Genomic DNA, 42,477 nt, shown 5'->3' on the forward strand with positions numbered 1-42,477 from the left:
GGCGAAGGCCGAAGCGGTCGCGGCCCTGCGCGCCGAGGGGCACGCGCTCGGGCACCTGCTCGCATGCGCCGAGCTCAAGCGGTCGACCTACTACTACGCCCTCGCGCACCCGCCGAGGCCCACGCGCCCCGAGCTCCGGGAGGCGGCCGCCGAGATCTTCTCGCGCACCGCCAACGGCTGCGGGCACCGGCAGATAGCGATGTGCCTCAGGGCGGAAGAGGGGGCCGTGATAGCCAACAAGACCGTGCTCAAGATGATGCGCGAGATGGGGATTCGCTGCGGGATCAGACGCGAGACGGCCTACCACAGGTACAACTCGTACAAGGGCGTCGTCGGCAGAACGTTCGAGAACGTGATCGCGAGGGATTTCGACGCCGGGGCCCCGTGGCAGAAGCTGGGGACGGACGTCACCGAGTTCAAGGTGGCCGGCGGCAAGGCCTACTGGGCCCCGACGCTGGACTTCTGCACCAAGGAGATCGTGGCGAGCGACATATCGACCACGCCCGACATGGCCCAGCAGGCGAGGATGCTCGACGAGCTGCTGTCCAAGATCCCCGAGGGCGCCGCCCCGACCATGCACTCGGACCGGGGCTGGCAGTACCAGCACGCCTCATACACATCCAGGCTCGAGGCCGCCGGCATCGTCCAGAGCATGTCCAGGAAGGCGAACTGCATCGACAATGCCGCCACCGAGCAGCTCTTCGGCCACGTCAAGGACGAGTTCTACAGGGGCCGCGAGTGGAAGACGTTCGAGGATTTCAAACGCGACCTGGAGGAATACATAGTCCACTGGAACACGAGCCGGAGGCAGGTAAGATTGAAGGGCCTGACCCCGGAGGAGTTCCGGAATCAGGCCCTCGCGGCCTAGTCGCTATTTAGGGCGTCCAAGATTTGGGGCGCAGTTCAGGAGGTCGGGCTTTTTGCAAACGCCGACGTATTGACGAATTTGGAACTGCTGGAAATACGAAACTATGCCGGTTTACTACGATGAAATGAGAAATTCCAACCACGCCGGCTTTTCGCAAAAAGTGCAAGGCATCTACCTGCGGTTTTAGTTCAACAAGTTTCGGAGTGGTCGCGGTTGAGCGATTCATCGTAGTAAACCGCCATAGTTTTGGCGGAGGCAGTCAGATTTGTGGGTGTTAAACCAAAAAGTGCCCCTTTTGACTAGTCGTTTAAGAGCGTTCCCAATGACTAAGTTGCAGGTGGCGACGGTTGTGTTACACTAACGCTGCGTATATGGCGCAATCATCTCGATACAGATCAATGATGTCCGTCGTTTTGAACGGAACTAGACTGTTTAGCCGCCCTGAAGGTTTATGCAGGGAGCATGTGATCACAGGGCTTGAAAAGAAAGTTGAGCAAACACTGTGTCTGATCAACAGCAAGAAAACGAAATAACGACGACGCAAGCCGCTCCCGCTGCACCGGTTGCGTCGGACCAAGTCGCGGCGCCCGCGCAAACCTCGGCTCCTGAGACGCCTAAGGCTGCAACGGCTGAGAAGGCCGTGCCTGCAACTGGTGAGGAGGCTGCTCCGGCAAAGCCCAAGCGTACGCGCCGCACGGCCAAGCCTGCCACTGACGGCGAGGAGGTCACCAAGCCCAAGCGCCGTACCACGCGCACGACGCGCGCCAAGCGCACCGTTGCTGCTGACTCCTCGGCGCCGATTTCCGATGAGGTCGCGCAGGCACGTGCGTTGGCGCAGATTAGCGAGGCTCAGGTGGTGCGCGCCCGCCGTCGTGCTGCCGAGCGCGAGGCCGCGGCTCTGACCGAGCTTGCAGCTCCGTCTGTGCCCGAGACGCCTGCCGCCACCGAGACCCCTGTCGCCGACCAGCCGACCGAGAAGCCGGTACCGCGCACACGCCGTCGCACGGCTGCTAAGGCCGAGCAGGTTGCCGATCAGGTAACCCCCGAGCTCACTGAGGCTTCGGTCCGTTCCGCGGCAGGGGAGGGCACATCGCCTGTTGAGCTCGCTGCGCCTGTCGAGGCCAGCGAAGTTCCCGTTGTCGATCCGGCTTTGCGCCCGCACCGTCGCGGTCGCAAGCCCAAGGCCTTCGTCGAGGCAGAGAAGGCCGCAGCCGCAGCTGCAGCCGCTCGGGATGCTGCGGCGACCGCCGAGTCTGCAACCGCTGCCGATGCACCCGTCCAGGATGCTACGACTTCCGAGGCCGCTCCCGCCGATGTCGAGCCCGCCGACGTCCGTCCTGGTCGCAGCCATCGTACTGCTGCTAAGCGCACGTCCAAGGCCAAGACTGCCAAGAAGGGTGCGTCCGAGGATTCCGCCGAGACGACCGCCGATGCATCGACTGATGCCGCCGAGCCCCAAGACGTCGAACAGTCTGCGTCCGAGAAGCCCAAGCGCGGTCGTAAGAAGTCCGCTAAGGCCAAGGCGTCCGAGCAGCAGGCCGAGGCCGAGCTGCAGGGCGATTCCAAGGCCGAGGCCAGCGATGATACTGCGGCTAACGCCGATGCCGCCGCAACCGATGGCGCCGCGCCCGCCGAGGCCGAAGACGGCGCTCGCCCCAACCGTCGCCAGCACAAGCGCAACGACGAGCGCAACGAGCGCAAGGACGAGCGCAACAACGACCGCCGCAACCGCCAGCGCGATCGCAAGCAGCGCAACAAGGAGCGTAATGCCGCTCCCACCGAGCCCACGCTTTCGCGCGAGGAGCTCGCGGCCATGAAGGTCGCCGAGCTGCGCGAGAAGGCCAAGGAGTTCGAGATTGAGACGACCGGCAAGAAGAAAGCCGAGCTCGTCGAGGAGATCTACGTCACCGCCGCGAAGGCCGAGGGCTTCCGCGACATCAAGGGCATCCTGCAGATTCGTCCGGACAGCTCCGGTATCATCCATGCCCATGGCTACATGAAGTCCAACGACGACGCCTTCGTGCCCGCCTACCTCATCCGCTCCGCGCGTCTGCGCACGGGCGACGTCATCGAGGGCTCGCTTCGTCCTTCGCGCGGCGGCGACAAGCGCGCCGGCCTCGCCAAAATCACGACCGTCAACGGTCTAGACCCCGAGCAGATTCGCAACCGCCCCAAGTTCGGTGACCTCACCCCGGTCTATCCCAACGAGCCGCTGCGCATGGAGCATGGCAAGGACTCCATTACCGGTCGCGCCATCGACATCGTGTCGCCGATCGGCAAGGGTCAGCGTGGCTTGATCGTGTCCCCGCCCAAGGCCGGCAAGACCACAATCCTCAAGAAGATCTGCCAGTCTATCTCGATTAACAACCCCGAGGTGCACCTCATCTGCCTGCTCGTCGACGAGCGCCCCGAAGAGGTTACCGATATGCAGCGTTCCATCAAGGGCGAGGTTGTGGCGTCGACCTTCGATATGCCCGCCGACAACCACACTCGTGTGGCAGAGCTCGTCATCGAGCGCGCCAAGCGCATCGTGGAGCTGGGCGGCGATGTCGTGGTGGTGCTCGACTCCATCACGCGTCTTGCCCGCGCCTACAACTTGGCGGCGCCCGCCTCAGGCCGCATCCTTTCGGGCGGCGTCGATTCGGCGGCACTGTATCCGCCCAAGCGCTTCCTGGGCGCAGCCCGCAATATCGAGAACGGTGGCTCGCTCACCATCCTGGCCTCTGCCCTCATCGACACCGGCTCCAAGATGGACGAGGTCATCTTTGAGGAGTTCAAGGGCACCGGCAACATGGAGCTCAAGCTCGACCGCGACCTGGCCGACCGCCGCATCTTCCCGGCTATCGACCCCGTTGCCTCCGGTACGCGTAACGAGGACCTGTTGGTTGACGAGCAGATGCGTCCGTTTGTCTTTGGCCTGCGTCGCATTCTTGCCGGCATGAACAACACCGAGCGCGCAGCTGCGTCGTTTATCAAGGGTCTTAAGGGCACCAACACCAACCAGGAGTTCCTGGTGCGTTCGGCCAAAAAGCACAGCGACTACGAGCAGACGTTCTAGGTTGTCATCCACACGCAGCGATAGTCATCAATGCAATAAAGGGTCGGGGCTTTGAGCCTCGGCCCTTTTCTATATCGCCGCTCCGCGCTTATTTTTGACCATAAGACTGGCAAGCAGCAGGTTTCCCGTTTCAATCCGACATCGTCGCTTGCAATCGACAGGGCGGTTTCGCATAATAGCTTTTAAGCTTCGCGACGGATAACGCAGATGAAACGAACCATATACCGTTGCTTTGGGGCATAGCCCCGCTTCATCTTCTCTCGCGCAGCCAACTGAATGATGCGATTTGGGTGCTGGAAGATGGGGAGAGCTCATGGCTTCTTCTGATGCAACACAACGAGCAGTCCTTGCCGGACTTTCGTGCGGGATCGGCCTTGCCGCTCCCGTGGTTATGTATGCCGCGACGCTGCCGTTTTCGTCTGTGAACGAGACGGTCGTGGCGGGTGCGGTTCCCTTCGCCGTGGGCGCGGTGGCGGGCGTGGGCATCTATGCCGCCTCGCTGGGTATCTCCGAGTATCGTGCGCAGCGTGAAGAGCGTCTGTTCCAGCCCGATGCCATGGGCGGTGCCGCCAATCTCAATCAGCATCAAAGCGAGTTCAAGACCGCCTCGATTTCAGCTCAGCAGCAGGATGCGACTCCTTACGCTGCGGCTTCTGATTCTCAGGCTCAGGCGGAGCAGTCTACCTCGGCATTCCTTTCCGGCCTGACTGGTGCGTTCCAGCGCCGTCATGCCGATGATGGTGTCCCTACCATCGCTCGAGCCGCAGATGCTATGGACGAGGACGAGGCTTGGTCCATGATCGACAGTATGCTTGACGACGATTCGCCGGTGAGCTGCGACCCTGCACACTCGCGCGACGTCTATCAAGTCGCCATCGACGAGCTCACCAACGGCGGGCAGACCGGCTCCTTCAATCGCGACGACATCGCCGCCGCGGCACGCGCCGTGTCTGGCTCCCAGGCCGCCCCTGCGGGCAGCACGGCGGCTTTCGTGGCACTCGTCGCCAACGCGGCAGCCAATAACGCCTACAGCGCTACCTCGGCGGACGCGAACGCTTCTGCCGACAATTCGTACGTTGATGAAGCCATGGCCGCGGACGAGGAGGCCGTTGCCGCCCGCCGTGCCGCCGAAAGCTCGCTGTGGGGCGCTCCTGCCCAGCAGCAGGCGGCTGAGGCTGCGCCGTACAATGTAAACCTCGCCAGCATGCCTATCATCTCCGGTGCCGCGGATATCGATTTCGATGACCTCGATGAGCCTGCAGCCATCACCGCATCGATTGATGCCCAAGATCGCATCGACACCGGCGACCTTCCGGATGCCTCACTCGAGGTTGATGTCCCTATGGCCGATTACTCGGGCCACGAGGACATGTGGGCCGCCGCCACCGCGATTCTGGATGAGATTGACGAGCCCGCTCCTGTTGCAGCCCCCGCTCCCGTCGCTGCCTCTCAGCCTGCTGCCCCCGCCTATGTCGGCCGTCACAGCGCTGCGTTCCCCGAGGATACTGCCCGTATCTCGCGCGAGAGCATCGAGCGGGCCGAGGCTATTGCCGCCGGCATTATGGAAAACCGTCGTCACGAGCGCGTCAATCAGATCCTCGAGGAAGAGATCGAGCGCCTGCAGTCCTCTACCGCCAAGCGTACGGGCCGTGCCTACCTGAGCGTCATCGAGGGCGGTACCGCCAGCTTCGCGCCGCTCCGCGCGGAGGCATAACTTCTGCATGGTTAAGATCAATCGAAAATGGGCGGTTGTAACCTGCCTGATGGTGCTCTTGATCTGGGGCAATTCGCTGGTTCCCGGCTCGGGGTCGGGCTCGCTGAGCCTAACGGTCATGGAAGCTATCCGCGGTTTCCTGCACAGCGTGGGACTTCCATATGAATGGGTGACCAACTTTGTTGTTCGCAAGTGCGCGCATTTTACCGAGTATATGGTGCTCGGCATCTTGGCAACGCACGCCTTTGATTTTGAGGGCCGGCGCACCTTTGACGTGCTGCTGCCCACGGCGGTGTTCCTGCTGCTGATTCCCTCGATCGACGAGACGATTCAGCTCTTTGTGCCGGGACGCGCCGGCATGATCACCGATGTGATGATCGACTGCTGTGGAGCGGCAACGGGCGTTGTGCTCCGATATCTCTTACGGTCGCTGATGTGCGCCAAAAAAGCCGCCTAGGACGTATTGTTTGGTCCTAGGCGGCCTTTTTTATTTGAGGGGTTATATGAGGCGTGGTGGCGTCGTTCCGTAGGTTGGATTTGCCGAGCGCGCCACGCCCTGTGGGTGCGTCTGCTACTGAAGCGCCTGTGCGCCCAGGGCCAGGCAGCCCATGATGCCCTGCTTGCCCTCGAGGCTGTTGTTGACAATATAGGAATCGATGTCGTTGACCTCGGGCGTGACGATATAGCCGTTGAGCATCTCGGCGCACTTTTTGCGTGCGAGCGGCACGATGGGGGTGTGGTCGGCCACGCCGCCGCCGATGATGATCTTTTGCGGTGCGTAGCACAGCGTGTAGGTCATGAGCGCCTGTGCCAGATAGCCTGCGAGCAGGTCCATGGCCTCCGGGTCATCGGCCATGTCTCCGGCGCTCTTGCCATCCCAGCGCTTTTTAACGCCAGGGCCGGCGATGAGGCCCTCGAGGCAGTTGTCATGGAAGGGGCAGGCGCTATGCTCGCCGATGGTGTCGCGCGGGTCGCGCGTGACCAGGATGTGGCCGGCTTCGGGATGCATCATGCCGTGCACGAGCTTACCGCCCGAGAGCACGCCGGCGCCCACGCCGGTGCCGATGGTCAGGTAGACCACGTCGGTGAGGCCCTGGGCGCAACCAAAGGTGACCTCGCCCAAGCAGGCAACGTTGACGTCGGTGTCGTAGCCACAGGGAATATTGAGCTCGTTTTGGATGGTGCCCAGCAGATCAAAGTAGCGCCATGCCGTTTTGGGCGTCTCCAGGATCTTGCCGTATTGGGGCGACGCGGGGTTGACTGCGGTGGGGCCAAAGGCGCCGATGCCCAGCGCGGCGATGCCCTTGTCGGCAAACCATGCATTGACGGCCTCAACGGTCTCCTGCGGGGTCGTGGTCGCGATCTGCTCACGCTCCAGGACCGTACCGTCTGCATAGCCCGTGGCGCAGACCATCTTGGTGCCGCCGGCCTCGAGCGCTCCGATAAGCTGCTGTTCTGCCATAGTATTCCTCTCTCTGGGACGAGTTGCTCCGTGACTAAAGTATAGGGCTCTAAACTATTTAAGAAAGCGTTATAAAAAGAAGCCTCGCAACGCGGCGGGCGGTGCGAGGCTTCTTTGGTTGCTTTAGTTGCTGGGCCGTCCTTACCCGCGCGGTTTGATTTTATCACGCAGGGACTTGAGGTTCTCCAGCGCCGCGTTGAGCGTCTCGTCACGCTTGGCAAAGTGGAAACGAATCAGATGGTTGACGGGCTCGCGGAAGAAGCTCGAGCCGGGCACTGCGCCCACGCCCACCTTAGACGCGAGGTCCTCGCAGAACTCGAGGTCGCTGTCGTAGCCAAACTCAGAGATATCCATCATCACGTAGTAGGCGCCCTGCGGCACGTTATGCTCAAGACCGATGCTGTCGAGTCCCTGGCAGAACAGGTCGCGTTTGGCGGTGTAGAGGTCGAGGACCTCATCGTAATAGCTGTCGTCGAAGTTGAGGGCAGTGACAACGGCTTCCTGCAGGGGAGCGGCGGCACCCACGGTGAGGAAGTCGTGGACCTTCTTGATGCGCTCGGTGATCTGGGCCGGGGCAATGGTGTAGCCAAGACGCCAGCCGGTGATGGAGTACGTCTTAGACAGCGAACTGCAGCTGATGGTTCGCTCGAACATGCCGGGCAGCGTGGCCATATAGACGTGCTCGTGGGGCGCGTAGACGATGTGCTCGTATACCTCGTCGGTAATGCAGTAGGCGTCGTACTTTTTGCAGAGGTCGGCGATAAAGGTGAGCTCCTCGCGCGTAAAGACCTTGCCGCAGGGGTTGGAAGGGTTGCACAGGACGATGGCCTTGGGGTCGTTGTCGCGGAAGGCCGCCTCGAGTGTCTCGCGGTCAAAGTCGAATGTGGGCGGGTTGAGCGGCACGTAGATGGGCTCGGCACCCGAAAGGATCGTGTCGGCGCCGTAGTTCTCGTAGAACGGCGAGAAGATGACGACCTTATCGCCGGGGTTCGTGACCGTCATCATGGCGGCCATCATGGCCTCGGTGGAGCCGCAGGTGACTACGATATTCTCGTTGGGGTTCACCGGCATGCCCATAAAGTGCTCCTGTTTGGCGGCGAGCGCCTCGCGCATGGCCTGGGAGCCCCAGGTGATGGAGTACTGGTGATAGAGCGGCTTGGGGTCGCTGGCTATGGTGCTGAGGCTATCGAGCAGCTGCGCCGGGGGATCGAAGTCAGGGAAGCCCTGCGAGAGATTGACAGCGCCGTACTTATTGGAGATGCGTGTCATGCGGCGGATGACCGAATCGGTAAATCTTGCCGTGCGGTTGGAGAGTTCTTTCATGACGGTCCTTTCGAGGATTTGCAGTGGGGCAAGTTTACTCCTGTGAAACCGGTGGGATTTGCTCGAAATGGTCTCGAAAAACTCTTTTCAAAATTCTTGAAAATTGGGGCTTGCATCGCGTGGCGTTCCTTGCAATAATAGTCGAGCGCGAAGCGCACAGGACACGGTGGGTGTAGCTCAGTTGGCTAGAGCGACGGGTTGTGGTCCCGTAGGTCGAGGGTTCGAGTCCCTTTACCCACCCCAGTTCTTGCTTCGTGTTGATATCGGGTCGTTAGCTCAGTTGGTAGAGCAGGGGACTCTTAATCCCAAGGTCCAGGGTTCGACCCCCTGACGGCCCACCACACGATATCTCCTCTAAAGTCCGCCACAACGGACTTTAGCTTTGGGTCGTTAGCTCAGTTGGTAGAGCAGGGGACTCTTAATCCCAAGGTCCAGGGTTCGACCCCCTGACGGCCCACCAAAGCATTGTAAAGCGGCTGGCTTCGGCTGGTCGCTTTTTTTGTTGACCTTTCATGGGGTCGAACCCGTCGGGACGCGAAGTTGGGGAAACTGCACCGTGATTCCCTTAGGGAAACACGGCTAAAGCCCCATAAACGTGCTCTCCTTATGAGAATTATGCTCACGGGGCTCGATGCATGTTGAGAAGTTGTGATCAAACTCAAAGTGAGAATCGATTTAGTCTGCTCGATAGTGCGATCCGAGACTTTCGGTTCGCTTGCGCATGGCTTTGACCATTTCCTGTGCCAGCTGAATCTGCGATTGCAGGCGGGCGAGGGCTGCGACTTCGCTGTCCTGGGCTTTCTGTGTGCTCAAGGTCGTTGCCTCCGTCTTCAAGCCCTCAAGCTCGTGTAGTGCCTCGGATAGGCCTGTTTCGGTCCTGTTGATCATGCAAAAGGTGCTCATCGTGTGCCTAAGGCTGTGTGTCAGGCGTTCGGCATCTGTTGTGGCAATGCCGTACTGGGGGAGGGTGATATCCGCCTTCAGGGCCGCCTCAGGCTCTTTCTGCGCTGTGAGGGCTGCCGATGCGCCCGCGATACGTCCGAATACGATGCCGTTGGCGCTTGATAAGCCACCAATGCGGTCGGCGCCGTGCATGCCGCCTGTCGCCTCGCCGCAAGCGTAGAGGCCCTCAACGCCCGTGTGCGCGGTCTTATCGATCTTGATGCCGCCGTTAGCGGCGTGGGCATACATCGCAACGCGCATCTCGTCAGTCGGGGCGATGCCGTGCTCGTCTTGCAGCCAGGTGGCAAAGGTCTGCACAAACTCTGGGACATCCTCGCGGGGGAAGTCGTAGTGGAGTGCCAGGCCTTCGACACCTGCCTGATCGATGACGAGATCGATAGCGCGGGAGGCCAAGCGTGACGTGAAGGGACCATATCCAGAGCGCTGCTCGAGCAGGTCGTTCAGCTTGTCGTCGGCAATATCTACCGGCTGGTCTACATGCACGTAGCGCCAGGTTTTCTCGTTGAAGACCAAGTTACGCCTGGGCTCGATGAAGCCGGGCATCATCTGCATGAACTCTATATTAGTAAGTGTTGCGCCGTGCGCCAGTGCGATGGCCTGCGAGGAGCTGAGCACATCAGCCGACGTAAGGCTGCGCTCGAACAGGCCGCCTGTGCCACCGGCTGCGATGATCGTGGCCTTGGCAGCAAAGGGCACGATTCGATTTTCGGTAAGGTCGTAGAGTACGGTTCCGGTTATTCTGCCGTTCGTGTCCTCAACAAGGTCGATAAGCTCATGGCGGGGGAGTAGGCGAATGCCGAGCGACTCGATCCAGGTCGTCAGAGCGTCCTCAAGGGGCTTGCGGGTGAGGCCGCGCCACATGCGCGTCTTGCGGTCAAAGCAGGGGATAAATTGCTTTTGTTGAGCACTCTTGGCGCTTTGCGGACGCTGGAGCTCAACGCCCAGGTCTTGCTCGAGCCAGTCAATCGCTTGGGGAATGCCGTGGACGAACGTTTGGACGAGTTCGGGGTCGGCGACACCGCCGCCGACGGTCTGGATGGTGTCGATGAGGTCCTGCTCGTCGTCTTCGTCGACGGGACCGATGAGGCCGAGGCCCCAGGTACCCGGGAAGAAGCTCGATCCACTCATGGTCTTGCCGGCGCTTGCCACAGTGACGGTTGCACCCGTGCGTGCCGCTTCGATGGCGGCACAAAGGCCCGCAATGCCAGATCCAATTACCAGTACATCAGTCGATTCCATCGGATTCCTTTCTCGTCCGGCGCATTGTCGCACGGGTGATCGGCAATGGGGCCGCAAAGACCCGTCAAATCGGTAAAGGGCAAATATGGCAGGTGGGCGTCATGGACGCTCTGACGCTCCATCTCTTCACATCTTGTATTTCGCCCCAGCTGATATATCGGCATTAGATACCCTGCGCCAGCGCAAACAAAAAGAGCCGCTACCTCGAAAGGTAGCGGCTCCAAAGCTCAACTATCTGAGCATCGCGCGGGCGCGATTAGGCCTTGAGGGCCTCTTCGACGGCGACAGCGCAGGCGACGGTGGCACCGACCATGGGGTTGTTGCCCATGCCGATGAGACCCATCATGTCGACGTGCGCAGGCACGGAGGAAGAACCGGCGAACTGGGCGTCGGAGTGCATGCGGCCCATGGTGTCGGTCATGCCGTAAGAGGCAGGGCCGGCGCCCATGTTGTCCGGGTGCAGGGTACGGCCAGTGCCGCCACCAGAAGCGACGGAGAAGTACTTCTTGCCAGCCTCGAGGCGCTCCTTCTTGTAGGTGCCAGCGACGGGGTGCTGGAAGCGCGTGGGGTTGGTGGAGTTACCGGTGATCGAGATGTCGACGTTCTCGTGCCACATGATGGCAACGCCCTCGCGGACGTCGTCGGAGCCGTAGCAGTTAACGGCAGCGCGGGGACCATCGGAGTAGGGGATGGTCTCGACGACCTTGAGCTCGCCCGTGTAGTAGTCGAACTGGGTCTTCACGTAGGTGAAGCCGTTGATGCGGGCGATGATCTGAGCGGCGTCCTTGCCCAGACCGTTGAGGATAACGCGCAGCGGCTTCTTGCGAGCCTTGTTGGCGTTCAGAGCCAGGCCGATAGCGCCCTCAGCGGCAGCGAAGGACTCGTGGCCGGCCAGGAAGGCGAAGCACTCGGTGTCGTCGGAGAGCAGCATAGCGCCCAGGTTGCCGTGGCCCAGACCGACCTTGCGGTCCTCGGCGACGGAGCCGGGAACGGTGAAGGCCTGGATGCCCTCGCCGATGATGGCGGCAGCCTCAGAAGCGGACTTGGCGTCACGCTTGACAGCGAGAGCGCAGCCGAGGGTGTAGGCCCACTCGGCGTTCTGGAAGGCGATGGACTGGGTGTTGTTGACGATCTCACGCGGGTTGAAGCCCTTGTCGGTGCAGATCTGCAGAGCTTCCTCGAGGGAGGCGATGCCGTTGTCGGCGAGGCACTTGTTGATCTTGTCAGCGCGGCGCTCGTAACCTTCGAACGTAACAGTCATAGTTATTTCCCTCCCTTTCTACTCGTGAACCGGGAACACGCTGGCGACGGAGTGAGTCTCCTCGTCGGTGCGCGGGTCGATGTACTTGGCAGCGTTCTCCCACTGACCATAGTGGCCCATAGCGCCAGCGATGGCCTCCTCGGGGGTCTTGCCGGCCTTGACGGCGTCGGTGAACTTGCCGAGGTTCAGGAACTCGAATGCGATGATCTCGTTCTTGTCGTTGAGAGCCATGCGGGTGACGTAGCCCTGAGCGAGCTCGAGGTAACGAGCGCCCTTGGTCTTGGTGCCGAACATGGTGCCGACCTGAGAGCGAAGGCCCTTGCCGAGGTCGTCGAGGGAGGCGCCCACGGGCAGGCCGCCCTCGGAGAACGCGGTCTGGCTGCGGCCGTAAACGATCTGCAGGAAGATCTCGCGCATAGCAACGTTGATGGCGTCGCAGACGAGGTCGGTGTTGAGGGCCTCGAGGATGGTCTTACCGGGAAGGATCTCGGAAGCCATGGCGGCAGAGTGGGTCATGCCCGAGCAGCCGATGGTCTCAACGAGGGCCTCCTCGATGATGCCGTCCTTGACGTTCAGCGTGAGCTTGCAGGCGCCCTGCTGAGGTGCGCACCAACCCACACCGTGCGTAAGACCGGAGATGTCGGAAATCTCCTTAGCCTGGACCCACTTGCCCTCCTCGGGGATGGGTGCGGGGCCGTGGTATGCACCCTTGGCAACGGGGCACATGTTCTCCACTTCCTGTGAGTACTGCATGCCTCTCCTCTCTATCGTGTTGGCGTCCCGTCTGGGGGTCGTGGCTGGCGATTGCCGGGCGACCCTTCGAAAGGGACATGACATGCAGCCCCTATAATACCGCGAAATGCACGGAATATTCGGCGAACGGCTCAGTTTTCGTAGCGAGAAGTCCGGAAGTTTTAATTGAAACGGTTTAACTCTATGTTCTGTGGTCGCGAACTTCCGTAGAGGGGGTCCGTCTTGGGCAAGCTTTTGGTCAGCTCTTGTAAGCGTTGCGGGGGTTGACCTGTTGTAACGGTGCCGTTCGCCGCCTGTTTACTGCCTTTTGCCGCGCGAGTGTATTGTTTTGCGTGAATGTTTTGATGGCACGCTTCAATCGTGCTGTATTGGATGGCAAGCAGATCCCGGCGAAGGGAGCGCCATGCAGCGCGTTTGGAGAACGGTTACCGGCTTTTACCATGTCTGTGCCCGCGGTATGGGCAAGCAGCTCATCTTTGAGGGCGATGAAGACCGGTGGGAGTTTTTGGAGCTGATGCGCGAGTGTTGCCGCGAGGAGGGTGTGACGGTTATCGCTTGGTGCCTTATGGGCAATCACGTGCATTTGGTGCTTGCAGATTACGAGGACAGGATGAGTGCGGCGATGCATCGGCTGCTTTTGACGTACGCGCGGCGGTTCAATAAACGCACGGGGCGCACAGGCCATCTGTTCCAGAACCGTTTTGACCGGCGCTCGCTCGATACCGACTGGCAGGTGATGGAGGCTATTCGCTCTGTACACGCCGATCCGCAGGATGCGGGCGTTAGCCTAATCGAGCGTTATCCCTGGAGCAGCTTCGCGGAGCATTTGTGCGCTTACGACGGTGACGCGGCTGATGTCGCGAGGGGATTTTCTGATCCTTCTTGCGTGCTTGAGCTCTTTGGTTCTGCCGAGGACTTTATTGCCTATTCGCTTTCGACGCCCGACGGCGGCGAGCCAGCGCTGCGCGATATGAAAGAGACAGAGTGGGAACGCCACGCCTTTGCCGATAAGTTGGCGAAGAGCCTCGGGGCTCCGCTCCATGGGGTTAAAGACGCACCGCCTGCGCAGCGTGATACCGTTATTGTTGGATTGCACGATGCCGGTTTCACGGTGCGCCAGATTGAGCGCTATACCGGGATTGGCAAAAGTAGCGTCTCTCGTATTGTGCGTGCTTATGCGCAGATGGACGCGCAGGCCGAGGGCTCGAGATAAAGGCAGAAAAGAAAATGGCCGAATCGCGAAAGTTAAGCGATTCGGCCAACAGAATTCTTCAGAGTTGAGACAAATATTACTGATTATTTTTGCCCCTCGAGCATGCCGTCGAGGGTGCGCCAGGCGAGCTCGGCGCACTTGACGCGGGCGGGCATGTGCGAGATGTCCTGGAGCTGGGCGGCCTCGTCCAGGTCTTCCAGGTCCTCCTCGGAGAGCCGCTCGCCGCGGATCATAGCGAGGAAGAGCTCTGCCAAGCGGTGAGCTTCCTCGACGGTCTCGCCGGTGATGAGGTCGGCCATGATGTCGGCACTGGCCTGACTGATGGCGCAGCCGTGGCCGGTAAAGGAGGCCTCCTCGATCACGCCGTTCTCGACTCGTAGCTGCAAGGTGAGCTCGTCGCCGCAGCTGGGGTTGATGCCGTCGTGCTCGTGCGTGGGGGCATCCATCTCGTACTTGTAGTCGGGGTGCGAGTTGTGCTCCATAAACGTGGTGGAGGTGTACAGATTACCCATTGAACGTGCTCCAAACGTGATGCAGGCCGGCGATGAACTTATCGATGTCGGCCTTGTCGTTGTAGAAGGCCACGCTGGCGCGGCAGCAGGCGAGGTTCTCGACGCCCAGCCAGGTAAGCAGCGGCTGCGCGCAGTGGTGACCGGCGCGGATGCACACGCCGTCCATGTCCATGATGCTCGCGACGTCGTGCGGGTGGATACCCTTGACGTTAAAGCTCACGACGCCGTGATGGTTGTCCCAGTAGATGGAGCCGATGATCTGGACAAAGTCGAGCTGCATGAGCTCGCCCATCAGGTAGTGGACGAGTGCCTGCTCGCGTGCCTGGATGTTTTCGTAGCCAACCGTGTTGACGAGGTAGTCGAGTGCCGCACCCGTGGCGAAGATGCCGGCGGCGTCCTGCGTGCCGGCCTCGAACTTCTCAGGGACGGGCGCCCAGACGGCGTCCTGCTCGGTGACGGAATCGATCATCTCGCCGCCGGTGAGCATGGGCGGCATGGCGTTGAGCAGGTCCATCTTGCCCCACAGCACGCCGATGCCCATGGGGCCCATGGCCTTGTGCGCGCTAAAGGCAAAGAAGTCGGCGCCCAGGTCGGCCACGTTGACCGGCATGTGCGGCAGCGACTGCGCACCGTCGACGACCAGGTAGCCGCCGTACTCGTGCACGAGTTTGCCGAGGTTCTTGACCGGGTTCTCGACGCCCAGCACGTTGGAGACCTGGCCCACGGCCAGGATCTTGGTCTTGGGACCAACCTTGGTAAGAACTTCCTCGGTGGTGAGCTGGCCGGTCTTGGTGGGGTAGAGGTAGACGAGCTTGGCGCCGGTCTCGCGGCAGACCTGCTGCCACGGAATCAGGTTGGAGTGGTGCTCCATGATGGTAATGACGACCTCGTCACCGGGCTCGAGCACCGTGGGCGCAAAGCTCTTGGCGACCAGGTTGAGCGACTCGCTCGTGTTGCGGGTGAAGACGACCTCGTTGGCCTGTGAGGCGCCGATGAGGTCGGCGATCTGCTGGCGGACCTTCGCGATGGCCTCGGTGGCCTCGACGGACAGCGAGTACAGGCCGCGCAGGGGGTTGGCGTTCATACGCTGGTAGAAGTCGCGCTCGGCGTCGAGCACGCAGGCAGGGCGCTGCGCGGTGGCGGCACTATCGAGGAAGGCGATCTCGGGGTGCTGCTGAAACAGCGGGAACTGCGCCTTGTAGGGGTTGGTCTCGATGTCCACAGTGGGCCAGCCGCGCGAAGCCTCGTCGCTGGCGTCGAGCTCCATGGGCTCGGGGGCAGTACAGGTGTCGCATTTAACGTGCTCGGTGTCGATCATGCGAGCTCCTCTTCAAAGTTGTCGATCAGGTTGTTGCCAAGGCGGACGACGGCTGCGCGGGTGCGCTCGTCGGTGGCGGAAAGCGCGGCGTCCTCCAGCTTGGCGCGGATGAACAGGTCCTCGGCGGCGTTTTGGTCAAGGCCGCGACAGGCGAGGTAGAACAGCTGCTCGTCGCGGACGTGACCGATGGTGGCGCCGTGGTTGCCGGCGACGTCGTCCTCGTCGCAGAGAATGACGGGAACGGTCTTGTTGTCGACGCCCTTGTTGGCCAAAAGCACCGTCTCGCGCTCGGTGCCGGTTGCACCCTTGCAGCCGTGCACGAGGTCGATGGTGCCGCGGTAGACCTTCTTGGACGTGCCGGTCAGCACGCCGTTGGCGTCGATCTCGCACTCGGTCTTGCGACCGCGGTGGCGCAGCTCGTAGTTAAAGTCGCGCACCTGCTCTCGGGCGCCCAGGTAGTCAGTATCGATGGTGACCTTGGCGGTATCGCCTAGCAGGTCGCCGGCAAGGCCGGTGGCGCTGGCGCCAGCACCCAGGACGGTGTGCTGCACGTTGACGCGCGCGCCCTCGTCCAGGAACAGGCCGGTGTCGTCGAGCGCGATCCAGCTATCGTCGAGCGTCTGCGTGCAGGTCACGTTGACGGTGGCGTACTCGTGGGCGCACACGCGTAGCACGGAGCCCACGACACCCTCGCCGGTAACGGGGGAGTCCAGGGCAATAAGCAGATCGAGCGTTGACTGAGGACGGGCGACGACGTCGATGGCGGCGATGGCCGCGGCTGCATCGACACCGCTCACGCGCACGGTAACCGTGGCGTGCTTGTATGCGGGTGCATCGATGACGATGCGCTTGGTAGCGTGCTCGGCCAAGTAGGCGTAGGCAGCCTCACCCATGCCGGTTTCGAAGGCCTCAGCAGGGGAGAGCTCTTCCTCGAGCTTAATGGCGCCGGCCTGGTAGACGGAGGTTGCGGGCACGTCGAGCTCGGTCTCGGGCGTGATGCGGGCGCGGTCGGCGGCATCGCCGGGCGCGGAGGCGCGGCGCTCGGGGAAGCGCTCGGCGATGGCTTCCATGGCGGCATCGAAGGCGTCGTCCGAGCCGGCAAACTGCTCGTCCAGGCCCTCGACCTCAACGGTCTCGGTGGGAGCGGCGGCAAGCTCGTCAGAGAGCTCGAGCTTGGTCTGGTTCATCTTGAGCCAACCCCAAGTGGCGGCCGGCATCGCGTTGACCTGCTCGAGCGTGGTGGCAGCGGTGTTGGTTTCCTGTTTCATTATCCGATCGCTCCTTCCATCTCGAGCTTGATCAGGTTGTTCATCTCGACGGCGTACTCCAGCGGCAGCTCCTTGGAGACCGGGTTGGCAAAGCCGTTGACGATCATGGTGCGGGCCTCTTCCTCCGAGATGCCGCGGCTCATCAGGTAGAACACCTTATCGTCGCCGATACGTCCGATGGTGGCCTCGTGGCCGATGTCGACGTTCTTGGCGCGGATGTCCATGGCCGGGATGGTGTCGGAGCGGCTCTGGTCGTCGAGCATCAGTGACTGGCAGCTCACGGTTGCCTTGGAGCCCTCGGCCTTGGGTGTGGCAACGATAGAGCTGCGAAACGTCTGGATGCCGCCGCTCTTGGAGATGCCCTTGGTCTCGACGGTTGCCGAGGTCTCGGGCGCGTTGAGCACGACCTTGCAGCCGGTGTCGAGGTTCTGCCCGGCGCCGGCAAAGGTGATGCCGGTAAAGCTCGAGCGGGCGCGACGACCGTTGAGCACGCTCATGGGGTAGAGGTAGCCCACGTGGCTACCGAAGGAGCCACTGATCCACTCGATGTCGCCGTCCTCGTCCACGCGCGCACGCTTGGTGTTGAGGTTGTACATGTTCTTGGACCAGTTCTCGATGGTCGAGTAGCGCAGGTGCGCACGCTTGCCCACAAAGAGCTCGACGGCGCCGGCGTGGAGGTTGGCTACGTTGTACTTGGGCGCGGAGCAACCCTCGATAAAGTGCAGGTCGGCGTCGTCCTCGACGATGATGAGCGTGTGCTCAAACTGGCCGGCGCCCTTGGCGTTAAGACGGAAGTAGCTCTGCAGCGGGAAGTCGAGCTTGGTGCCCTTGGGCACGTAGACAAACGAGCCGCCCGACCATACGGCGCCGTGCAGGGCCGCAAACTTGTGGTCGGTGGGCGGGATGAGCGTCATAAACTTCTCGTGGATGAGCGGTTCCCACTGCGGGTCGTGCAGGGCCTCCTCGATGCCGGAGTAGACGATGCCCATCTTAGACGCTGTGTCCTGCATGTTGTGGTAGACGAGCTCGGAGTCGTACTGCGCGCCGACGCCTGCCAGATAGCTGCGCTCGGCCTCGGGGATGCCCAGGCGCTCAAAGGTGCTCTTGATGTCGTCGGGCACCGACTCCCAGTCGTGCTTTTGGTCGGTGTTGGGCTTGACATAGGTGACGATGTTATCCATGTCCAGGCCCTCGATGGAGGGGCCCCACGTCGGGTCGGGAAAACGATTAAAAATCTCGAGGGACTTTAAGCGCAGGTCGAGCATCCACTGCGGCTCGTCCTTCTTGGCGCTGATCTCGCGCACGATGTCGGGCGTGATGCCGGCGTCGAGGCGCTCAAATCCCTCCTCGCCATAGGTGAAGTCGTAGAGGCTGCGGTCGATGTCCGCGACCTCGGTGCGGTTCTTGGTCATTGCGTCGCCCCTTTACGCCTGCTGCTCGGCAGCGGCGGCCTCGGCCTGGGCGCGCTGCTCGGCGGCCTCGCGCTCGAAGGTCTCAAAGCCGTTCTTGTCGATCCAGGGGATCAGCGAGGCGTCGTCCTCGCGCACGATGTGACCCTTGACCATAACGTGGACGCGGTCGACATCCAGGTGCTCCAGGATGCGCGTGTTGTGCGTGATGATGAGCATGGAGCCGTCGCAGCTCTTGCGGTAGGCGTCCATGCCATGACTGACGGTGGAAAGGGCGTCGACGTCCAGGCCGGAGTCAGTCTCGTCCAGGATGGCCAGCTTGGGCTGCAGCAGCAGAAGCTGGAGCATCTCGACCTTCTTTTTCTCGCCGCCCGAGAAACCCACGCCCAGCTCGCGGTTGAGGTAGGCGGTATCCATGTTGAGCTCGGCCGCGAGCTCCTTCACGCGGCGGCGGAACTCCTTGCCCTTCATCTCCAGGCCGGGGCGGCCGGCGATGCTGGCGCGCAAAAAGCTCGACAGTGGCACGCCCGGAATCTCGACCGGGGCCTGGAAGCTCAGGAACAGGCCGGCGCGCGAACGCTTGTCGGTGGTGAGCTCGGTGATGTCCTGGCCGTCAAAGACGATGCGGCCGTCGTTGACCGTGTAGACGGGGTCGCCCATGACCAGGTGGCCGAGGGTGGACTTGCCGGCGCCGTTGGGTCCCATCAGCACGTGGGTCTCGCCGGCGGCGACGTTGAGGTTGACGTTGTGGAGGATGGTCTTCTCGTCCACGGAGGCGGTCAGACCTTCGATGGAAAGCAGCGGATTTGCGCTCATGCTGTCCCTCTCTGTATATGGTGTACTCATAGGTGTACTAAACCCTAGGAATCTTCTCGGAATAAAGTTACTATGGGTTCGGCGTTAGTCAAGGGAAAACCCGACTAATCCACTCGACTTTTTAGATGTGGGACATAATAATCAGGTTTGTTTGCCCCGCGTGCATAAGATTTGGGACAAACACTCCTGGTATTTTGTCCCAGCAACGATGGGAGGGTAGGTATGCTCATTTCTTCCAAGGGCCGCTATGCCCTCCGGCTGATGATCTATATCGCGGCGCTCGGTGACGCCGAGGGCAAGATTGCCCTGCGCGAGGTTGCCGACCGCGAGCATATCTCGCAAAAGTATTTGGAGCAGCTGGTTCGTCCGCTTATGAAGGCGGGCCTGCTTAAGAGCGTGCGCGGCAAGGGCGGCGGCTACATGATGGCCAAGGATCCCTCCGAGGTACGTGCGGGTGACATCCTGCGCGCCGTCGAGGGCAGCACGGCTCCAGTGGCGTGCGATGGCATCGACAACAGCTGCACTCGCAGCGATCTTTGCTCGACCGTCAAGTTCTGGCGCGGCCTGGACGACGTGATCGAAAAGTACGTCGACGGCGTGACGTTGGCCGACCTGGCCGCCGTTCCCGAGATCAACTTTGACATTAAGCTGTAGGTTGAGCGCAATTCCTTAAGATTTCGCGGAGGGTTGTTGCCGTTTACCGAGGGGTTGTTGTGCAACAACGGGCGAGCTGCAATACTTACTCTTATCTTTGCAAACTGCACTTTAACTATACCAATGCAGGGAGGATCTTATGCAGCCCAAGCATTCTGCTATTGTCGCGGGCCTGACGCTGGCGCTTTCGTTTGGCGCCATTTCCGCGCCGGCACCCGCCGCTGCCGAGGAGCCCACGCCGGGCGTTGCCTCGGATGCCACCGATATCGATAAGGGTCTCTACACCCAGCAGTCCTTCTCGGGCGTGCTGAGGTCGGTCCAGGGCGTTTCGTTTGTCAACGTGACTCCCGAGATGAAGTACTTTACCAAGTACGAGAGCCATGGCAACTACAACCAGGGCTTTTCGTACGGTGACGGCTATAACGCGCTGGGTTATTACCAGTTCGACCGTCGTTGGTCGCTCATTCCGTTTATGAAGCAGGTCTACAACTACAACCCCGAAAAATACAGCATGCTCAAGGATGCGATTGATCGCGGCAGCGAGATTTCCAACGCGAACAATCCCATGTCCGAGAACGGTCAGCTCACCGAGCTGGGCCGTATCGCGCAGGAGGCTTTCCAGGGTGCTTACAACACCGATCCTGTTGAGTTCTCAGCACTTCAAGATGCCTATGCGTACAACTCGTACTATGCGGTGACCGAGGCGTGGCTCAAGAGCGGCCTGGGTATTGATATTTCGGGCCGCGCCGATTGCGTCAAGGGCATGGTGTGGAGCATTACCAACATGTGCGGCACTGGTGGCTGCAGGGACTTTTTCCGCTGGGCGAATCTTTCCAACGATATGTCCGACCGCGAGTTTGTGACGGCGCTCTCCAATAGCGTGGTCAACAATGTTGCCACCAAGTTTTCAAGTCAGCCCCAGTATCATGAGGGCTGGAAGAATCGTTATAAGAATGAGCTGAAGGACTGCTTGGTTTATATTGCCGAGGACGAGGCCGCTGCCGCTGCGACGCCCGTGCGGCCCGAGCCTACGCCGGCGCCCTCGCCGACGCCTGATTCGAATGACGACTCGAGTGACGATGCCAACGATGACAGGATGGATGCGCCCTCGACCGATGCTGACGGTAATGGCTCTGCTGGTGGCACTACCAACGACGGCTCTACCTCGAACGGCTCCAATTCGAACGGCTCTGCTGCGGGCGATTCGTCTTCAAGCTCTGCCGGCAATACGGACAGCGACGCTTCTGGTTCGACCGACGCTGACACCTCTAACTCATCCACCGGCTCGAGCGATTCGTCCGTTGACACCGGCTCTAACAACGGCTCCGGCTCTGACGCAACCCCTGATTCCGATGCTTCCAAGGACGATTCGAATAAGGCGCCGGACGCTCCCGTTGCTTCGCCGGACAAGAAGCCTTCTTTCTCCGAGCAGCTTGGTTCTACGCTGGGTTCTTCGCTGATGGCTGGCGTTAATAACGGTTCGGCCCAGAACAAGGACAACTCTGATCAGGCTTCCACGGAAAAGACCGAAGCCGTAAAGGGCGACTCCAAGGACAAGGCTTCCGAGAAGACCGAATCCGATAAGGGTTCTAGCTCTGAGGAGAAGGACGACAAGTCCACTCAGAAGAAGGACGAGGGTAAGAAGTCTGAATCTGAGGAGAAGGACGAGAACAAGGACAAGACCGAGGACGGAAAGCAGCAGGGCGAGGACGGCGGTAAGAGCAACACCGACAAACAGGTCCATGAGCAAAATGACTCCAAAACGGTGACCACTACGACCACGACGACTACAACGACCAAGTCATCTGGCGGTAACATGCCCAAGACGGGCGACCTTATCGTTATGGCGAGCCTTGCCAGCGCGAGCTTGGCCACACTGGGCGCTACGTCTATCGTAAGTGGTAAGCATAAGCTCGATCAGCAGAAGAAGGCTTCTGGGGAGGATGGCTCGGAGGAGTAGCCTTTCAGATTGTTTTCAAAGCGTTTGAGACGGGGTCCGGTGCAGCCGCATCGGATCCCGTTTTTGTTGCACAACGATTTGTTATGCCCCCTCGGGGCGTCAGTTGCTACCGTTGCCCGAAACCTTTGCAAGTCGATATTGTTGCGCTCCGCCTGCTCGTTACAATGGGCATCGTGCTGCGTTAGAGGGAGAGTTTACGGTGTCTGAACAGGTGAATTGTGGTTTTATTCATGCGTTTGGTGCGCGGTTGCTCAATCATGCGGATAACGCAGCTCTACCGGTTGATGTACACGACTTTTCCGATGCAATTAATCGGTGTTTACTCATCGATAAAACCATGTTTATTGCCGATGTGTTGGACTGCGACGCGTCCGTTGTGGTGTGCTGTCGACCCGAGGGTTTTGGCAAGAGCATGAACTTGTCGATGCTCAGGGCTTTTCTGGAGCGTCCAGCGGTCGGTCGCGCCGGTCGGATCTCGTTTGCCGATGCTCAGATTTGGGATGCGGACAGCGGGCGTTATCGGGATGAGTACGCTTGCTATCCGGTGATATCGCTGGACTTTTCTGGCGCTGCGAGGCGTGGCGCCGCTGTTGCCGGCGTCGTGCGCGATGCCCTTTCGGGCGAGTGCGCTCGCTTGTTGGCGCTCTTGGAGGCCCCGGATTTAGCTCGAGATAAGGTGCGTCACATCGAACGTGTTGCGCGTGGCGCGGCGAGCGAGGACGAGGTCGCCTCGGTGCTTGGCGTGCTCATTGAGTTGCTGGAGATTGCCTGCGATGAGCAAGTTGTATTGCTCGTTGATGGGTACGATGCGGCGTGGTCTCGCCGTGCGAGCGCGAGGGACGCTTCCGACGCCGATCCGGCAGAACTACTTGACCGTGTGCTGTTTGACGCCATTGCTGCCGCGGGTCATTCGCTACGCTTTGCTTGTCTGATGGGGGAGCGTCCCAGTCCTGCCGAAGCGGCGCTTTCTTCGCGCAGTTGCTCGTATTGTCTGTCGGCGCCGCTTTCGACGTGGTGTGACCGTTGGTTCGGCTTTTCGGATGCCGAGGTCCAGGCTCTGTTGAATCATGCTTGGCGCGAGGAATACCTTGATGATGCGCGTGAATGGCTCGAGGGATATCGGTTTGGCAGGGCCTATTGCTCGAGTCCAGCGCGTGTGATCGGTTTTTTGGACCGAGGCTGTACGGCGCCTGTGCGCGCCGATCTGTATGGGTATGCGGATTGCCTGAGTAGGGTAGTTGCCGGGTGGAATCTCGACCGCCTTTCGGTCTTGTTTGATTTGCTCGAGGCCCATGGGTGTGCTGAGGTCCCGCTTTGTTTGGGCACTGCAAAGCCAGATGTCTCGCCTGACGATGGCATGTGGACAGCGCTGTATCTGTCCGGTTTTCTCACGACAGATATGACTGAGGAGCCAGAGCATGGCGATCGGCTCCGTGCTTTGCGATTGCCCAATAACGAGCTTCGCCAGGCCTTGCGTCTAGTGATTATTGAGTGGTTTGAGTGCGCTGCCGAAGACATTCGAGACGTCGATGCGTTTCGCGACGGGCTGTGCCGTGGGAACGAGGATACGGTGAGGCGGGCGCTAAGCCGCATCCTGGGGGATGCGGGAATCGGTGAGACCGACCCAGATAAGCCGCTGCCATATCATCTGCTCTTGCAGGGGCTCTGCTTTGGCTTACCGGGCTATGCCAATCCTGCCTCGAGGCGAAAGTGTGGCGCAGGTCGCTGGGACATCCAGGTTTTCCCTACGGGTGCTGTGTTCGACGTAGCAGATACGATTGGCATGCTGGACGAGCGCCCGCTGATAACGATTAACTTGATGTATGACCCCGATGTGGATGCGCTGGGCCTGGAATTGCTGGCCGTGCAGTCGCTACTCGACATAGAGCGCGACGGCATCGACGAAATCCGTGTACCGCGCCCCGGCGTGGGTCGCATGCGCTGGGGATTCGGGTTTGACGGGCGACACGTGGCTGCGGTGTGCCAGTGTCTGTAGGGGCGGGCGATAACCGGGCTGTATCTGTTTTCCATTCTGTGTGCTTCTCGCTACTATAGAACGGATCGCTAGCGGTCTGGTCGTGCTGGCGACTGGGATAAATACTGGTATATCCAACGTTCTATGGGGGTGTCGATTGTCTACGAGCGATATGAGCGTTAGCGTTGTGGTCCCATGCTACAACGCCGAGAAGTTTCTCGATCAGTGCCTCAGCTCTATTGAGGCCGATCCGATGAAGGAGCTCGAGATCATCGTGCTCAACGATGGCTCGACGGATGGCTCGCTTGCCATTATGGAGGCCCATGCGGCAGGGGACGCTCGCGTTCGGGTGATTGATAAAGCAAACCAAGGCTATGGCGCAACCGTTAACAGGGGTTTTGACGAGGCGCGGGGCGAATACGTTGCCGTTGTCGAGCCCGATGATTACCTTAAACCCGGCATGTTTTCCGCTTTGTATCAGCTGGCTTGCAAGCAGGATTATCCCGACGTGGTTAAATCCTCATACTGGCGTGTCTATATGGCGGACACTCCAAGGGAACATCTTTACCACTGCCATTACTACCATCGGGTTAAGCCGGGGCGCCAGCCTTTTGTTCTTGCCGATGCTCCCATCTTGATTCAAAAGCATCCTTCTATTTGGAGCGCACTCTATAAAAAGAGCTTCCTTGTTGGGTATGGCATCTGCTTTAAAGAGGTTCCAGGTGCTGGCTGGGTTGACAATCCCTTTCTTATCGAGACGCTTGCCCAGGCAAAGACCATCGCTTACACCGATGAGGCTTGGTATTGTTATCGTGAGGATTTGCCCACGGCATCGTCTGCCAGCGTTAATAGCACCCTTGCCTTAACGCGTTGGAATGACATGGTCGACGTGCTCGAACGACTTGGCGTTACGGATAGAGGAATATGGCGCGCCCTTTACACGGTGGGTTTCCGTCATGCTGGTCTTGCCCTTGCGAACGGTGGCCTCGAGCAGCGAGATGTCTGCGTGCTTCTTAAGAAGACATTCCGCCGTATGGATCCGGCAATAGTGCGTGCTATGGATACTGTGAGCCCGCATCTTAAGCAGGCGTTTTCGCAGCTGACTGGTGAATCCGTAGGCGGGTCTGGCGTTCTAGCTTACCGCATATCGCAAATCAGGGAATTTGGATATACCCTAAAGACCGCCGGCTTAGGTTTTGCGCTTTCTCGCGTTGGGCTATCCTTAAAACGTCGCTCTGCTGAGCGTTCGTAGAATTTACATGCAAAGGAGCTGCATGCCTTCTAAGGGACATATTGCTATCTATACGCAAGATGCTAAGCTGGGACACGAGGTCAAAGGCGCAACGCGTTATGTCTACCTTGCCACGCTACTATGTGAGCAGGGCTACGACGTTGATTTTATTACCAGTGGCTTTCAACATTGGGATAAGCAGCAGCGTGATATTATGCACCTCGATCTGAGCATGCATCCCTTTACTGTGCATTTTATTGAAGAGCCTGTCTACCCTAAGAACATGTGTCCCCAGCGTATTTGGGCCCACCATGTGGTTTCAAAACGTGTTGTTAAGTTTTTTGATGAACACCATGCGTACGATTTGGTCTACTGCCAGATTCCGCCTAACGATGTTGCGCGTGAGATCGGCAAATGTGCCCATAAGTACGGCATTCCATTTATTGTCGATGTTAATGACCTGTGGCCCGAGGCTTTCCGCGTTGCTCTGGATGTTCCGGTCCTTTCGGACATCTTCTTTGCCCCGTTTTACAAGCAGGCTAAGGCGACGTATCAGCTGGCCGATGCCATTGTGGGCACGTCGCAGGAGTACCGCGACCGTGGTGTGCGCGATGCACGTTCGGGTATTCCCAATGAAGTCGTGTACGTCGGCAATCAGCTTGCCGAGTTTGATGCCGGTGTGGCCAAGAACGCCGTTTTGATTAATAAACCGGCGGGAGAGATCTGGGTCTCTTATGCCGGTACCTTGAGCGCTTGCTACGACCTGGAGACTCTTGTTAAAGCAATCGGGATGGTTCAGAAGACCCATCCCGAGGTCAAGCTTCAGATTCTGGGTGATGGAGCCGAACGTGACAACCTTAAGGCCGTCGTTCAATCGACGGGCGCTGGTGTGACCTTCCATGGGTACCTGCCCTATGACAAGATGGCTGCATGGCTCAGTAGGTCCGATATCACGGTAAACTCGCTGGTCGAAAAAGCCGCCCAGAGCATCGTTACCAAGATCGGCGACTATCTGGCGGCGGGCAAACCCATGGTCAATACCAGTATGAGTGCTGAGTTCCGCGCAAAGGTCGAGTCAGACGGGTTTGGCGTTAACGTGCAACCCGGAAGCCCCGACAAGCTTGCCGCTGCGGTTACCGCCCTTGTCGAAGACAAATGGCACCGCAAGCAGATGGGGGAGGCCGCTCGTAAAATCGCAGAGGAGCAGTTTGATCGCCCGCATTCGTATATGAAGACTGTAAAACTGATTGAAAGCTTGATAAGGTAGCCCTGTCTGTAGCTGATGTTAGATTTTTATAGCTTGTAATGAATTTAATATCTTGTTGCACCTAGAATTGGATACGAACAGTTTTCAACCAGGATTGCTGCCGTGTCGTGCTCAGTTGACAGGAAAGGCGCTATAGAGCTTGAGGTCCCGCACGAACTGAACGATGCCCTCTCTACATATTGCGAATAAGGATAAGAAGAAAGCAAAGCCATATCAATTGGATAACCTGCGCTGTAATTAGGCTGAATTTTGTCCCTATGACGCTGGCTTCGATTTCTGGCTCGATACATTTAGCGCCTTTAGGTTCTTCGCTGGCCAGAATGGAATGGGGACTTGGCGCAAACAGCTTTCTTGGGTTTCGCCTGTAATATAATTTACGCGCATCATTTGAACTTGTATTTAATGGGGGCTGGCATGAAACGTCACCTGCAACTGCTTGTTGTATCCGTTGCAGCGTTAGTTATTGGACTTAATCCATTGATTGGGCCGGTTGCTACTGCTTATGCAATCAATGGGGAGCCTGTTCAGCAGGGTTCAACTGCTGAACCTGCGGATCCTGAGAGCAATTCAAACTCGACTAACGACCCCGCCTCCTCGCCTTCCAATAAGAATCAGGACGACTCTGACAATCTTGTCGCAGAAGAAAACGACTCTTCCGTTGCGGCGGATGGGAGCGGCGACATTTTAACCGATTCGTATCAGTATCTCTATATCGCCTATCCGCAGCTTCCGGTCGGTGTGGACCAGGTGATCGCTTTTGCTACCACTAGTGATTCCGATGTTCTCGCGGATGCGACTCTTGAATTGGAATCCACAACTGGACACTCCCTTTCTGTTAGTGCGACGGCCGTCGGCGGCAATGCTGCTGCATTTCAGTTCGGTAAGGATTATGCCGAGTGCGGATATGATTTGATTTCGATCTCCTATCATCTGCAGGGCGATGCCACGGAGCGCAGTGTCGATTTGATGCAATGCGGATATGCGTTCGACATTGATGCGAATGCCGCTGTGGACGACGGCCTAGCCGAAGGCAGTACTAATTCGTCTGTTTATTATTCAGATGATTCTGGCAATGCGATTCAGGCTGCCACGATTGGCGACGCACTTACCGCCTCAAATGGGGAGCAGTCTCTCTCTCTTGCCGATACTGCTGTGAACGGTGCGTATGTTATTTCTCTTGATCCTGGTCATGGCGGCGTTGATTCCGGCGCTCAAGGTAATGGGAAGAGCGAGGCGGATCTTACTTGGAAGATTGCTGTTGCCTGTAAGGCTAAGCTGGAGCGATATGGTTTTAAGGTCGTGATGTCTAGAGGACAAAGTGGATCTTATGGCAGCAACGATTTTCTGTACCGCGTTCAGCGATGCGTAAAGCAGGGTGCACAAGCTTTTGTGAGTTTTCATATTAACTCTGGTAGTTCTGCGGCGCATGGTGCTGAGGTTTACGCGCCTACGGCCAATGGCACGAGCTATACGAAAGCCTCTGTCGAGCTTGCCCAAAAAGTAATGAATAATTTGTCTGCGCTTGGCTTGACCTATCGTGGCGTGTTTCAGATGACGGTTGGTGACGAATTTGCCGTTATTCGCTGTGCTCGCGAGCAGGGGATTCCTGGCATCTTGATCGAGCATGGCTTTATTTCTAACTCGGGTGACGTTTGGAAATACTTTAGCGATGCTGGCTGCAAGCGTCTGGGGGAAGCTGACGCCGATGCGATTATTGCTCAGTTCCCGCGTTCTAGTTGGATGGATTACTCCGCTGTATTTGATGCTGACTATTATCTAAAGAATAATCCTGATGTTGCTAAATGGGCCAACAACGATAAGGACAAGGCCCTCCAACATTTTATTAACTATGGCATGGCGGAGGGCCGCCGAGGCAACGAGGCATTTGACGTCCAGAGCTACTACAACGAGTACCAGGACCTGAGGCTCGCGTACGGGACGGACCTGCCAAGGTACTACGTCCACTACATGAAGTGGGGCAAGGGCGAGGGAAGACATGGCACGGGAACTACTTCGCTAAAAGACGCCGTCGTCACTATTGCTGGCGTCGATTATTCGCCTGTTTATGATTTGAGCTTCTACCTTGAAAACAACAGCGATCTTAAGAAGGCCTTTGTTAAAACAACTGGCACAGGTGTAATCTTGGTTGATGACAATGCGGCCTTGCGCCACTTCGTCAGGTATGGAATGGCCGAGGGTCGCCGCGGCAACGAGGCGTTCGACGTCCGCAGCTACTACAACGAGTACCCCGACCTCCGCTCCGCCTTTGGCACCGACACGGCCAAGCTCTACGGGCACTACCTGCGTTACGGCAAGACCGAGGGCCGTCACGCTAGCGGCTGCGACTCGCTAAAGGCTGCCCGCACGTCCCTCGGCGGCGTGGACTACGCCCCGGTCTACGATTTCGGCTACTATATCGCCAGCAGCCCGGATGTGCTTTCCGCATATACGAAGAAGAGCGTGTGCGGCGCTCTTGTTGACGACGCGGCGATCCTGCGCCACTTCGTCAGGTATGGAATGGCCGAGGGCCGCCGCGGCAACGAGGCGTTCGACGTCCGCAGCTACTACAACGAGTACCCCGACCTCCGCTCCGCCTTTGGCACCGACACGGCCAAGCTCTACGGGCACTACCTGCGTTACGGCAAGACCGAGGGCCGTCACGCTAGCGGCTGCGACTCGCTAAAGGCTGCCCGCACGTCCCTCGGCGGCGTGGACTACGCCCCGGTCTACGATTTCGGCTACTATATCGCCAGCAGCCCGGATGTGCTTTCCGCATATACGAAGAAGAGCGTGTGCGGCGCTCTTGTTGACGACGCGTCGATCCTGCGCCACTTCGTCAGGTATGGAATGGCCGAGGGCCGCCGTGGCAACGAGGCGTTCGATGTTTATGGCTATAAAACTCGCTATATTGATCTCCGCAAAGCTTTTGGTAATGAATTGAAGTCTTACTATACTCATTACCTCAAGTACGGATTAAAAGAAGGACGCGATGGGTCAAGCATGACCGGCTTTGAAGGCTACATTATGTCTTCTGCTTTTTCTTCATATAAAGATGCTGCGGCTCATTATGCAAGAACTGTAGGGGGGCAGGCTTACCCGGTCTTTGTTTATAAAAACAAAGGAGCTGCCACAGTTAAAGTGTTCTGCAAGATTCTCTATGAAGAAGCTGTATCCGAGGGGGTTTGCCCCGAGGTCTTATATGCTCAGGTGATGAAAGAGACTAGGTATCTCAAATTTGGCAATTTGGTAAAAGCGGACCAATGCAATTTCGGTGGTATTGGAGCAACTGGTCCGGGCCATCCTGGTTATACTTTTTCTTCGGTTAGGGAAGGCCTTAGGGTCCAAGCTCAGCACTTAAAAGCGTATGCTACCACAGAGCCTTTGAATAACCCGTGTGTTGACCCCCGTTTTCGTTTTGTCTCTAGGGGCTGTGCCCCGAAGACGACTGACCTTAACGGGCGATGGGCTGTTCCTGGAACTGGATACGGCGAGAGTTTAAATGCAATCGTCAAAGCCGTTATAGGTGACTAATTGATAGTGAATTGGTTTCGTCATGGATAAGATTTTTCTTCAAAACGAGTATAAAAAGATATTTTCCAGAATTGTTAATGGAGACAACATAACGGTATTGCGCTATGGGGATGGTGAACGTGCCATTATGACCGGTGAAAAGGTTGTAGCGCAGGAAGGCTGGTCTTCCGAAGGGGAGTCTCCTTTGGCTGTTGCGCTCCGAGAGAGTCTTAATTTCACTGACGACAACGTGTATTACGGGATATCATGTCCGTGCTGTGATAGACCCGCGTATTACTGGTATTCAACTCGAATTGCCAGTAAGCAAATTACCTTTGCTAACTTGTTTGTGAATTCGAATTATCAGACATTCAAGTCTGATTTTCTGACATTAACTCGAGATGCAATTGTGATTGCAAATCATGCTGGAAAAAATAATCGAATTGGTAATTTGAATGTTCTGAAGTATTACGCGGTGGGGGATGACTGTATTTCCTGCTGGGAAGATGAATGTGGATCGATAGTATCTAGAATTATTTCTGAATATGGAAGCCGAGACAATTTGCTTTATGTTGTTTCGGCGGGTCCTATGGCTGAACCGATAATTGCGGAGCTTTACAAGCACAATCCTAATAACTGTTACATTGATTTTGGCTCTTCAATTGATATTTATATTCATGGATCAGACACTAGGCCATATTCAAAGCCGGGCACTGTTTATTCAAAACGAAACTGTTGGATGTTTGACCCGAATACAGCGGATTTTGATGTGTCCGTTGTTTTGACTACATATAAAAAACCAGAATCGCTGACTGAACAATTAGCGGCAATTGATAAGCAGACATTAAGGCCACGTGAGATCAGGCTTTTTAAGGACGCCATTGACGGTTTCTACTCCATTGATTTGAACGATGAGTTTTTGTCGTCATTTGATGATTGCTGTATTGCGAAATGCAATAGGGGAGTTTGGGGCCGATTTGATTATGCAAGAGAATGCAAATCAAAATATGTATGCCTCTTTGACGATGATACTATTCCAGGGGATTGTTGGCTGGAAAGCTGTCATTTTGAAATGATGCAACACGAGGGAATTTACGGCACGATTGGAATAGTGCTCGAGAATTCAAGTGGGTATCCGATTGACAAGCATTCATACTATCGAGTCGGTTGGGCTGAACCCAACGAGCAGCTAATGGAAGTTGATTTCGTTGGTCACTCTTGGTTCCTTCCAAGAAAAGCCCTTGATTATATGTTCGAAAATACCGAGCAATTGCAACAGTATAAAGTTGCAGCGGAAGACATGACTCTTTCTGCTAAGGCATTGCAACACGGGTTGTCAACTTTTGTTCCACCCCATCCATATGACAATAAAAGAGTTTGGGGTTCGGATAGTTCTCTTGCTATGCATTTTGGGCAGGCTAGCGGATCTCTCTCAATGAATATTGGTAATTTAAGGAAAATGGAATCCGCTATCGTTGATTTAACCAAGACTGGTGCATCCTTTCTCTTTCAGCGTAATCCAGGCCTCGTTAAGATGCAAAAAAGGATTCTGAACAGGTATCACGATGCGGAACTGATGAAGCATTATTTAAAGGTCGTCTATCGCAAGGTTTTCAGAAGAAATAAAGGATGAGTTTATATAGATGGCAAACAAAAACTCTAGAATCAAAAATGCGCTTCTCGCCTCATTGACTGGGGTGGGTGAACAACTCGCATCTTATGTTGGTGCGTTTATATTTCGAACGGTATTTTTGTATGTACTGAATGCCAACTATTTGGGAATATCGGCGCTATTTACAAACATATTGCAGGTGTTTTCCCTGACCGAGCTTGGTATCGGCTCTGTTATTGCGTTTAATATGTATAAGCCAATTAAAGAATGCGATGATGAGGAATGCGCTAAGCTGCTCAATTTCTATAAAGGTGTCTACCGAGCAATTGCTTTAATTACGCTGCTTCTTGGAGCTTGCTTTTTTCCGTTTATCGATTCTGTTATCGCTGATCCCGGTAATATTCCGGATGATGTAAATCTTAACGTAATCTATTGGCTTTTCGTATTTCAAAGTGTAACGAGTTACTTGTGCGTTTACAGGCAATCGCTACTCAATGCCGATCAAAAGGGTTATGTAATTTCCGCTGCTAACTCTATCTATAATATATGTTTAAATGTAATTAAAATTTTATTTTTGATAGTAACTGCAAATTACACTTTTGTTCTTGCTGCTGGAATTTTAATTTCCCTTGTTTACAACTTTGGCCTGTCTTGCTATAGCGCTAGGCAATATCCAGACATTATCGCGTTCAGGGATGCAAGGCTTAGCAACGCTAACAAGATTCGCATTTTTAAAGAGACTGGCGCATTAATGTGCCACAAAATCGGAGGAGTTGTTCTAAACAGCACTGACAGCATTATTCTCTCTTCTTTTATTGGCGTGGGGACAGTCGGTTTATATTCAAATTATCAGCTGATTTCATCTGCATTGGACTTGTTTTTAAATAAGGTTTTCGGTAGCTTTGTTCCGACAATTGGAAACGCCTTGATAGATGCGAGGGATTCTGAAAAGCTTAAGCTGTATCAACGTCTTCGATTTATTAATATCTGGGCTGCGTCATTCTGTGCTTTGTGTTTTTATCTGTTGATTAATCCTTTTATTAAGATTTGGATCGGGGATAAATACTTATTGGATCATGCTGTCGTTACGATTCTTTCCCTGCATTTTTTCTGGAATTCTTCAAGAATTATTAACGTTGGGTTCGTAAATGCGTCTGGCTTGTTTGTTAAAGATAAACTCAGACCTTTAATTCAGGCTGTTTTGAATCTGGTGATCTCCGTCTATGCCGTCATTCATGTTGGTATTGTTGGAGTTTTCATCGGCACTTTTCTTAGCACGTTCTTTACAAGTGCTTGGCGTGAGGGCGTTGTTTTGTACAAATATTTATTTCACTGTAGCTGTGTTGATTATTTCAAATGCTATTTAGGTTGGTTTTTTGTTTCGCTTATGCCCGCAATCGGGCTTCATATCTTGTTTTCATATATTCCAGAGTCGCTGTTGGGTTTTGTAATTAGATTGATAATTGCTGTCGCAGCGATAAATTTTTATTTTTGGATTGTGTTCAGGAAAACCGAATCATATTTATATATGAAACAACTCTTAAGCTCTATGACTAAGCGTGCTTTCACTGGATAGGCATCTTTATTGTGGCTTCCACAAATCGCGAGGCCGAGTATTTGCTCGCTTGAGTACCGTGAATATTGCGATACGAAGCTGTCGTTATTGCGCCTGAGCACTGGTGCCGATATGAGCCCCAGTGCTTTTTACATTTGCCAGCTCCACTAGTATCAGTTTGATCTTCGAATCAAGTTCGTCGAGTAGTCGATCGTTGACCATGGGCAGGCCGTGTAAGCTATACTTGCGGACGACCTGCCCAGAGCAATCCGAAGTTCTCAAGTGCAAACACCCATTCTGTAGCGTTTAGGATGCGGATTCTCTGCTCAATATGTTCGCCTGACTCGATTTGGTGTCCTAGTTTCGGATGTCGCTGAAATCAGGTAGCCAATCTATAAAGCCATCCCGATATCATAAGAAAAACCTGAACGTCGATATTTAAAATCCATGCAGTGGGCAGTTCATAAAGCTGGTAGAGATGGGATTCCACAATAGAGCACATGCAAGCATGTGGATTGCACTAATTGACCAATCATATTTACGTCCAACCACTATTGAAGTCCTAAAACGCCGGCGATGCGCTCGCTCGCATGCCCGTCACCGTAGGGGTTCGAAGCATGGCTCATCGCCTCATACTCGGCCTGATCGCTGAGCAGACGGCTGAACTCGCGGTAGATGACGTCCTCCTCGGTGCCGACGAGCTTCAGCGTGCCGGCGGCCACGCCCTCGGGGCGCTCGGTGGTGTCGCGCATGACGAGCACCGGCTTGCCCAGGCTCGGGGCCTCCTCCTGGATGCCGCCCGAGTCGGTGAGGATGAGGTGGCTCGCCGCCATGAAGTTGTGGAAGTCGAGCACCTCGAGCGGGTCGATGATGTGGAGCCTGTCGAAGCCGTCCAGCTCCTCGTGCGCCGCCTTGCGGACGAGCGGGTTCATGTGGATGGGGTAGATAGCCTTGGTGTCTGGGTGCTCCTCCATCACGCGGCGGATGGCGCGGAACATGCGGTGCATGGGCTCGCCCAGGTTCTCGCGGCGGTGCGCCGTGATGAGGATGAGGCGGGAGCCCTCCGCCCACTCGAGCTCGGGGTGGGAGTAGCCCTCGCGCACAGTGGTGCGCAGGGCGTCGATGCCGGTGTTTCCGGTGACCCAGATCTTTGACTCCGGCTTGCCCTCGCCGAGCAGGTTCTGCTTGCTCGCCTCCGTGGGGGCGAAGTAGTACTCGCTCACGATGTCGACCGCCTGGCGGTTGAACTCCTCGGGCCAGGGGCTGTAGATGTCGTGCGTGCGCAGGCCCGCCTCGACGTGGCCCACGGGGATCTGCAGGTAGAAGCACGCGAGCGCCGCGGCGAAGCTGGTCGTGGTGTCGCCGTGGACCAGGACGACGTCGGGCCTCTCGTTCTCGAGGACGGCCTTGAGCTTGAGCAGCACGTCGCAAGTCACGTCGAACAGCGTCTGGCCCGGCTTCATGATCGCCAGGTCGTGGTCGGGAGTCACGTCGAAGACGCGCAGCACCTGGTCGAGCATCTCGCGGTGCTGGCCCGTCACGGTCACGACGGTCTCGAACTCATCCGTGCGCGCCTTCAGCTCGTTGACGAGCGGGCACATCTTGATTGCCTCCGGACGGGTGCCGAAGACGAGCATTATCTTATTTCGGGTCATTTTCGCTCCTTTGGGTAATTCTCTAATTGACATGTTAGGAATTGCTCATTTCTTTCTTGGTTTTGATGGATGGGTACCCATCGAATTGCTGAATGGCGTACAAGGGTTGTGAGCGGGGCCGCAATGCCCTGGTCTACGCCTAAATACTGCATTAAATAATGGCCGCTCAATTCAACTAATCATTGCGTCCACGTTTGAGTTAAAGCATTGACTTAAACAGATTGACGATATTTTTATTACCGGTCTGAAAGGAGCCGACTCCAAACTCTACACCTTTTTTTGCTATATCTTTTGATTCTGCCGGATGATTTATTGCCCAGCGAATTTTGACCGAAAGGTCTTCGGAGCCTTCGTAGAGAAGACCTCTTCCGTTGGCGAGAAGCTCTGCGGTGCAGCTGTTGTTATTCCCAATTACTAAACAGCCTGACATCAGTGCCTCAACGGTGGTTCTTCCAAATGACTCTGATCGAGAACAATTTAATGCAATATCAGATTCGAGTAGTTTAAATTTGGCTTTTGAGTCAAATGAATTGTCTGTAAGTAGACTAGCTAGGGAATGTTTTTGAGTATAGTCGTGCATTTCGGCAACATAGGCTTCGTCCATGTCTTTGCCAATTAATGTTAAATGTATTGGAAGATCTCTTAATTGAGATAAGGCCTTTATTGCGTCCATTTGTCCCTTGTCGGGCTTTTTGTTTCCGATAAGGATTATTTTTGTTATATCTGAAGAAAATAAGTCGCTTTGTCTCTCGTGCCTAGGTTCCTCCATTGAATCGTAAATAACAATTGAGTTATTTAGATGCTCTGAATAAAAGTCATCCATTACTTTAGAGACTGCTATGCACTTGCTTGCTCTAGAAAGCAGCCGATAAGAAAAACTCTTGCAATAGAAGTCATAGGAGGTTGGTTGGCCATTGAATTCACGCAAGTGCCATATAAGTGGAGTATTGAGAATGTGAGCAGAAATGGACCCTGCATATACGGCAGTTGTATTTATGTGGACTAAATCAACTTTGTGCTTCCGGAGAAGACGATAGATATGTACTTCTTGAATTAAATTTATGACGATCTTAATCAGGAAAATAGCTGATGATTTTAGTTTTGGTTCTGAGCGATGATGCCGCCAAGGTAAATAGTGAATGATGTCGTTCTCGACTCCCATTGAATTTAGCTTTTCCTGTAATTCGCCTTTATATGGAAGGAGAACGTAAGGGTTGATTCCGTTCTCAATTTCATACCTAATAAGGCTGACAAGGCATAGTTCAGCTCCCCCATCGAGTTTTCCAGAAGAAGAGATATGCGCAACTTTCATTTTCGTCTCTCTGCTTAGGTCATGCGAATTGCTTATAAATTAAATAATACTTATTTGATTCGATTCTTGTTGTGATGAGTTCTTGTTAGGTCGATTTACATAATAAGAAAAGCTTATTACGGGCAGTACCTTTAGTTCTATCAGCATCGCAATTGCGTCACCGATGCCGTTATATTGTGTCGTTGCGATTCGATTGCGTATGGATTTATTTGAGGAGTGAGGCTTCTGTCCTCTCGCGATGCATGTTGGGGTTTAGGAGTTGAATATAGGTCGACTCACTTCTTGCAAAGAATGCGCTTCTTTTGCTTATGTGACCAAGTTCCTTTCTTGAGATTAAAATTATGGAAATGTGACTGCTGTCGTTCTGAGCTACTTTTTCCCCGATGATATTGGAAAGGCTATAACTAATGGCATGCAATGATTTAAAGTGCTATGCGGTAATTTTTGCCGGCGGCGTTGGGTCGCGTATGCGTGGCGCTAAAGTTCCCAAGCAGTTTTTGGAACTAGGCGGTAAACCTATCATCGCTCACACTATTGACCATTTTGAAAAGCATCCTCTGGTTGCGGGCGTCGTTGTCGTGTGTGTTGCCTCGGGTATGGACCATATGCGTGAAATAGTCGAGGGCGCTCACTACTCTAAGGTCTTGTCGATTGTTCCAGGTGGCGAGACGGGGCAGGATTCCATCTTTAATGGTCTTTCTGAACTTAATCGGCTAGGCGTAACGGGCGAGGACTCCATTGTTTTGATTCATGATGGCGTTCGACCGCTTATTGACGAGCAGACTATCACTGCGTGCATCGATTCCGTATCTCAGTATGGCCCTACCGCTACGGTTGCTCCTTCGCCCGAAACGATTATCGAGGAGGAGAATGGTGTGGTAGAGCGTGTCGTTGATCGTTCGCGCTGTAAACTTGCACGTGCTCCTCAGGGCTTTAAGTTTAATGATATTTATGCCGAGCACCTTCGTGCGCGTAAGGAGGGCAGGCATGATTTCATCGATTCAATCTCGCTCATGGCGCACTATGGTCATAAAGCCCATACGGTTGAGGGACCTGCGGATAATATTAAGGTGACCACGCAGCGCGATTTCTTTGCGTTTAAGGGGTTTGTTGACTACAAGGAAATGGAGCAGCTATGGCCGCTGTAGATGATTATTTGTTTGACCGGGCTGCGCAGATCGCCGCACAGGTCAGTCTTCCCTGGGCCGAGTTGGACGGAAAGACCATTTTGGTGACAGGATCAACGGGACTTATTGGCTCTCAGATCGTTAGGACCTTACTCTCTAGAAACGATCGCGTTCGTGCTGGCATTAAAGTAATTTTGCCTGTTCGAAATATTAAAAAAGCGCAGGTTCTGTTTGGCGACCGGAGCGACGCTTCTGTTCTGGAGTGGTCGCTTGGCGATGAACTTGTGGGTCCTGAGCACGTGGATTATGTAGTCCACGCTGCATGCGGAACATCAAGCAAGAGCTTCCTCGAGACTCCCGCTACGACGATTATACAGATTGTTCATGGTGGGGAGGCTGTACTTAGGTTCGCTTGCTCGGCGGATGCGCAGAAGGTGCTGTTCCTCTCTACCATGGAGGTTTACGGCGAGGTCGAAGGCGTAGCTACTGAAGATAACCTCGGTAGGCTGGATCCCATGGTCGTACGTAATAGCTATCCCGAGGCCAAGCGTCTTGTCGAGTGCCTGTGCGCCTCGTATGCCGCTGAGCACGATGTCCCTTCGGTTGTTATGCGTTTGGCTCAGACGTTCGGTGAGGGTGTCCACCCCGACGACATGCGAGTGTTTGCGGATTTTGGTCGTCATGCCATCGAAGGCAAGGACATCGTTTTGTTGAGCGACGGCCTTAAACGCAATGGTTACCTTTCGGTCGATGATTCTGTGCGCGCTATTTTGATTGCATTGGTTAACGGCCAATCGGGTGAAGCATATAACGCTGTTAACGAGGATGCGTATTGCAGCATTAGGGAAATGGCACAGCTGGTTCTTGACCAGTTTGGCGCTGAAGGAGCGCGGGTCCGCAGGGAGTTTGATCCTGAGCGTGAGGCAACGTTTAGGAAAGCCTCTGACCTCATGCTCGATTCATCTAAGCTTAAGGCGCTGGGCTGGGAGCCTTACGATTCGCTCTCTGATATGTACCGTGCCATGATTGACTGCTGGAGTGTTCATGACTAACGAGATGGCGCAAAAGCCTTCCGTCCTCGTGATGATGGCTACATATAACGGTGAGAAGTATGTCGCTGAACAAATTAATAGCATCCTTGCTCAGGAGGGCGTTAACGTCACACTCTTGATATCGGATGATGGCTCGAGTGATAGTACGCCGTCGATTTGCAGCCGTTTTGCCCAAGATATGTTTAATGTTCAATTTCGCGTCAACGAGAAAAACAAGGGTCTCGCCCGAAACTTTATGGACATGCTTTATGGTGCTGATACAATGTCCTTCGACTTTTTTGCGTTCTCAGATCAAGACGACTATTGGATGCCCAATAAGCTTGGAAAGGCAATTGAGGCAATTAGTTCAGCTGGCGAGGGTCCTCGCCTGTATTACAGTGACGTGTGCAATGTTGATGAACATCTTAATGGCGGGTCTAGAGAATACGGCGCCTTTGCTTCGCATGCAAACTCTTTAGGGTTGTTACTTACTGTAAATTGGGCGTCCGGATGCACGATGGTGTTCAATTCGGCTTTTGCGTCTGTCCTTCAACGTTATGTGCCGCGGGATTGGCCTCGTATTCATGATGGCTGGGTTCACTTAGTCGCTAGAGTGCTGAATGCTCAAGTTCCCGATCTTGAGCATGCTTACATTAAGCGCCGCATCTCGGGCCATAATCAGGTTGGCGAGCGTGGGCTAAACAGTTTGAGCGGCAAGCGTATAAAGATCATTGCTAGCGCGCTTCTGACTCCCTCGGAGCACGGCCTTACTGAAGCAGCTTCGCTTTTGCTTGATGGCTATGCCGACAGCATGAGTTCTGAGGACAAAGAGCTCGTATCTCGCTTTGTTGATGGACGTCATAGCATTGTGAAGCGTTTGAGCATGATGTTTGATCCAGCTTTTGCGCAACCGTTTCCGCTCGAAAACATTATGTTTAAAGGCAAGATGCTTCTAAACGTCTATTAATCCTGTGACAATTTGAGTTCTTTTACGTAATGCACTCCCGCTCGACGCTTTTCTTTGGGTGGGAGCTGCATGTAGTTGCCGTAATGCTTTGTTAGATAGCCATCCCAGTCGGCAAACGTTTTGTATTGCTTGCCTTCAAACTCAATGGGGGCAAGGTCGTGCAGTCTTGCGAGTTCCTCGTTTTCAACTTCAATGCTGTAAGCTCCGCCAAATGGCATAGCATAGTGGCACGAGTCGTCTTGATCGTAAGTGCGCATTGCTTTGTCTATTTTACTGATAATCCAGTGTTGGGGAATGAGGAGACACAACGCCTTTGCCACATAATAGGCAGCTTTTTGTATTCCGCCCTTATTTTGAGGAAACTTATATCCACATTTGACGATATATAGGTTCTTGAGGAACGAAACCTTACGATATTGTTTACTGCGTTCGGTCGAATCGTTCGAAACTCGATCATAGGGGAAAATATCTATCCATACGCCCTGCGACATGGCGATATGAGAAGAGTAGGTTTCTGAATACACCGTTCCTTTTTTGCGGATCTTGCCAAAAACAAGGCCGCAATTAGGCTCGGTGTTCATGTCTTGGAATATAAAGCCATCGCTCAGTTCGGTTTTACAAGCTTGTGCAAAGCGGTCGTAGTCTTCGCGGAGCATGCCAACATCAATATCGTCGTCCCACGGAATAAATCCCTTATGGCGTGCGGCGCCCAAACAAGTTCCGCCCGAGAGAAAATAGTCGATTCCATTTGCATCGCAAATGCGGACAAATTCATCGAGCATTGCGAGTTCGATGTTCTTGAGTTGTGTTAGCTGCTTTGGCGTAAGTTGCATTCAATCCTCTTTTGTCTGATTTCAATCAGAACTCTATAGTATTAATTACTATAGAGCTTAATCTACCTGAATAATCTCTTAACTAAGGAGTGCTGTGTCAATTCGTCACACTAATTATCCGCTTGTCAGCATTGTTGTCCCTTGCTATAACGCCGAGCGCACAATCGAAGCCTGCTTAGACTCTCTTCTAAATCAGGGTTTTCAGGGACTAGAGATAATTTGCGTGAATGACGGCTCTAAAGATAAAACGGCCGATATATTGGATTCGTATCGCTTGTGCCATCCTGAGGTTTTTGTTGTCAATCAGGAGAACTCTGGTGCCTGGTCGGCTCGTTTGTCTGGCATTCAAAAGGCCAAGGGCGACTACATCATGTTTCTAGATAGCGATGACGTTGCTGTGCCAGGATTTATTGTCAAGATGTATGAATTGGCCTCTTCCATTAATTGCGATTTGGCAGTATGTGGATTCAATCGCGTTGATATTGGTACCGGTAAATTGATGTCCGCCGAGTTTTGCAAACCTTTGGGATCTTTTTCGCTAAAAAAGGATCCGGGTAGATTGCTTCAAATTAATCCAGCTCCATGGAACAAGATATATAAAGCTTCGCTTCTGAAGCATAGCCATAGACTCTCTGTTGCTCCGGTGATGCTTGACGACTTGTCTTTGCTGCTTCTCGCGCTTTTGCGGAGTGATGGCCTCATTTCCTATCTTCCAGAGGCCTTGGTTGAGTACAGAGTTCACGGTGACTCGACCATTAATTCGATTAATCCGGGGCAACTTAAAGATGCAATTGCGGCAATGGCCGAAATTCGTTCTTATTATAAGAACTGCAATCCTGTTGAGATGCTCGAAGCATTTGATGCGGTCGCTTTTGCGCACATTGTTGTATCGATGTCATTTCGATTGTTGGGATCTGGAATTTCGAATGTAACTAATGAAATCGACGTCTTAATTGCGGCAGCTGATTCTGAATTTCCTTATTGGCGCACTTCTCGCTATCTGTCTCTAGGCTATGGCTGTAAGAACGGTGGATTATTCCTAAAGGCTTCGCTTTCGTCCGCTTTCGTTAAACTTGGACTTTTTAAGCCCGCTCTATCTGTGTATCGCTTGGTTAGGAAAGCGATCGGTAAGGATATATCTTGGTAAGTCGACGAGCTCGTTCCTCTGATGCTGTGAGTGCATTTTTTAGCCAAACACTGATTGATGCGCTGTTTTGAGCAGGATTGATGAGTGTTAAGAGCTAAAGTCGTGCCCTTCGTTATTATATTTAGAAAAGTCCACGTCGTTTCGGAAGTAAGCTTTGAACACACTGATTATTATTCCTGCTTATAACGAAGAGGAGTCTCTCGAGTCTACGGTCAGCAGGCTGATCGCTACCGTTCCCGATGTTGACTACTTGGTCGTTAATGACGGTTCCAGCGATGGAACTGTTCAAATTTGCCGTGAAAATGGTTATCCGTTTTTGGATCTGCCCTGCAACCTTGGCCTTGCCGGTGCATTCCAAGCAGGTATTAAATATGCCTATCGGCATAGTTACGACTGCGCTATTCAGTTTGATGCCGATGGACAGCACCTGCCTCAATACATTCACGACTTAGGGCAGGCGCTCCAGACAAGCGATATTGCAATTGGCTCTAGATTCGTCAATCAGCCTAAGGGCAGCTCGTTGCGCATGCTTGGCAGTAACATCATTCAGAGTGCCATTAAGCTCACGACGGGACAGCTCATCCATGACCCAACGTCGGGTATGCGTGCTTTCAATAAGCGCATGATCAAATTGCTCGCCCTTGGTCTCAACATGGGTCCAGAGCCCGATACCGTTTCTTACCTCATTCGCGCCGCCCATGCCAAGGTTGTTGAGGTGCCCGTGCAGATGGCCGAGCGCGAGGCGGGGGAGAGCTATTTTAACTGGAGATCTTCCGCTAAGTACATGCTCCGCATGACCCTGTCTATTCTGTTTATCCAGTTCTTCCGTAAGCGCTTGGAGGGCGATGCCGCATGACGCTTCCGCTTCGCATTACGCTGTTCGCGGCGTCTTTGCTCACGTTTGCCTATATGACCATGAAAATTCGCGATTCCAAGATGCGCCTTGAGGACTCTCTGTTCTGGTTTTGCTTTTCGGCGCTTCTGCTGCTTGCCAGTATTTTTCCACAGGTTTTTTTCTGGCTTTCGAATCTCGTTGGCACCATGTCGCCTTCGAACTTCGTGTTTCTGTTCTTCATCTTCATCTTGCTTATTGTTTGCTTTAGGTTGAGCGTTCGTCTTTCTCAGCTCGATACGAAACTTCGCGAGCTTACCCAGCAGTTGGCGATCGAAAAACTTGAGCGCTATCAAAATGACGAGCGTCATACGAAAAGAGGCTAATTCTTGAAAGGCATCATCCTCGCCGGCGGGTCCGGCACGCGCCTGTACCCGCTCACGTTTGTGACCAGCAAGCAGCTGCTGCCGGTCTACGACAAGCCCATGATCTACTACCCGCTGTCCACCCTCATGCTGGCGGGAATCCGGGACATCCTGGTCATCTCCACGCCGACCGACCTCCCCAACTTCGAGCGCCTGCTCGGGGACGGCTCGCGCTACGGCGTGAACCTGTCCTACGCCGAGCAGCCC

General features: G+C 55.3%; 33 protein-coding genes and 3 tRNA genes. 23 read left to right on the top strand and 13 right to left on the bottom strand.

The features are described from left to right. The 4 genes from GDJ93_RS02320 to GDJ93_RS02335 all read left to right on the top strand — a co-directional run. On the top strand, positions 1-868 hold an 868-nt coding region (locus tag GDJ93_RS02320; protein WP_226812426.1), incomplete at its 5' end, for an IS3 family transposase. A gap of 502 nt (positions 869-1,370) precedes the next feature. Then, a complete protein-coding gene (gene rho, locus GDJ93_RS02325; RefSeq protein WP_226812427.1) occupies positions 1,371-3,926 on the top strand; it encodes a transcription termination factor Rho in 2,556 nt (851 codons plus the stop codon). A gap of 313 nt (positions 3,927-4,239) precedes the next feature. Continuing rightward, on the top strand, positions 4,240-5,640 hold the full coding sequence (locus tag GDJ93_RS02330) for a hypothetical protein (protein WP_152067612.1): 1,401 nt from the start codon (positions 4,240-4,242) through the stop codon (positions 5,638-5,640). A gap of 7 nt (positions 5,641-5,647) precedes the next feature. Then, positions 5,648-6,097: a VanZ family protein gene (locus tag GDJ93_RS02335; RefSeq protein ID WP_152067613.1), complete on the top strand. Its 450-nt coding sequence runs from the start codon at positions 5,648-5,650 to the stop codon at positions 6,095-6,097. A 114-nt stretch (positions 6,098-6,211) separates the two neighbouring features. Here GDJ93_RS02335 and GDJ93_RS02340 read toward each other — a convergent pair whose 3' ends face one another. After that, positions 6,212-7,102, bottom strand: a complete 891-nt coding sequence (locus GDJ93_RS02340; RefSeq protein WP_006235486.1) for an ROK family protein — start codon at positions 7,100-7,102, stop codon at positions 6,212-6,214. Positions 7,103-7,243: 141 nt separating this feature from the next. Next, positions 7,244-8,425: a pyridoxal phosphate-dependent aminotransferase gene (locus tag GDJ93_RS02345; protein ID WP_152067614.1), complete on the bottom strand. Its 1,182-nt coding sequence runs from the start codon at positions 8,423-8,425 to the stop codon at positions 7,244-7,246. 166 nt (positions 8,426-8,591) lie between these two features. On the opposite strand from GDJ93_RS02345, the gene GDJ93_RS02350 reads away from it, so the two are divergent. From GDJ93_RS02350 to GDJ93_RS02360, 3 genes are all read left to right on the top strand, one after another. Then, positions 8,592-8,668 (top strand) — tRNA-His (locus GDJ93_RS02350). A 22-nt stretch (positions 8,669-8,690) separates the two neighbouring features. After that, positions 8,691-8,766 (top strand) — tRNA-Lys (locus tag GDJ93_RS02355). 43 nt (positions 8,767-8,809) lie between these two features. Next, a tRNA-Lys gene (locus GDJ93_RS02360) sits at positions 8,810-8,885 on the top strand. Positions 8,886-9,100: 215 nt separating this feature from the next. On the opposite strand, the gene GDJ93_RS02365 is transcribed toward GDJ93_RS02360, so the two are convergent. From GDJ93_RS02365 to GDJ93_RS02375, 3 genes are all read right to left on the bottom strand, one after another. Continuing rightward, a complete protein-coding gene (locus tag GDJ93_RS02365; RefSeq protein WP_006235552.1) occupies positions 9,101-10,627 on the bottom strand; it encodes an FAD-dependent oxidoreductase in 1,527 nt (508 codons plus the stop codon). Positions 10,628-10,883: 256 nt separating this feature from the next. Next, a complete protein-coding gene (locus tag GDJ93_RS02370) occupies positions 10,884-11,888 on the bottom strand; it encodes a GGGtGRT protein (protein WP_152067615.1) in 1,005 nt (334 codons plus the stop codon). An 18-nt stretch (positions 11,889-11,906) separates the two neighbouring features. Then, positions 11,907-12,641, bottom strand: coding sequence for an iron-sulfur cluster assembly scaffold protein (locus tag GDJ93_RS02375; protein WP_152067616.1), 735 nt, complete (start codon positions 12,639-12,641; stop codon positions 11,907-11,909). Between the two features lie 403 nt (positions 12,642-13,044). Here GDJ93_RS02375 and GDJ93_RS02380 point away from each other — a divergent pair, with 403 nt between their 5' ends. Then, positions 13,045-13,854 (top strand): transposase, encoded by an 810-nt coding sequence (locus tag GDJ93_RS02380; RefSeq protein WP_152067617.1) that lies wholly within the window; start codon positions 13,045-13,047, stop codon positions 13,852-13,854. Positions 13,855-13,937: 83 nt separating this feature from the next. Here the strand turns inward: GDJ93_RS02380 and sufU are convergent, their stop codons facing one another. The 5 genes from sufU to sufC are packed head-to-tail and all read right to left on the bottom strand — an operon-like array spanning position 13,938 to position 19,177. Continuing rightward, complete coding sequence (gene sufU / locus GDJ93_RS02385) at positions 13,938-14,366, bottom strand: Fe-S cluster assembly sulfur transfer protein SufU (protein ID WP_152067618.1); 429 nt, start codon at positions 14,364-14,366, stop codon at positions 13,938-13,940. Then, positions 14,359-15,684, bottom strand: coding sequence for an aminotransferase class V-fold PLP-dependent enzyme (locus GDJ93_RS02390; protein ID WP_226812428.1), 1,326 nt, complete (start codon positions 15,682-15,684; stop codon positions 14,359-14,361). Before GDJ93_RS02390 ends, sufU begins: the two co-directional genes overlap by 8 nt. Next, positions 15,681-16,952: a SufB/SufD family protein gene (locus GDJ93_RS02395; protein WP_152067619.1), complete on the bottom strand. Its 1,272-nt coding sequence runs from the start codon at positions 16,950-16,952 to the stop codon at positions 15,681-15,683. The genes GDJ93_RS02390 and GDJ93_RS02395 overlap by 4 nt, the downstream gene beginning before the upstream one ends. Further along, entirely contained in the window at positions 16,952-18,364 is a 1,413-nt protein-coding gene (gene sufB / locus GDJ93_RS02400) for a Fe-S cluster assembly protein SufB (protein WP_117848423.1), read from the bottom strand. Before sufB ends, GDJ93_RS02395 begins: the two co-directional genes overlap by 1 nt. A gap of 12 nt (positions 18,365-18,376) precedes the next feature. Further along, complete coding sequence (gene sufC / locus GDJ93_RS02405; RefSeq protein ID WP_006235561.1) at positions 18,377-19,177, bottom strand: Fe-S cluster assembly ATPase SufC; 801 nt, start codon at positions 19,175-19,177, stop codon at positions 18,377-18,379. Between the two features lie 222 nt (positions 19,178-19,399). Here sufC and GDJ93_RS02410 point away from each other — a divergent pair, with 222 nt between their 5' ends. The 8 genes from GDJ93_RS02410 to GDJ93_RS02445 all read left to right on the top strand — a co-directional run bounded on the left by GDJ93_RS02410 (position 19,400) and on the right by GDJ93_RS02445 (position 32,962). Then, on the top strand, positions 19,400-19,831 hold the full coding sequence (locus GDJ93_RS02410) for an RrF2 family transcriptional regulator (protein WP_152067620.1): 432 nt from the start codon (positions 19,400-19,402) through the stop codon (positions 19,829-19,831). Positions 19,832-19,970: 139 nt separating this feature from the next. Then, a complete protein-coding gene (locus GDJ93_RS02415) occupies positions 19,971-21,791 on the top strand; it encodes a VgrG-related protein (protein WP_152067621.1) in 1,821 nt (606 codons plus the stop codon). Positions 21,792-22,002: 211 nt separating this feature from the next. Next, a complete protein-coding gene (locus GDJ93_RS02420) occupies positions 22,003-23,787 on the top strand; it encodes an AAA family ATPase (RefSeq protein WP_226812430.1) in 1,785 nt (594 codons plus the stop codon). Between the two features lie 151 nt (positions 23,788-23,938). Beyond that, the gene (locus GDJ93_RS02425; protein ID WP_152067623.1) at positions 23,939-25,018 is read left to right on the top strand and encodes a glycosyltransferase family 2 protein; all 1,080 of its coding nucleotides are present in this window, start codon (positions 23,939-23,941) and stop codon (positions 25,016-25,018) included. 22 nt (positions 25,019-25,040) lie between these two features. Continuing rightward, positions 25,041-26,264, top strand: a complete 1,224-nt coding sequence (locus GDJ93_RS02430; RefSeq protein ID WP_193221420.1) for a glycosyltransferase family 4 protein — start codon at positions 25,041-25,043, stop codon at positions 26,262-26,264. 333 nt (positions 26,265-26,597) lie between these two features. Continuing rightward, positions 26,598-29,795 carry an N-acetylmuramoyl-L-alanine amidase gene (locus GDJ93_RS02435; protein ID WP_152067624.1) on the top strand — a complete coding sequence of 1,066 codons (3,198 nt, stop codon included), beginning with the start codon at positions 26,598-26,600 and terminating at the stop codon, positions 29,793-29,795. A gap of 22 nt (positions 29,796-29,817) precedes the next feature. After that, a complete protein-coding gene (locus GDJ93_RS02440) occupies positions 29,818-31,407 on the top strand; it encodes a glycosyltransferase family protein (RefSeq protein ID WP_152067625.1) in 1,590 nt (529 codons plus the stop codon). A gap of 10 nt (positions 31,408-31,417) precedes the next feature. Beyond that, on the top strand, positions 31,418-32,962 hold the full coding sequence (locus GDJ93_RS02445; RefSeq protein WP_152067626.1) for a lipopolysaccharide biosynthesis protein: 1,545 nt from the start codon (positions 31,418-31,420) through the stop codon (positions 32,960-32,962). A 530-nt stretch (positions 32,963-33,492) separates the two neighbouring features. Here GDJ93_RS02445 and wecB read toward each other — a convergent pair. Next, positions 33,493-34,596: a non-hydrolyzing UDP-N-acetylglucosamine 2-epimerase gene (gene wecB, locus GDJ93_RS02450; protein ID WP_193221421.1), complete on the bottom strand. Its 1,104-nt coding sequence runs from the start codon at positions 34,594-34,596 to the stop codon at positions 33,493-33,495. Positions 34,597-34,795: 199 nt separating this feature from the next. After that, on the bottom strand, positions 34,796-35,908 hold the full coding sequence (locus tag GDJ93_RS02455) for a glycosyltransferase family 4 protein (protein WP_152067627.1): 1,113 nt from the start codon (positions 35,906-35,908) through the stop codon (positions 34,796-34,798). Positions 35,909-36,315: 407 nt separating this feature from the next. Here GDJ93_RS02455 and GDJ93_RS02460 point away from each other — a divergent pair, with 407 nt between their 5' ends. The 3 genes from GDJ93_RS02460 to GDJ93_RS02470 are packed head-to-tail and all read left to right on the top strand — an operon-like array spanning position 36,316 to position 39,033. Further along, positions 36,316-37,056, top strand: coding sequence for an IspD/TarI family cytidylyltransferase (locus GDJ93_RS02460; RefSeq protein WP_152067628.1), 741 nt, complete (start codon positions 36,316-36,318; stop codon positions 37,054-37,056). Beyond that, positions 37,044-38,087, top strand: coding sequence for an NAD-dependent epimerase/dehydratase family protein (locus tag GDJ93_RS02465; RefSeq protein ID WP_152067629.1), 1,044 nt, complete (start codon positions 37,044-37,046; stop codon positions 38,085-38,087). The genes GDJ93_RS02460 and GDJ93_RS02465 overlap by 13 nt, the downstream gene beginning before the upstream one ends. Next, entirely contained in the window at positions 38,080-39,033 is a 954-nt protein-coding gene (locus GDJ93_RS02470) for a glycosyltransferase (protein ID WP_152067630.1), read from the top strand. The genes GDJ93_RS02465 and GDJ93_RS02470 overlap by 8 nt, the downstream gene beginning before the upstream one ends. Here the strand turns inward: GDJ93_RS02470 and GDJ93_RS02475 are convergent. Next, complete coding sequence (locus tag GDJ93_RS02475) at positions 39,030-39,866, bottom strand: LicD family protein (protein WP_152067631.1); 837 nt, start codon at positions 39,864-39,866, stop codon at positions 39,030-39,032. The two genes, GDJ93_RS02470 and GDJ93_RS02475, sit on opposite strands and share 4 nt — an antisense overlap. 94 nt (positions 39,867-39,960) lie before the next feature. On the opposite strand from GDJ93_RS02475, the gene GDJ93_RS02480 reads away from it, so the two are divergent. The 4 genes from GDJ93_RS02480 to GDJ93_RS02495 all read left to right on the top strand — a co-directional run. Then, entirely contained in the window at positions 39,961-41,013 is a 1,053-nt protein-coding gene (locus GDJ93_RS02480; protein ID WP_152067632.1) for a glycosyltransferase family 2 protein, read from the top strand. Positions 41,014-41,167: 154 nt separating this feature from the next. Then, positions 41,168-41,869, top strand: a complete 702-nt coding sequence (locus tag GDJ93_RS02485) for a glycosyltransferase family 2 protein (protein ID WP_152067633.1) — start codon at positions 41,168-41,170, stop codon at positions 41,867-41,869. Then, positions 41,866-42,231: a DUF2304 domain-containing protein gene (locus tag GDJ93_RS02490; protein ID WP_152067634.1), complete on the top strand. Its 366-nt coding sequence runs from the start codon at positions 41,866-41,868 to the stop codon at positions 42,229-42,231. The genes GDJ93_RS02485 and GDJ93_RS02490 overlap by 4 nt, the downstream gene beginning before the upstream one ends. Positions 42,232-42,234: 3 nt before the next feature. Next, a partial coding sequence (locus GDJ93_RS02495) for a sugar phosphate nucleotidyltransferase (protein ID WP_152067635.1) occupies positions 42,235-42,477 on the top strand: 243 nt, incomplete at its 3' end.

This window comes from Collinsella aerofaciens (assembly GCF_902501475.1).
Taxonomy (GTDB): domain Bacteria; phylum Actinomycetota; class Coriobacteriia; order Coriobacteriales; family Coriobacteriaceae; genus Collinsella; species Collinsella aerofaciens_AL.

Bases quoted from the DNA above. Each gene is read 5' to 3' on its own strand.
- GDJ93_RS02330 (WP_152067612.1), top strand. From the start codon at position 4,240: ATGGCTTCTTCTGATGCAACACAACGAGCAGTCCTTGCCGGACTTTCG.
- GDJ93_RS02335 (WP_152067613.1), top strand. From the start codon at position 5,648: ATGGTTAAGATCAATCGAAAATGGGCGGTTGTAACCTGCCTGATGGTG.
- GDJ93_RS02340 (WP_006235486.1), bottom strand. From the start codon at position 7,102: ATGGCAGAACAGCAGCTTATCGGAGCGCTCGAGGCCGGCGGCACCAAG.
- GDJ93_RS02345 (WP_152067614.1), bottom strand. From the start codon at position 8,425: ATGAAAGAACTCTCCAACCGCACGGCAAGATTTACCGATTCGGTCATC.
- GDJ93_RS02365 (WP_006235552.1), bottom strand. From the start codon at position 10,627: ATGGAATCGACTGATGTACTGGTAATTGGATCTGGCATTGCGGGCCTT.
- GDJ93_RS02370 (WP_152067615.1), bottom strand. From the start codon at position 11,888: ATGACTGTTACGTTCGAAGGTTACGAGCGCCGCGCTGACAAGATCAAC.
- GDJ93_RS02375 (WP_152067616.1), bottom strand. From the start codon at position 12,641: ATGCAGTACTCACAGGAAGTGGAGAACATGTGCCCCGTTGCCAAGGGT.
- GDJ93_RS02380 (WP_152067617.1), top strand. From the start codon at position 13,045: ATGCAGCGCGTTTGGAGAACGGTTACCGGCTTTTACCATGTCTGTGCC.
- sufU (WP_152067618.1), bottom strand. From the start codon at position 14,366: ATGGGTAATCTGTACACCTCCACCACGTTTATGGAGCACAACTCGCAC.
- GDJ93_RS02390 (WP_226812428.1), bottom strand. From the start codon at position 15,684: ATGATCGACACCGAGCACGTTAAATGCGACACCTGTACTGCCCCCGAG.
- GDJ93_RS02395 (WP_152067619.1), bottom strand. From the start codon at position 16,952: ATGAAACAGGAAACCAACACCGCTGCCACCACGCTCGAGCAGGTCAAC.
- sufB (WP_117848423.1), bottom strand. From the start codon at position 18,364: ATGACCAAGAACCGCACCGAGGTCGCGGACATCGACCGCAGCCTCTAC.
- sufC (WP_006235561.1), bottom strand. From the start codon at position 19,177: ATGAGCGCAAATCCGCTGCTTTCCATCGAAGGTCTGACCGCCTCCGTG.
- GDJ93_RS02410 (WP_152067620.1), top strand. From the start codon at position 19,400: ATGCTCATTTCTTCCAAGGGCCGCTATGCCCTCCGGCTGATGATCTAT.
- GDJ93_RS02415 (WP_152067621.1), top strand. From the start codon at position 19,971: ATGCAGCCCAAGCATTCTGCTATTGTCGCGGGCCTGACGCTGGCGCTT.
- GDJ93_RS02425 (WP_152067623.1), top strand. From the start codon at position 23,939: ATGAGCGTTAGCGTTGTGGTCCCATGCTACAACGCCGAGAAGTTTCTC.
- GDJ93_RS02430 (WP_193221420.1), top strand. From the start codon at position 25,041: ATGCCTTCTAAGGGACATATTGCTATCTATACGCAAGATGCTAAGCTG.
- GDJ93_RS02440 (WP_152067625.1), top strand. From the start codon at position 29,818: ATGGATAAGATTTTTCTTCAAAACGAGTATAAAAAGATATTTTCCAGA.
- GDJ93_RS02445 (WP_152067626.1), top strand. From the start codon at position 31,418: ATGGCAAACAAAAACTCTAGAATCAAAAATGCGCTTCTCGCCTCATTG.
- wecB (WP_193221421.1), bottom strand. From the start codon at position 34,596: ATGACCCGAAATAAGATAATGCTCGTCTTCGGCACCCGTCCGGAGGCA.
- GDJ93_RS02455 (WP_152067627.1), bottom strand. From the start codon at position 35,908: ATGAAAGTTGCGCATATCTCTTCTTCTGGAAAACTCGATGGGGGAGCT.
- GDJ93_RS02460 (WP_152067628.1), top strand. From the start codon at position 36,316: ATGGCATGCAATGATTTAAAGTGCTATGCGGTAATTTTTGCCGGCGGC.
- GDJ93_RS02465 (WP_152067629.1), top strand. From the start codon at position 37,044: ATGGCCGCTGTAGATGATTATTTGTTTGACCGGGCTGCGCAGATCGCC.
- GDJ93_RS02470 (WP_152067630.1), top strand. From the start codon at position 38,080: ATGACTAACGAGATGGCGCAAAAGCCTTCCGTCCTCGTGATGATGGCT.
- GDJ93_RS02475 (WP_152067631.1), bottom strand. From the start codon at position 39,866: ATGCAACTTACGCCAAAGCAGCTAACACAACTCAAGAACATCGAACTC.
- GDJ93_RS02490 (WP_152067634.1), top strand. From the start codon at position 41,866: ATGACGCTTCCGCTTCGCATTACGCTGTTCGCGGCGTCTTTGCTCACG.